This is a genomic window from Chryseobacterium sp. Leaf394 (genome assembly GCF_001424105.1).
Lineage (GTDB): Bacteria > Bacteroidota > Bacteroidia > Flavobacteriales > Weeksellaceae > Chryseobacterium.
Genome location: NZ_LMQH01000011.1, coordinates 855969 through 905786 on the forward strand (window position 1 = coordinate 855969; position 49818 = coordinate 905786).

The following is a 49818-nucleotide window of genomic DNA, read 5'->3' on the forward strand; positions in this document are numbered from 1 at the left end:
CCGTTAAAAAAGATAAAAATCTCAGTTCTGCCCAAATGGGAACTGAAACTTTAAGCATTAAACAAATCGATAAACTCCCTGTTTTGTTTGGTGAAAAAGACGTGATGAAAACCATCCAGCTGTTGCCGGGAATTAAAAGCAACGGTGAGGGGAGCAGTGGTTTTTCCGTAAGAGGTGGCGCAACAGATCAGAATTTGATTTTACTGGATGAGGCAGCAGTTTACAACGCTTCCCATTTGCTCGGATTTTTCAGTACATTCAACAGTGATGCTCTGAAAGACGTCAGCATCATTAAAGGAAACAGTCCGGCTCAGTATGGTGGAAGACTATCGTCTGTTTTGGATGTTAAAATGAAAGACGGTAATAATAAAGATTACAACGTCAACGGTGGAATTGGCTTGATCAGCAGCCGACTCAGCGTTGAAGGACCGATTCAGAAAGAAAAATCTTCATTTATTGTTTCCGGAAGACGGACGTATGCAGATGTGTTTTTAAAAGCAACCGATGATTTCAAAGACAGCAAACTGTATTTCTACGATTTAAATTTAAAAGCCAATTATCAGATAAACGACAACAACCGACTTTACCTTTCGGGATATTTCGGAAGAGATGTTTTAGGTCTGGGTGACACGTTCTCAACAGACTGGGGAAATACAACGGCGACTTTGCGCTGGAACAGCATTATCAGCAGTAAATTATTCTCAAACACTTCATTTATTTACAGCAATTACAATTACAATGTTGCCCTGAGCAGCAACAATAATACTTTCGGACTCGATTCTAAAATTGAAGACTGGAATCTGAAGCAGGATTTTTCATGGTTTGCAGGAAATAAGCATTCTGTTAAATTTGGTTTACAGTCGATTTATCACACGATTACTCCTAGCAGTGCTTCGGGAACGAGTGTAAGCAGTTTCCCGAGAAATCCGAGATACTCATGGGAAAATGCATTGTACATCAATGATGATTTTAAAGCAACAGAAAAGCTGACGATTAACTACGGAGCGAGACTGGCAATCTTCTCTGTTTTGGGTGGAGATACTTTTAACACTTATCAAAACGGAGTTTTAACCGATTCTGAATATTTAGAAAAAGGAAAATTTGCTAAAACTTATGTGAATCTTGAACCAAGAATTACAGCGAATTACAGAATTAACGAAGTGAGCAGTGTTAAAGGAGGTTATTCCAGAAATACTCAGAATTTACATTTATTAAGCAACAGTGGAAGCGGGAATCCTACCGACCAGTGGATTGGAAGCAGCTACACTGTAAAACCTGAAATTGCAGACCAGATCAGCGCAGGCTACAGCCGTAATTTCAACAACAATAATTATGAACTGAATGCTGAGGTTTATTATAAATCAATGCAAAACCAAATCGACTATAAAAACGGGGCACAGATCTCTTTCGATACCGCTGCAGATGTAGAAAGCGAACTTTTATTCGGAAAGGGGAGAGCCTATGGTCTTGAATTGATAGCAAAAAAGAAAAGTGGAAAACTTACAGGATGGATTTCTTATACTTTATCTAAAACCGAAAGACAGATCAACGGCATCAACGATAACGAATGGTACGATGCAAGACAGGACAAAACCCACGATCTTTCCGTAGTAGCCACATATCAGCTGAATCCAAAATGGTCGTTTTCAGGATTGTTCCTGTACAGCACCGGAAATGCCGTCACTTTCCCAACAGGAAAATATGAACTGAACGGGCAAACCATTTTTCAGTACAGCAGCAGAAACGCCGACAGAATGCCCGCTTATCACAGAATGGATCTGAGCGCAACCTACGAACCGGTTTCTGATAAACGTTGGAAGGGTTCCTGGTCATTCGGTGTTTATAATGTTTACGGGAGAGAAAATGCCTACACAATTACTTTTGAAGACAATCCGAATAATCCCGGAACGACGAGAGCGATGCAGACTTCGCTTTTTAAATGGGTTCCGAACATTACTTATAATTTTAAATTTTAATCGAGATCGCTTTTCAACCTTTAAAAGAAGAACGGTTCTAATTAACCAAAATATAAACTCCTTATGAAAAATATATTTTTAATTATATTGACTCTGTTTTTAGTCACTTCCTGCGAAAAAGAAATCGATCTCGACCTCGAAGACCAAAGCGGACAGATCGTGATTGAAGCCAATGTGACAGATCAGGTCGGTCCGTATACTGTGAAGATTACAAAGTCAGTAGCTTTTACTCAGGCCAATCAATATCCGGCAGTTGAAAACGCACAGGTTGTTTTGAGCGACAATACCGGACAGACTGAAACTCTTCAGTACACTGGTAACGGAACTTATCAGACATCTGCTTTTGTCGGGCAACCGGGAAGAACGTATACTCTGAAAATTCAGGCTGAAGGAAAAGAATATACAGCGCAGAGTTCAATGCCTCAGGCAGTTCCTTTCGACAATATTGAGCAGGATTCTTTTTTGGTTGGAGGCGAAACAAGCTATACACTATTGCCTGTTTTCACGGATCCGCAGGTTTTAGGGAACCGATATCTTTTTATTTACACTGTAAATAATAATCCCAAAAAATACTTTTCAGAGTTTTCTGATAATGTCAACAACGGATTGCCCAATCAAAGACCACTCATTCTTCCGAACGATGACGGCGATAATCCCGATGATGTGAAAGTAGTTGTAGGAGACACGATTCATGTAGAAATGCAGTGCATCGATAACAGTGTCTATCTTTTCTATTCAGCGCTTCTGCAGCTTTCCGGAGGCGGTCCCGGTGGTGGAATTACTCCGGCGAATCCTCCAAGCAATATCAGCAATGGTGCTTTGGGCTATTTTTCTGCTCATACTGTGAGGGTGAGAAATATTGTGATTAATTGAGGTAAGAAGTAAGATGGAAGTTTGAATTTTACAGATCAATTTTGATTATAAATACAAAAAGCCGAAGTGTCTGCTTCGGCTTTTGACATGTTCAATGGGTTTTACAACTTAAAAACCTTCTTCAGATGCTTCGGATAATTTTCTAATGTTCCTGCAATATCGCCGTCTTTGAAAATATCGAAACAGTTGTAATCCGCCACCACTTCAACACCACAGAAACGGTAGTTGCTGGTAATCTGAATGAGCGCATCCGCAGTACTTCTTCCTTCAAAAAGAACCTGATTAGGGTCATCAAAACTCGCTTTGGGTGCATTCCATGTTGCGGAAACCATAAATTTTTTACCCTGCATTTTTCCACCGGTTCCGTATTGTCTGGTTAAATCTTCACGTGTTCTGCCGTCGCCAGCCAAAAATTTTGCACTCAGCAATCCGCTGTTGAAAACTTCGTCCACATATTTCTTATAAATCCACGGTGCACCAAACCAGTTGATGGGCGTCTGCAGAATGATAATGTCGGCCTGCAAATGTTTTTCAACTTCTTCATCGGCATCGTAGCCGTTTTCTACTTTGGTTTCCAAAACTTCAAAACCTTCAGACAGAAAAAAATCTTTTGCCCTTTGGTGGAAAGCATCATTCAGAAGGCCTTCAGACCAGTTTGGATAGTTTAAATGGGTATTGATTAGCAGTACTTTTTTCATTTATCGATATTTTTTTAAACCTATTTACCTAACCATTCCTTTACCTGGATAGTTACTTTCTTTTCTTTTTCGCCCTTCATTACAAACAAAACCCCGTCACGCTCTTTTCCGCCTTCTACAGAAAATTCTTCCAGAATTTTTGATAAATAAACAATCAAAATGTTTTTTGCATCCACACTTTCCTGAGCTTTAGCACAACCTGACATCATTAGTAATGAGAATATGATTACAGTTAAATTTTTAATTTTTAAAATCATACTTCATTGTTTTATTTTCCAACCCGCTGCTGCAAATGCTGCGGATAACGCTCTCCAACAATTTCAATCTGAGTTAAAGACTCTCTGATTTTAGCCAAATCATCTGACGTTAATTCAACAGCGGTTGAGTCCACATTTTCCTGGAGACGGTGAAGCTTCGTAGTTCCCGGAATCGGAGCGATGAAAGGCTTCTGAGCCAACAACCACGATAAAGCAATCTGCGCCGGCGTGGCTTCATTTTCAATGGCAATGCTTTTCAGTAAATCCACCAAAGTCTGATTGGCTTTTCTGTTTTCCTCAGAAAATCTCGGAACAGTATTTCTGAAATCATCTTCTGCAAACTGAGTGTTTTCGTTGATAGCTCCCGTCAGAAAACCTTTTCCCAGCGGACTGAATGGTACAAAACCAATTTCCAACTCTTCCAGCAATGGTAGAATTTCTTTCTCCACATCACGGAAAAACATTGAATATTCACTTTGCAGAGCCGTTACAGGTAAAACTGCGTGTGCTTTTCTGATGCTTGCAGCGCCAGCCTCGCTCATTCCAAAATATTTTACTTTTCCTTCTGCTATTAAATCTTTTACCGTCCCGGCTACGTCCTCCACAGGAACATTCGGATCAACTCTGTGCTGATACAGCAAATCGATAACATCAGTCTGAAGATATTTCAATGAATTTTCAACCACCGTTCTGATGCGTTCCGGACGGCTGTCAAGACCCTTCGAAGCATCGCCATCCTGAAAACCGAACTTTGTTGCGATAACAACTTTATCTCTGAAAGATTTTACGGCTTTGCCTAACAATTTTTCGTTTCCACCCTGACTGTATGCTTCGGCAGTATCAAAAAATGTTACGCCTAAATCGTAAGCATTCTGAATTAATTTGACGGCCTCATTTTCATCTGTTGCAGGTCCGTAACCGAAGGTAAATCCCATACATCCTAATCCTAATTCGGAAACTTCTAAACCCTGTGTTCCTACTATTCTTGTTTTCATTTTTAAAATCTATTTAATTAAAATCAATTTATCTTTCTCCCAGCCACTTTACAATTGCTGGGTCACGGTGGTCGAAAAACACACTTTCTTTGGTATCTAAACTTTTGATTACATTCATGTCTTCTCCATCCAATTCAAAATCGAAAATGTTGAAATTCTCAATAATCTTTTCCTTTCTGACAGATTTTGGAATCGCCACAACGCCTCTCTGCGTCAACCAACGGAGAATGACCTGAGCTACACTTTTATTGTATTTCTTACTGATTGAAACTAATGATTCATTGGTAAACATACCGTTTTTACCTTCTGCAAAAGGTCCCCAACTTTGTATCTGTACCTCATTTTCGTCCAGAAAATTCTGGGTTTCTGTCTGTTGATGAAATGGATGGGTTTCAATTTGATTAATGGCAGGTTTGATTTCATTATGAACCATCAAATCCATAATTCTGTCCGGATGAAAATTGCTCACGCCAATTGCTTTGATTTTTCCTTCTCTGTACAGTTCTTCCATTGCTCTCCAGCTACCATAAACATCACCATAAGGTTGATGAATAAGATATAAATCGAGATAATCGAGTTGTAATTTCTGTAATGAAACATCAAACGCTTTTTTGGCTTTTTCATAACCAGCATCTGAAATCCAGAGTTTGGTTGTAATGAATAATTCCTCTCTTGGCACACCGCTTTTTCTGATGGCACTTCCTACCGCTTCTTCATTTCCGTAAGCTGACGCTGTGTCAATTAATCTGTAACCCGCTTCAATAGCCTCAAGCACTGCTTTTTCACATTCTAAAGCATCGCTGATCTGATAAACGCCAAATCCTAAAACCGGCATTTGCACTCCGTTATTTAATGTTATATTTTTCATTTTTTATTTTTATTAATTATTCTTCTGATATGGATAATAGTTCAGCATTTAATCTTGCACCTTGAACCGTTATAGAAGAAAGTCCCCGTTCAATTTCCTCTAAATCATTTTCTGTTAATTCCACATCAACAGATTTGATGTTGTCATCCAGATATTCAATTTTGTCCATTCCCGGAATTGGAACGATGAAAGGTTTTTGTGCTAATAACCAAGACAGTGCTATCTGAACAGGTGTTGCATTTTTCTGTGTGGCAATCTTAGTAAGCAATTCCACGATTGGCATATTCGCTCTGATTGCTTCAGGCGTAAATCTTGGAAATACCGCCCGCAAATCCGTATCACTATCAAATTTGGTATCGGGTGTAATTTTTCCTGTCAAAAATCCTGTCCCGATTGGTGCCCATGGAACAAATCCTATACCTGACTCCTCGCAAAATGGAAGAACAGCTGCTTCAGGTTCTCTTGTCCAAATGGAGTATTGATTTTGAACTGCTGTAACCGGCTGTACTGCGTGGGCTCTTCGAACAGTATCTGCGCCCGCTTCTGAAAGTCCAAAATATTTCACCTTGCCTTCAGCGATTAAATCTTTCACAGTGCCTGCCACATCTTCAATTGGTACATGCGGGTCAACCCTGTGTTGATATAATAAGTCGATGTAATCGGTCTGCAGCCTTTTTAATGACGCTTCCACTACTTTTCGGATATGTTCGGGACGACTATTGAGACCGCCTTCTTCTGAAATCATACCGAATTTTGTGGCGATGATTACTTCTTTTCTCATTGGTTTTAAAGCCTTGCCTACCAATTCTTCATTGGTAAAGGGGCCGTAAGCTTCGGCTGTGTCGAAAAAAGTAATTCCTTTTTCATGAGCAGAGCGAATTACTTCAATTCCTTCTGATATGTTCGTGGCTTTTCCAGTTCCAAAACTCAGGTTCATCGTTCCCATTCCAATAGCTGAGACTTCTAATCCCTGTGTTCCTACTATTCTTGTTTTCATATTTTTTAAATTAAGTTTGATTATTCTTCTGATATTTAAGTTATTATCCTTTCAAAAACTCAAAATTCATTACTCCTGTTACGATAGCGTAACTCTCAAGTCTGTGATTTCTCCAAAATATCTTTCTCATATTATATACGAAACACATTGTGTGATACGAAAGAAATTTTTAGTGAATGATCGTTTTTGACTTTACAAATGTCTGATGAATTGATTGGTATTCTGTTATACAGATTACTGCTTCTTCTACCATTATTACTGATGTTCGCTCTCTGCGTAAGGGATAGAAACGGCATCCTTTTTTGTTTTTCTGCGCTGGCTCCTGAAAGGCTCAGCCTAAGATTGCTTTGGCAAAAACAAAAAAGATATAGAGGATAGCCCGACCCGCTTGCATCTTATGGGTTTGTGCGCCGGAGGATGCAAAGGGATACGCCCGAATGATACAGATTACGGATTTTCTTACCATTTTTACTGATTTGGACGGTTAAGTGTAAATCATTGATTTCTATTGTCTAATTTTGTTTTATAAAATCAGAAAAGATGTCCAGAGTTGCCAACTTCAATACCATAAATGATTATAATCAATTTAATAATAACGAAACCCTGCATCCGTTGGTTAGTGTAGTTGATTTGTCTAAATCTGATCCAAGGGCCGCGCATAAAATGACTTTCAATGTTTACTGTGTGGTGCTGAAACAGACCAAATGCGGTGATTTGAGATATGGAAATAATACCTACGATTATCAGGACGGAACTTTGGTGTTTTTTGCTCCAGGACAGGTAGTTGAAGTGTTGAGCGATGAGGTCTACCAGCCCACAGGATTTGCTTTGGCTTTTCATCCGGACCTTCTTCTGAACACGCCATTGGGAAGGAGAATGCAGGATTTTGGTTTCTTTTCGTATCACACCAGTGAGGCACTGCATCTTTCGGATAAGGAGAAAAAACTGGTGATGGAGTGTTTTGAAAAAATAGCCTACGAACTGCAGCAATCTATTGATAAACACAGCAAAATGCTGATCACATCCAATATCGAACTCTTCCTGAATTACTGCATCCGGTTTTACGACAGACAGTTTATTACGAGAGACAACGCCAACAAAGGAATCCTGGAAAAATTTGAAGAGCTGATGAATGACTATTTTTCTTCGGATAAACCTCAGAATATTGGTTTGCCGTCAGTTTCCTGGTGCGCAGATGAGCTGAATCTTTCTGCGAATTATTTTGGTGATCTGATTAAAAAGGAAACCGGAAAAACAGCGCAGGAATTTATACAGACGAAGGTAATTGATGTTGCAAAAGAGAAGATTTTTGATGCTGATAAATCGATCAGTCAGGTCGCTTATGATTTAGGTTTTAAATATCCACAGCATTTTACAAGGCTTTTTAAGCAGAAAGTAGGGGTGAGCCCTAATGAATACAGGAGTTTGAATTGATCTTAAGTTTAGAGCCTGTTTAAAAAATGATTAAAAAACAAATTTTCCAAGTCATTTTTCTTTTCCTCAACCCTAAAGGGTGGAAAAATGCCTTGAAAAATTTTCAGGTTCGGGGGAAGTTAATTTTGATGAAATTTAAACAGGCTCTTAATTTAAATGAAAAGATTAAAGAAATTCTAAAAACGAATTTTCTATCCAATTCAACTTATTTAAAAGATCATATTTTTGAAACCTCTTTCCTTACTGGAAGAGGTTTTTGTTTTTAATTAAAATCACAGATGATAACTTAAATCATTATCACTTTTTTATTTTTTTAAAGGTTAATTTTCTGATCGCTCATCACAGAAAAAGGAAATAAACTCAGTATATTTAAAAAAAGTTTTAAATGTTTCCAACCTCATTTCAATTTTCTGCATCTGTTAAGGTATAAAGCCACACTATGGAACACAAACTACTGATAGAATGCCAGCGGAACGACCGCAACGCCCAGCGGAAGGTTTACGAGAAAATGGCTGGAAAGCTGTACTCGGTCTGCAAACGTTATCTGAAAAACGATGAAGATATCGAAGAAGTATTAGCCGACACGTTCTACAAAATTTTCACAAAACTGAATCAACTGCAGAATCATGAAATTTTCGAAGCCTGGGCAAAGAAAATTGCCGTGAATGAGTGTTTACAGAAATTGAGAAGTATGAAAGCGCTTGAAATTTCTCTGGATGAAGATTTTGTGGAGTCAAAGGAAGCACCCACAGACAGTATCTCTTTTGAAAAGGATATTCTGAAGCTGTTGAATTTTCTTCCTGAAGGTTGCAGAGCCATTTTCAATCTCTTTGCGATCGAAGGTTATCCTCACAAAGAGATCGCTAGCATGCTTTCCATCAGCGAAGGTACCTCAAAATCTCAACTGAATTTTGCGAGAAAAAAACTGCAGGAACTTCTGGTTAATCACAACATTTAAAACTTTTTACAATGGAAAACAATCACGATATAGATAAAAAATTCAACGAGGCTTCTCAATCTTCAGAAGAACCGGCAACTTTTCCGGGGTTTGATAAAGTGTGGGCGAAAGTTGAAGAAAAGTTAGATAAAAAAGAGGATAAAAAACGGACTGTTCCTGTTTGGTTTTCTTATGGAATTGCGGCGAGCTTGATTATTGGTTTGGGAGCTTTCTATTTTATTGATAGAAATGAAAATTCTCATATTGAGAAACCTGCAATTGCTACAAATACTGTTGTACCTGAAATAAAATCAAACGTACAGACCACCGACAGCCTGATAAAATCTAATATAGAAAAAGAATTGAGTTCGCAGAAAGAAATTCAGAAACCTGAAATTGTAGCGTATGAAGCTGTTTTGCCTCCTCCAATTCCTGTTCTCGACCCTCCTGCATTACCGCGTCATCATTCTGATCCTGCATATCAAAAAATAGCTGAGGCACCTGTTAGTGCTAATGTTTTGAAAGAAAATGAAAGCGAAACTCGGAATGTCAATGAAGAGGCGGTTTTAAGAGCTTCAGCAAATAGAAAAAGAATTAATGTTGAGAACAGATCTTTAAATGAAGCTGAAAAGATTAATAATGGTTTTTTTAAAACCGATTCATATGATTTCAGCAATAAAAGAGGAGATTATACAATTTTATCCTCACACATAAAATTTAATAAAGATACTTCTAAGTCAACAACAGTTGTAGAACCTGCACAGATGTATATCGCAGGAAACGATAAAGGCTATTTCGATGGCACTCCTTATAACAATAATGCTTTAAATTCTCTAAAAGGAACAGTTAATGGTCTGAAAATGAATTCCGGAGATTATCAAAGTATTACCATTCGTGGAGCAGGAACTTTATCCGGAGCAAACCAACCTTTAATTGTTTTAAATGGTGTTCCTCAAAGTGTAAATACTTTAAGTAAAATCAATCCCAAAAGTATTGAAAGCATTCAGGTTTTGAAAGATGCTTCCGCCACAGCCTTGTACGGAAGTCGTGCCGCCAATGGAGTAGTCGTAGTGACCACCAAAAAACTTTCAAGAAAAGAGAGAAAGGCATTTAAAAAGCTACAGAAAGTACAAGACAGCATCAACAGGGCAAAACAGATTCAGCAACAGAATTCTGAAGAGTATGATGCTTTTGTTGAAAATCCTTTTGAGCTGACGACAAATCAGTCTGTTTCTACGTTTTCAATTGATGTTGATAAGGCTGCGTATTCCAACATCCGCAGAATGATCAACAATGGTGAAGTTGTAAATAAAAATGCTGTTCGAATCGAGGAAATGATTAATTATTTTAAATATAATTATCCGCAGCCAAAAAACAGTCAGCCGTTTTCAATCAACACGGAATACAAAGATTCGCCCTGGAATTCTCAGCATAAATTATTGAAAATAGGACTTCAAGGTAAAGATTTACCGATGGAAAAATTGCCGAGTTCAAATTTTGTTTTTCTGATTGATGTTTCCGGTTCCATGAATGAAGCAAATAAGTTACCTTTATTGAAATCGTCTTTCAAAGTGCTCTTGGATCAGTTAAGACCCACGGATAAAGTCGGAATTGTAGTTTACGCCGGAAGTGCAGGAATGGTTTTGCCACCGACTTCAGCCAAAGAAAAAAATAAAATTATCGAGGCTTTGGATAAACTGGAAGCAGGTGGCAGTACAGCGGGCGGTGCTGGAATTGAACTGGCGTACAAACTCGCTCAGGAAAATTTCATCAAAGGCGGAAACAACCGTGTGATCATCGCAACAGACGGAGATTTCAACGTGGGAACTTCTTCAACAGGCGACCTTCAGACTTTGATTGAGGAAAAAAGAAAATCCGGCGTGTTTTTGACCTGTTTAGGTTTCGGAATGGGAAATTTCAAAGACAGCCGAATGGAAACTTTAGCCAATAAAGGCAACGGAAACTACGCTTACATCGATAATCTGCAGGAGGCCAATAAGTTTCTGGGGAAAGAGTTTGCCGGAAATATGTACGCAATTGCTAAAGATGTGAAAATTCAGATCGAGTTTAATCCGAAATACGTAAAATCCTACCGTCTGATTGGTTATGAAAACCGAAAACTGAAGAATGAAGATTTTTCAAATGATAAAATCGATGCGGGAGAACTGGGAAGCGGACACACTGTAACGGCTTTGTACGAAGTTATACCGGCTGATGTGAAATCTGAATTTTTACCGAAAGAATCTGACTTAAAATATACTAAAAACACAAATGATGGAAATTTCAGTGATGAACTGGCAACCGTAAAATTCAGATACAAAAAACCTGATGGCGATACAAGTTCGGAAATTGTACAGATAGTGAAAAATTCAAATGAAAATCTATCTTCTGCGAGTGATGATTTCAAATTTGCTTCTGCTGTAGCTTGGTTTGGTTTGGTTTTGAGAAATTCAGATTTAATTAAAAATAAAGATTTGAAGGAGGTTGAAAAGTTGGGAAAAAAGGGCAGAGGAAACGATGATGATGGATATAGAGCGGAGTTTGTGAGATTGGTGGAAACATTTAAAACCACACAGCAAAAATAATTTATGATAAAGAGATTTAAATATTGGTTTGCATTCCTGTTCATGGGAGTTTTAAGCTTGGCTCAGGAAAGAGATTCAGTGAAAGTTGCGGATGTTTTAAAAAATGAAATTAAGAATTTGAGCATCGTGACACATAAGCCATATTCGATGAATGATAAAAAACCGAAAATACTTTATCCTGATGTAAATAAAACTGAGTATCCTGATGCCTTTTTTAATGGAAATCCTGCATGTTTTGAGACTATAAGAGTTATAGATCCGAAAAATATTGAACATATTGAAATTGAAAAAAGTAATGACCTTCATGCTGGTAAAGACAAAAAGAGAGTCATTATTAAAACTAAGACCGAGATGATTTCTATGCGGGATTTTATTAAAAAATATTCGATCAAAAGTGGACACAAAATATTAGTGTCAATTGACGGTGAGATGATTAATGAAAGTTTTGAAAATTTACTATTGGACGAATCATATATCATGCAGGTTAAAGTTTCTGATTTAGACAAAATTGATCATAATAATACTTTTACTCATCTTAAAATCTTCACCAGAACGGCTGAAAACGTTAGAAAAGCAAACGAAATTCGTTTACGTTAAGAATAAAAACTGGTGAGATTAGCTAAAAGAAATTTCTTCGGAGATTTCTTTTTTTTTCTCTATTTTTAGACATATTATTCATGATGAAAAAAATCTATCTGTTTCTGCCCTTTTTTGCAGCTCAACTGATGTTTGCTCAGAATTCACAGCAGTATTATTCCGGAATATTTTTAGATAAAGACAAAAAACCTAAAGCTTTTATTAAAGTTTTTAATAAAAATACAGGCGTTTACGAGGAAACTGATGAAGAGGGTTTTGCCATTATTCAGGCACAGAAGTACGATACTCTTGTCTGGAACAATGGTAAAAATATTCAGGTTGTGTATGGAGTTCAGGAATTAAAATATATTCTCGAAAACCGTATTCCGAAGAAATCTGTGTCAGCCATCAGATCAAAAGATTATGACAGCCTTATCGTTAAACCCAGGTCAGATGAATACAGTATTTCAAAGCCGGATTATTATCTTTCAAAAAACTCAGATTTTTATTTTAATAAAATCAGGAAACTGAAACAGAAGAATGGCGATACTTTAAAAATAAAAAAGCAGGAGCAGAACAAACTGATTATCAACGGAAGTTTCAATACTTCATTTGACGTCAGAAACCGAAATGCAATTCCGCAAACCCAAAACAGATATGTGCAGGGAAGATCTCAGAGCGGAAATCTTATCTGGCGCGGTCCCGAGACCAACGAAATTTTCAGTTACGGCCCGGATATTTCAACATTGGCCTATAATTTTCAGCCCTATGATTACGATATCAACGGTCAGCTGATTCCGTTTTCTTTAGGAATGATTTCTGCAAAACCGTATGACAATTCACTTTTCACAACCACCGTAGGCTTTCACAATCAGCTGCAGATTAATGCTTTCATAAAATCAGAAGATTACAATGAAAAGGTTCGGTTCTCAATGGACTTTGGACAGCATAAAAATCAAACCTATTTTATCAGTCAGTACGACATCAACAATACTTTTAAAGCAAAAGTGAATGCAAATGTTTTGAAATTTAAAGTTCAGGCATTATTTGATTTTGATGAAACAAAGGCGACGAATACAAACAGAATTGCGCTTTTCAACCGTGCCTATCAGGAATCTCTGCTCACGCCAATTTCGTTTTCCAATAATCAGGGAAGCTTTCTTGCCAATGGCCAGCAAAGAACTTACAGTCAGTTGGGTGATAATCCGGAATTTCTTTTTGCACAGAATAATCAATACAATTTTCTCTCAAATCAGAAAAAGTACAGTTTCAATCTCTCAAGAAAATGGGATGATTTTAATTTCAGCGTCAATCAAACCTACGAAAATGATCAGTTCCGGAATACGGACGTTTACAAACCGTCAACGAATGGATTTCCTTCAGGTTTAAAAAACGACAGACTTCAGAACAACAGCCTTTACAATGCCAATGTCTCTGCAAATTACTCTTTTGGCGACTATGACTTCAGAAATATTTTCAACTTAAATTTTATTGTCAACGAAAGAAAATCTGATGTTTTTCACAGTTCGCAAAACCGAAAGTACCTTTACCAAAGGAGCTCGCAGGATTATATTTTTAATTATGATCTGAAATTCGATGACGGTGATTTTGAATTTGGTGCTAATCTTGGAAACTCATTTTATGTCTCAAACACTTCTCTGAATAATAAATTATGGCTTCCAAAAGTCAATGGGTACGTTCAGTTCAACAACATTTTCGATTGGCGACGCACCCGTCTGAAATTTTTTGGGGCTTATACTCATCAGAGTTCTGAACCAGATATTACCAGTTCGTTTTCGTCGTATTCCACCACGCAGTTTCTGGCTCAAAATGCCAGTCAGTATTTTCCGGCACGTGAGGTTGAAAGTTTTAAAAATCTCTCAACAGTTGATATTGCAGAAACGAAGGCAGGATTCAACTTCAGTATTTACAGCAGATTCAATTTCGGAGCTGAATATTTTTCACGAAAGATTACCAACGATATTTTTCCGGTGTTTGAAAATAACAGTTTGTTGCTGAAGAATCTTGCAGATCATACATACAGCGGCGTTGAGCTGAATGCTTCTTACGAGAATTTCATGATCGCAAAAGATTTTACAATGACCCATCTGGCTTCATTTTACAAATATCGGGATGTGGTTGATAATGTTGTATCTGGATACAATAATCTTGCTTTGTCAGGTTTTCAGGATGTTTACAAAACTTTGTCCGAAGGTCAGGTTTTGGGCGCTGTTGTAGGAAATTATTATGAAACCAATGCCGCCGGACAAACCATTATTGATGATTTCGGATTTCCGGTAGCATCAAATAGTAAAAAAATTATTGCCGATCCCACGCCTGATTTTGTGATGAAATTTACCCATACTTTCAACTATAAAATGTTTACCCTCGACGTCAACTGGGAATGGAAAAAAGGCGGACAACTGTGGAACGGAACTCAGGCGGTGCTCGATTATTACGGCCGTTCCAAGACTTCCGGTGATGACAGGAATCTTAAAAACTATATCTTTCCAGGTGTTCACGCCAACGGTATGCCCAATCAGACTTCAGTAGATTTTTATGATCCGAATCAGTCTGTTTTTGAAAACCGCTGGACGCGCTACGGCTTTACAGGCGTTGCAGAAAGTTATGTGCAGAATGCCGATTATGTGAGAATCAATTCAGTTGCGCTGGGAGCAAAATTTGATGTCGGGAATTTCAGACGAAGTCTGGGCGTTTCTCTTTTTGTGAATAACATAATGCTTTGGCAGGCCAATTCCGGTGAAGATCCAAGTCAGAATTTTTACGATTTGGACAGCGGCCGCGGACTGGATTTCTTCAATCTTCCGTCTTACAAAAGTTTTGGATGTATGGTTTCATTTCAATTTTAAATTATGAAAAGCAGATTTACACTTTATATATCGCTTCTGATCTTCATTTTAATGAGCTTCAGTTTAAAAGCCCAGCAGAAATTCAGCGATTTCAAAAAAGAAAAAACCTACATCCAGACCAATCACGTTTTTTACAAACCTGGTGAGGAAATGTATTTTAAAATCTACATCGTTCAGGCAGAAAATCAACTTCCCACAGATCAGTCGAAGGTGGTGAATTTTGAATTGCTGGATCCCAGCGGAACCGTTGTTAAAAAAGACAAATATGCAATTACAAACGGTCATGCAGAAGGTTACTATTACTTCGGAAACGAGATGAAAGGCGGAATTTACAAAATGAGAGCCTACACCGACTGGATGCAGAATGAAACCGGGAAAAACGTTTTTGAAAAAGAAATTACACTTCAGAAAATTGTCTCGCCAAGAATTTTGATGAAACTTGATTTTCCTAAAAAAGGCTACGGTGCAGGCGAGGAGGTTTTAGCAGATTTCTCAATGCGAAGTCTAAGCAATCTTCCAATTCCTTTTTATGAAGCCAATTTTACGGTAATGCATCAGGGTGAAAAAATTAATGAAGGGACTTTTATTACCGATAAAGAAGGAAAATATTTGCTGAAATTTAAGCTTCCGACAGTTTTAAAATCTTCTGATGCTCTGTTAAATATTAAAGTCAGTTTTGATGGGTTTACAGAATCAATTTCAAGAAATATTCCTATTGTTTTGAATAATCTTGATTTGAAATTTATGCCTGAAGGCGGAACTTTTATTAATGGAATCGAACAGAATATCGCATTCAAAGTTTTGGATGAATTTGAAAAACCTGTAGATGCAGTTTTGGGAGTTTACAATCAGAATCACCAGAAACTGACAGAAGTTTCAGCCTACAATTTTGGAATGGGAAGTTTTTATTTAAATCCAAAAAATGGGGAAAAGTATTATGCAAAGGTTTTAAAACCGGAAAATATTGCACAGATTTATCAACTTCCAGCTGCAAAAGACGGTGGAATTATTTTAAATCTAAAAAAAGAAAACCAAATCATCAGTTTAAACATCAATTCAACTTCAGGAAGAAACGTTATAATCTCCGGAAACTTTCGTGAGAAAGAGATTTATTCTAAAAATTTAAGTTTAAAAAAAGGTTTAAATCAAATTGAAATTTCAGAAAAGGAACTTCCAAGTGGAATCTGCAGATTTACGGTTTCAGAAAATAATCTTCCGCTTGCTGAAAGAATTGTTTTCGCCAATGAAACCAGGCAGATGAAGGTGAAAGTTACGCCTGTAAAGAAAAATTATTTGCCGAGAGACAAAGCTGTTGTCAATATTGAAACTACAGACGAAAATAATCAGCCTATTCCTGCAAACCTTGCTGTAAGCGTTGTTGATGACAAATTATGGACGTATGCAGACGACAAGCAAAATCACATTCAGTCATGGCTTTTAATGGATTCTGAACTGAAAGGTAAAATTGAAAGACCTCAGTTTTATTTTGATAAAAAAGAAGAGAAAGCAACAAAAAGTTTAGAGCTGGTGATGCTGACGAATGGATACAGATATTTTGAAATCATTCCCGAAGTAGAAAAGTCAGGCAAATACAAATATCTTCCGGAAAAGAAAAACCCGATTTACGGAATTGTGGAAGACGAAAATAAAAAGCCTGTTGCCGCTGAAGTTTACCTTTTCAACGGAAAATCTCTGAAAAAACAAATCACCTCAGACAATGGATTGTTTTACTTCTCAGACCTTATTGCCGGAGAGGGAAACAGAGTGATTGCAAAAGCTTTAAAACCAAAAAAAGAAGTCACAATAAGATTTTTATCCTACAAACTTCAAATCAATCCTTTAGAAAAACAAATTCTGAAAAATATTGATGTTGAGGAGATTATAAAAGAGGCAGAGATCAAGGAAAAACCTCAAAATGCCAATCAGGGAATTGAAGGATTAATCAAAAATAAAGCGTATGTAAATTCAAGAGCAGATACAATCAGTAAAGAAACCAGAATTGAAGAAGTAGTTTATGTTGGAGCAATTTCCAGAAAAAAAGATCAAACGTCGGCAGTTCAGACTGTCTGGTCAGACGAAATAAATTCTTCAAACACAATTTCTGCAGTAGCGGGAAGGGTATCCGGTATACGAATTAATGAATCCGCAACTCCGGGAATTTCTACTCAATCTATTGTTATTCGTGGAGCAGCAACAGTTGGAAGTCAAAATGAACCATTGTATATTATAGATGGTGTAGTTTCGAATTCTGCAGAATTAAAAGCTTTGAACCCAAAAAATATCAGCGATATTTCGATCTTGAAAGATGCTGCAGCGACTTCTGTGTATGGAAGCAGCGGAATGTCTGGAGTTGTGATTATCAACTCAAAAAAATATCAGAATGCTCTTTTGAAGTTTGATATTACCCCGATTTCTCAGTATGCTCTCAAAAATGTGCTGCAAGACAGCCTCACAAATTACGCCTACAGCCGAAATTTTGCCTATCCCGAATACAAGACAACGACTACCGCTTACCGCCACGATTACCGTGAATCTTTATACTGGAATCCCATCGTAGAAACCGATAAAGACGGAAAAGCTCAGATAGAATTTTATCAGTCTGATGCCAGTTCAGCGTTCAGAATAATGACCGAAGGAATTTCTGCAAAAGGTTTGATTGGAAGAGATGAAACCACATATGCTGCACAAAGTCTGATTTCAATCGATGCCAAAATACCCCAATATCTGACCAGAACAGATCAAATGACAATTCCGGTGGTGATTAAAAATAATTCAGCTGAAACAAGAAACTTAAAACTGAATGTCATCATTCCAAATCATATTAAACTGATGAGAGCTGACAGTTTGATTACGTTGAAACCTTTGGAATCGGGAAGACTGTTCGTCACCATGCAGACCGATAAACTCATCAGTTCAAATATTCAGTTTGCTGTAAAATCAGGAGATTTTAGAGAAACCATGATTTTACCATTGAAAGTTGAAGAGAAAGGATTTCCACATTATTTTTCGATCATCAACAATAAAAACGAAACCTACATAATTGATGTTCCGGAATATGTGAACGGAAGTTTTATGTCTTCATATTATGTCTATGAAAATTCAGCACTTCAGATGTTTGAAGATCTCGAAAGACTGAAAAGGGAGCCACACGGCTGTTTTGAGCAGCTTTCTTCAACGGTTTATCCCAATATTTTTATTCTGGATTATTTAAAAGCGACAAAAAAAATTGATGCAAATACAGAATCTACGGTCATCAGAAATCTGAAAAAAGGCTATCAGAAAATGCTGTCGTACAAAAATAAGGATGGTGGCTTCTCCTATTTTGGCTCCACTGAATCTGATGTTGCTTTATCAGCTTTCGCTCTGCTGGAATTCAGAGATTTAAAGAAATATGTGAATGTTGATGCGAAATTAACTCAGAATCTTACGTCATTTATTTTGTCTAAAAAAGGTGCAAACGGACTCTTCGAAGTTAGAAAAGAGTATGAAAGAAAAACTGCTTACTCCGAATATTCATGGTCACGAAATATGTATGTTCTATATGCCTTGTCAAAACTCGGTTTTAAAAATGAGTTGCTTCAGAACTACGACTACAGCTTAAAGAGAGTTTTGGCAAGCAAAGATTCCTATCAGCTGGCGCTGATGGCAAATACGGCAAAAAATTTAGAGAAAAATGAAGATTATAATACTTTACTCAATATCTTAAATCAGCAGTACGAATCGAAAAATGTGAAGACCCAGACCACATTTACAGGATCCGGAGGAATTTCTGCCAATGCAGAAACGCTTTCTCTGTACATGATGGCACTGCAAAAAAATGAAAAGACAAATCAACTGAAAATTGCTGAAGCCGCAGATGAATTAATTAATTTTAATGGTTATTACGGTTTTGGCTCTACTCAGGCAACTGCTTTAGCTTTAGAATCACTCTCCGCTTTTTTTGCGAAAAATGAAAAACTATTTGGAACCGAAAGACCGACTATTACAGTAAATGGTGCTGTTGTTTCAGACAAAAATATCAGTTTTTCATCTGCTTTCAGAAAAGGTGAAAATGATTTGAAGATGGAATATTCAAGTAAAAAAGGTCTGCCTTTTAAATTAGATTATCAATACTACACTTTAGAACCTCCAAAAAGTGAAAATATTCCGGTGGCTTTAGAAACGAAACTGAAATCTGAAATTTCAAAAGTAGGAGAGACCAACAGAATGACGGTCACCGTAAAAAATAAAATCAACGGAGATTTACCGATGACGACAGCAAAAATCGGAATTCCGGCAGGTCTGACTTTACAAAATGCTCTGCTGAAAGACATGGTCGATAAAAAGCAGGTTTCTTATTACGAGATTTTTGAAAACTATCTGGTTTTGTATTGGGAACACTTTGATGCGAATGAAACGAAAACTGTGAATTTAGATTTAAAAGTAGAATTTGCCGGAGAATATACAGGGAAAGCAAGTAATGTATATCTTTATTATATGCCGGAAGCTAAGTTTTGGAATGAGGGAATTAGGGCGAAGATTGAACCGTAGAATTACGATAAAAATATAACACAGACAATTAATTATCTATTAATCAATTGACAAATAAAAAATTATGAAAAAAGTAAGTTTAGCAATTTTGACAATAGTAATATTGGGAAGTTGCGGAAAAAAGGAAGAAAAGGTCAGTATGGAGATATTGTTGGATGCTCCTTCAGATATTAAAGATATGAAATTTGAGGAAGTTACAGATGGACAGGAAAAAAATATCGAAGTAAATCAGAATGATGAAGAATATGCTTCTCTAATTGAAAATCCTTTTGAACTCACCAAAAATCAACCGGTTTCTACGTTTTCAATTGATGTGGATAACGCATCGTATTCCAACATCAGAAGAATGATCAATGAAAGTCAAGCTGTAGATAAAAATGCGGTCAGAATTGAGGAAATGGTGAATTATTTTAAATATAATTATCCGCAGCCTCAAAATAATGATCCTTTTTCAATCAACACGGAATACAGCGATTCGCCCTGGAATCCTCAACATAAATTGTTGAAAATTGGACTTCAGGGAAAAAATGTTCCAATGAACAACTTGCCACCCTCCAATATTGTTTTCCTCATTGATACTTCCGGATCAATGGCAGATGAAAATAAATTACCGCTGTTGAAACAATCTTTAAAAATACTTTTAAATCAACTGAGACCTCAGGATAAAGTTGGAATTGTTGCCTATGCAGGAAGTGCAGGTGTCATATTACCATCAACTTCTGCTTCTGAAAAAAGTGAAATTCTTGAAGCTTTCAGCAAACTTGAGGCAGGTGGAAGTACTGCGGGTGGCGAAGGAATCGAGTTGGCTTATACGCTGGCAAAAGAAAACTTCATAAAAGGAGGAAACAACAGAGTGATTTTGGCTACTGACGGAGATTTCAATGTGGGAACATCTTCAGTTGCACATCTTGAAACTTTAATTGAAGAAAAAAGAAAATCAGGAATTTTCCTCACTTGTTTAGGCTACGGAATGGGCAATTATAAGGATGATAAAATGGAAACTTTAGCAGACAAGGGGAATGGAAATTACGCTTACATTGACAATCTTCAGGAAGCCGGTAAATTTCTCGGAAAAGAGTTTGCCGGAAGTATTTACACAATTGCAAAAGATGTAAAAGTTCAGATTGAATTTAATCCTAAATACGTAAAATCTTACCGTTTGATTGGTTACGAAAACAGAAAACTCAGAAATGAAGATTTTGAAAACGATAAAATTGATGCCGGGGAATTGGGAAGTGGTCATACGGTAACGGCTTTGTACGAAATTATTCCAGCCAATATAAATTCTGAGTTTTTGCCTAAAGAACAAAAATTAAAATACAGTAAAACTGCTGATCAAAATAAAATGGCATCAGGCGACGAATTGGCAACAGTGAAATTCAGATATAAAAAACCGGATGGAGATAAGAGTGCAGAGATCAGTCAGATTGTGAGAAATTCAGGTTCGGGAATTTCTTCTGCAAGTCCTGATTTTAAATTTGCGACATCTGTCGCTTGGTTCGGATTGGTTTTAAGAGATTCAAAACTGATTAATAAGAAAGGACTGAATGAGATTGAAACTTTGGCAAAACAAGGAGAAGGAGATGCAGAAGGTTACAGATCAGAATTCATAAAATTGGTTCAAAAATACAAATCAATAAAAAAATAATTTTATAAAACAGACATTTACAAAGATGTCTGTTTTTATCTCAAATAAACTTTCAAAAATTATTGAAAATTCAAAAACTATTATTATATTTGTAATAGAAATTTAATAAAACGAAAATGCAACTTTCAGAAGCCAAAGAAAAATACATCCAGACCTGGGGAATATTCGCAACGAGTTGGGGAATCAACCGCACGATGGCACAGGTTCACGCTCTGCTTTTGGCCAACGGAAAACCACTTTCCACGGATGAGGTAATGGAATTGTTACAAATTTCAAGAGGAAACGCCAACATGAATCTCCGGGCACTAATGGATTGGGGAATCGTGAAAAAAGAATTCATCAAAGGTGACCGGAAAGAATATTTTACTGCAGAAAAAGATGTCTGGTTTTTGTTTAAACAAATCACGAAAGAACGTAGAAAGAGAGAAATTGAACCGGTAGTTGCTTTTCTGGAGGAATTAAAAAATATAGAAGACAACGATTCTGCAGAGGCTCAAGAATTTATCAAACTGATGGATGATTTCAGCAGCGTAACCAGCAAAATTAATAATATTATGGATCTTGCAATCAAAAGCGATGATCACTGGCTGGTAGGAAAAATTACCAACTTATTGAAATAGAAAGGACTTCAAAAATCCTTTTTTATTTCAAATTAACTTTCAAAAATTACTGAAAGTATAGTAAATAAAATTTATTAACTGCTAAAAACTTAAATCATGAAACTCAAAATTTTAGTTACGGAATTGGTTTTTCAAATTTTATTAAGTACTGGAAGTACTCTGTGTGTTACTTATCAATATTTCCAAAATGATTTTCTTCTGGCATTATTCTTTGTTGGAGTTGGTAATTTATTCGGTTTTTTTATCAGACTTTCCACAATTGAAAGCCCATTCAACAAATATTATCTCTACGGAATTATGGTATTTTTCGTCATGACTTTTGTGCTCTACAAATTTGATTTTGGGAAAGAAATTATATTTAAATTTTGGGGAATCGATGGTATACTTTTCAATTTGTATTATCTGATTTACGGATTTATCAACATTAAAAAGTTATCAGACGAAACAAAACTTACACGATAAAATCTTTTTTTATTTAAACTTATCTTTCAAAAATTATTGAAACTATAATAACTATAAAATGTTAAACATTATTTCATACATTGTTTTCCTCGCCATCACCTCGTACATCACGGTTGATGTGGGCAGAAGATGCTTCAATTCAGGGAAACTGTATCTGGAATATTTGATTCAAGACAAAGATTTCTGCCTCACCGTCAACAGAATATTGCTCGGAAGTTACTACTTAGTTAATTTGGGTTACATTTCCATCAGTTTGAGTTTCTGGGGCACAGTTTCAAGCATCGAAGAATTGCTGTACACCGTTTCCAACCGCATCGGAACCATCGTTTTAATCCTTTGTGCATTACATTTTATCAATTTGTTTACACTTTATATTCTGAGAAAAAAATTAACAATAAAATAAATTATCATGACAGCAACCATCCTTACCCAAACGTACAATTTTTCAGCGTACATGATTTACCTGCCAATTGTCATTACTTTAACTGTACTCGTTTCTCAGTTTCTGTTTAAAAATTCCAAAACTTTTATGATTGATATTTTTCATCAGAAACAGGACATCGCAATGGCAACCAACTCACTTTTTAAAATTGGATTTTACCTTCTCAACCTTGGTTTTGCCCTTTGTATTATTGAGTTTTTCCAGATTGAAACTGTTGAAAGACTGGTCGTGGCATTAAGCAAAAAAATCGGTGGATTTTCAATCTACCTCGGCGTGATGATGCTTTTAAACTTACTGCTCTTCCTTAAAGGCCGCAAACATGCAATGAATAAAGACAAAGTGCAAACTGAAGAAATTTCTCAACTGTAATTTTAAAATTTAATATAATGAAAAATCTAATCGTTCATCTTTTCCTCATCTTTTACTTTGGAGGAAAAACAAAAAGAATCAACTTTTAAGGTTAAATGCCATGAAAACTTTGCTGAAAATTGATTACTACGTTCAAATCACCGTGTTCTTCGGATATATAATCTTTGCATTGATCAATTCACTGTTGCATAATGGATTTGCTCAGGTTTGGTTTAAATTTTATTTCGTGGTCGGAGGATTTCAGCTGGCTAGCTATTTTGTTAAGATTGTTCTGGGATTATGGAAAGACCTTTTTATCAAAATTTATGGAATAATGATTTTACCGATTTGGCTTGTACTTCTACTTGAAAAATGTTACATCACTATAGACGCGCTTTTTATTATCCCGTTTTATGGCTTGTTAACCAGTCCTGTCATGGCCTTTTTTTATCTGTTGTATTGCCGGGATAAATCAACAAATCCATCATTAAAGCTTTAGTCTTTAGTTTGAAATTTAAAACAAATATCCATGAAAACTATTCTGAAAATTGATTATAAAATTCAGATTTTTGGATTTATAATTTTACTTTTAGGTTTTACTGTGCAAGGTTTTGTCACTAAAGAATTCCTTATTTTTATTAGAGCATTTCTATACATATCCCTATTACAGTTGGCAAGCATGATAGTGCGATTGATGGTGAATCGCAAAAATGGATGGTTTTTCTATTTTTATCTGCTGTTTTCCTTTTCTTTTTGGATGTATATTCTATACGAAAAATCAAAGTTTAAATTTTCGTATTTATTAGAAGGTATTTGGCTCCAGCTGAGCATTTTCACCGGATTTATTTATTATTATTTTTTAATATTCTACTTATTTTATCTGCACACAGCAGTAAAAAATCAGAAAACTTAAATTATAAAATCAAATTGCTGTATTCAACCAGGATTATAGAATATTTGAAAAGATCTAAGATTTGAAACCGATCTGTCTTCCAGCCATTTCAGAGATAATTTTAGAATGACTGTTTTGTATTTTTATTTAAGATTAACCTTTAAAACTCAAAAAAAATGAATCATTTGGAACTGACAAAAAAAGTAGAATGGAAAGACCTGCGGTCTCTTTCAACAAAAGAGATGTTGATTGAAAATAACATCAGTCTGCCTTGGCTTTTAATCTCTTTATTTTTCGCGTACAAAGGATACTACTGGGCAGCGCTTCCGTTTTCCGGATTATATTTTCTGACCGCTCTGAGGCAGGTTCACAACGGCTTTCACAATTCATTGGGAACGGGAAAATTCCTGACCTGGCTGTCGATGTATTTAAACAGTATCTCAATGTTATCATCGATTCATGCTGTAAAATTTAATCATATCAGACATCACAAATATTGTCTTTCCGATGACGATTATGAAGGGAAATCTGCATCAATGAAATGGTTTCAGGCGATTTTATACGGCCCGAAACATATGTTTTTAATCCATTGGATGACATTTAAACTGGCGAATAAAAACTATAGAAGTAATTTGATTTTAGAGTTGATTTCAATTTCAGTTTTTATTTCTGTAGCACTCTATTTTCAAATAGATTTCCTGTTGTATCATAACGCAGTTATGTTTTTCGGAGAACTTTTAATGGCATTTTTTGCAGTCTGGACGGTGCATCACGATACTCACGACAACCCAAATATTGCAAGAGCCCAACGAGGATTCTGGAAAAATAAATTGACTTTCAGCATGTTTTATCATATGGAACACCATCTTTTCCCCGCTGTACCGACCATCAAATTACCTGAACTGGCAGAAAGAATAGATAAAGTTTTACCGGAACTGAGTAAAAAACAAACATTTTAAAACAAACATAAAAGTCCCAACGGGACGGCTGAATAAAGGATAGGATGCAATTCTATCAAACAACATCCAATTCCATTATAATTTTTGCGTCTTCTAAACAAACATAAAATGTCCAAAATCCATTTAACCACAATAATCCAAGCCGACATCCAAACCGTCTTCGATCTCGCAAGAGACATCGATCTCCACCAAAAATCCACTTTCCAAACCGGAGAAGTAGCCATCGCTGGCCGAACTTCAGGCTTAATTGAATTGGGAGAAACAGTAACCTGGAGGGCAAAACATTTAGGAGTTGTACAAACCCACACTTCAAAAATTACAGCAATGGAAAAGCCGTATCATTTTACAGACATTATGATTAAAGGAACTTTTAAATGCTTTAAACATCAGCATATTTTCAGGCAGGACGGCAAAAACACAGTGATGACAGACATTTTAGAATTCGAATCTCCCTTTGGAATTTTTGGTAAATTGTTTAATTATTTTTTTCTGAAAAATTATATGACTAAATTTCTCATCGAACGCAATAAATTAATCAAAATCACCGCTGAACAATAAATCTCAAATCTCAAATCTCAAATCTCAAATCTCAAATCTCAAATCTCAAATCCAAACGCAATGAAATTCCTCCAGGCCGAATGGCGAAAATTAGCCATCATCAACTACGAAGTAGATCCCGAAATTCTTACAAAATATCTTCCCAAAGGTACCGAACTCGATTTCTATAAAGATAAATGTTATGTAAGTCTGGTAGGATTTATGTTTCTCAATACCAAATTGCTCGGACTTCCGATTCCATTTCACAGAAATTTCGAAGAGGTCAACCTGAGATTTTATGTGAAGAAAAAAGAAGGTAATGAGTGGAAGAGAGGCGTAGTTTTCATCAAAGAAATAGTGCCGAAATATGCCTTGAGCATCGTTGCCAATTCGGTTTACAAAGAAAATTACAAGACCATGAAAATGAAAAACCAGATGCATTACAGCGAAGATGATCTGATTGTAAAATATTCATGGAAAGACAAAGACTGGTACTCCATGGAAATCACTGCCGAAAGCACCTCCCGGACGATGGAAGACGAATCTGAGTTTGAATTTATCACAGAGCACTACTGGGGTTTTACCAAAAGAGGCCAAAAAACTTCCGAATACGAAGTATGCCACCCGAAATGGGAATGGTATATGGTAAAAAACCACCAGCTTGAAATAGATTTCAAACAGGTCTACGGAAAAGATTTCGAATGTCTCAATCATCAGAAACCTTTATCAGTAATGCTTGCTGAAGGCTCAGAAATTGAAGTGAGAATGAAGAAGTATCTATTGGAAGAGACAAGGAAAAAGTAAAGAGAGCCATCATTAAGAATCAAGTAAAAGGTAAGAAGAGCTAAGGGTGGAGTCGGAATATTTGTATTTAAACAAATTTTATATTAAGTCCGAACAAATGTGTTTTTATGTAAATAAAACTTACATTGAGTCCAAGCCAGTATGTTTGTACTTAAAATCAAGTTATATTAAATCTAAACAATAGTATTTTAATTAAAAATCAAATGACTCTTAATTAAAACAAGTGTGTTTGTCCTTTAATGCAGTTGTACGAGAGTCAAAACGGAGGTGTTTGTATTTAGACATAAATCTGTTTAAATTAAAACAAGACTGTTTATCCTTTCACACAAATCTGTTAGAATTAAAACAGCGCTGTTTGTATTCACATGGATTTCCATTTTAGTTAAAACACATGTGTTTGTATTCTCACAGTTTTCTGTTTTAATTAAAACAGGGGTGTTGCTACCCTCACAGATTTCTTTTAGTTAAAAAACTAAAGTAAACAATCCCACAAAAAATCTCAGATTTTCAATCTTATGTGCTCTAAATATTCTCAATCATTTAAACTTAAACTTAAACTAATGTGACTGTGTGTCCAAAACTTTTGTGCCTTTTGTGGTTATTTTTAGATATTATCTCTCCTGATTTTCTGCTTGGTTTGCACGCTCACAGAAAATCTCAGATTTTCAATCTTATGTGCTCTAAATATGCTCAATCATCCAAACTTAAACTAATGTGACTATGTGTCAAAAAACTTTTGTCTCCTTTGTGGTTATTTTTTAGATATTCTCTATCCTGATTTTCTGCTTGGTTTGCGCTCCCACATAAAATCTTAGATTTTCAATCTCATGTGCTCTAAAATATTCTCAATCATTTAAACTTAAACTAATGTGACTATGTGTCAAAAAACTTTTGTCTCTTTTGTGGTCAATTTTTAGATATTCTCTGTCCTGATTTTCTGCCTGGTTTGCACTCTCACAGAAAATCTCTGATTTTCAATCTTATGTGCTCTAATATGCTCAATCATTTAAACTTAAACTAATGTGACTATGTGTCAAAAACTTTTGTGCCTTTTGTGGTTATTTTTTAAGTATTTTCTATCCTGATTTTCTGCCTGGTTTGCACTCCCACAAAAAATCTCTGATTTTTAATCTCATGTGCTTTAAAATATTCTCAATATTTAAACTTAAACTAATGTGACTATGTGTCAAAAAACTTTTATGCCTTTTGTGGTTATTTTCTAGGTATTCTGTCCTGATTTTCTGCCTGGTTTGCACGCTCACGGAAAATCTCAGATTTTCAATCTAATGTGCTCTAAAATATCCACAATCATTTAAACTTAAACTAATGTGACTATGTGTCAAAAAACTTTTGTGTCTTTTGTGGTAGAAAATTTCCGGTTAAATATTATTTTAGCAAAAACTAAACTTCATGTTCACCAAGCCAAAAACGAAAACGCTCTTTTTCTCATCCTTATTACTTTCATCCACTTTTTTCTCACAGGCACACAACGTTTCAGACGGTTACCAAAAACCTACAGATCCACTTGTTATTCAGAATCTTGAAAACTGGCAGGATTTAAAATTCGGGCTCTTCATGCACTGGGGAACCTACAGTCAATGGGGAATTGTGGAAAGCTGGAGCCTTTGTCCTGAAGACGAATCGTGGACACAAAGAAAACCTGAATATGGAAAATCGTACAATGAATACGTAGAAAATTACGAAAATCTGCAGAAAACTTTCAATCCCACTCAGTTTAATCCACAAAAATGGGCAGATGCGGCGAAAAAGGCGGGAATGAAATATGTCGTTTTTACTACCAAGCACCACGATGGTTTTGCGATGTTTGATACCAAAGAATCTGATTACAAAATAACTTCTTCAAAAACTCCTTTTTCCAAAAATCCCAAGGCGGATGTGACGGAGGAAATCTTCAGTACATTCAGAAAAGATGGCTTTAAAATCGGAGCTTATTTTTCAAAACCCGATTGGCATTCTGATGATTACTGGTGGCCGTATTTTCCACCGAAAGACCGGAATGTAAATTATGATCCGAAAAAATATCCTGAAAGATGGAACAGTTTTAAAAATTTCACTTTCAACCAGCTCAACGAAATCACTTCCAACTACGGTAAAATCGACATTCTTTGGCTCGATGGAGGCTGGGTTCGTCCGTTTCACACCATCGACCAAAATGTGGAATGGCAAAGAACCATCAAGGTCGAACAGGACATTGACATGGACAAAATCGGAACGATGGCGCGAAAAAATCAACCCGGAATTATCGTCGTAGACCGCACGGTTCCCGGAAAGTGGGAAAATTATGTAACGCCCGAACAGGCAGTTCCTGAAAAAGCACTTTCAATTCCGTGGGAAAGCTGCATCACGATGGGTGATTCTTTTTCCTACGTTCCAAATGACAATTACAAATCGTCTCAGAAAATTATTGAAACTTTGGTGAAAATCATTTCAGGGGGCGGAAATTATCTGATGAACATCGCTCCCGGACCGAATGGCGATTACGATGCGGTGGTTTATGATAGATTAACAGAAATTTCTGCTTGGATGGATCACAACCAATCGGCGGTTTTTGCGACGAGAGCAGTGGCACCATACCACGATGGGAATTTTTATTATACCCAAAGCAAAGACGGTAAAACGCTGAATGTTTTTCACTTAAATGATCAATCAACCTATGAGTCTCCGTCAACGTTAATCTTTACAATTCCTGAAAATTTTAAACCAAAATCATTAAAAGTTTTAGGACTATCCAATAAAATTCAATGGAAAAAATCAGGTAATTCAATTGAAGTTACTTTACCTAAAGAAAAAACTCAATTGAAATATTCAACCGTAATTCAAATAACGAAATAGTTGATTCTAACTGCTTTAAAATGACATAGGAAATCGTAGCGTTAAGAAATTTTGAAAAAATTCCGTTAAGAAATTTCCAATGTTTGAGTGGCGGCAAAGATTAATCTTAAAATAAAAAATATTTTTCCCGCCCGAGTTTTGGAAATTTTAGGAAGTTTTTCAAAATTTTAGCGGAGAGTTTCAAGTCTTGAACTTTTGGTTCTTTTGTTTGACTTCGTCGAATCTTCGATTTCAAGACAAAAGAACAATCATTAAAATAAAAATTAGCAATGCATTTTAAACTTCGATTTAAAATTATAGTATTCTCATTATTGAGCACAACATTTATTTCAGCTCAAAAACCGCTGTACAAAGATTCAAAACAACCGGTAGAAACCAGAGTTCAGGACTTGCTGAAACGCATGACGCCCGAAGAAAAATTCTGGCAGTGCTTCATGATTCCCGGAGATTTGGACAACGTTCCGAAAGGTCAATATTCCCATGGAATTTTCGGATTGCAGGTGAGTGCGGGAAATCAGGGCGGTGGAGTTGCCGGGCAGTTGTTAAAATACAATGCGAACGAAGACGCGGAAAGACTGGCAAAAAAGATCAACGCCATTCAAAAATATTTCGTTGAAGAATCCCGACTGGGAATTCCAATTATTCCATTTGATGAAGCTTTACACGGACTGATGCGGGAAGGAGCGACTGCTTTTCCACAGGCAATCGGTTTGTCGGCGACCTTTAATCCTGATTTGATGAAAGAAGTTTCGACGGCGATTGCAAAAGAATCAAAACTGAGGGGAATCCGTCAGATCCTGACTCCGGTGGTAAATCTTGCGAGCGATGTACGGTGGGGAAGGACGGAGGAAACGTATGGTGAAGATCCGTTTCTGACTTCCGTGATGGGCGTGAATTTCGTCAGTTCATTTGAAAATATGGGGATTATTACCACTCCGAAACATTTTTTAGCCAATGTCGGTGAGGGCGGAAGAGATTCCTATCCGATTCACTGGAGCAAAAGATATTTGGAGGAAACGCATTTGGTTCCATTCCAAAAAGCCTTTCAACAGGGGAAAAGCCGTTCGGTGATGACTTCCTACAATCTGTTGGATGGTAGACCTTCAACGGCCAATCACTGGTTGTTGACTGAAAAATTAAAGAAAGAATGGGATTTTAAAGGATTTGTCATCAGCGATGCCAGTGCAGTGGGTGGTGCCAACGTTCTGCACTTTACGGCAAAAGATTACGACGATGCTTCTGCACAGGCGATCAATGCAGGACTTGACGTGATTTTCCAGACAGAATATCAGCATGATAAACTGTTTATGCCGCCGTTTTTGGATGGCAGAATTTCAAAGGAAAGAATTGATGATGCAGTGGCGAGAGTTTTAAGAGCAAAGTTTGAGCTCGGTCTTTTTGAAAATCCTTATGTTTCTAAAAAAGATATTGATGAATTAAAGAAGATCAATCACAAACCTTTGGCAGAAAAAACAGCAATTGAATCTTTTGTTTTGCTTCAGAACAATCATCAGACGCTTCCAATTTCAAACAAAGTAAAAAAGATTTTAATTGTCGGAACTGATGCTGTGGATGCTAGACTGGGCGGTTATTCCGGACCCGGGAATAAAAAGGTGAGTATTTTGGATGGAATTAAAAATTTCGTTAAAAATAAAAATGTTGAGATCACCTATTCAAAAGGAATTGACTGGAATTTAAAGAGTTTTGCAACCGTTCCTGCTGAATTTTTATCTTCAGAAAATCAAAAAGGTTTGAATGGATTTTATTTTTCCAATCCTGATTTAAAAGGAAATCACGCATTTGAAAAGAAGGATGAACAGATCAATTTTAAATGGACTTTATATTCCCCAAATCCTGAAAAGCTGCAGCCAGACAGTTACAGCATTCGCTGGACAGGAAAACTGGAAGCGCCGGAATCAGGAAAATATCAGCTTGGATTACGTGGAAATGACGGTTTCAGAATGTATTTCAATGGAAAACTGGTCATCGACAATTGGGAAAAGCTGAGTTATTCAACCAAAACCATTGATATTGATTTAATTAAAGCTCAGAAATATGATATTAGCATTGAATTCCATGAAAACAGAGGTGAGGCCAACATCGAATTGGTCTGGAATTATGGTTTAAAAGATTACCAAAAAGATTTTGATGAGGCTTTAAAACTTGCTCAAAATTCAGATTACATCATTGTGACAGCCGGAATTCATGAAGGTGAATTTCAGGATCGTTCTTCACTGAGTCTGCCGGGAAATCAGGAAGGATTTATTAATGAAGTTTCCAGATTAAATAAACCGACAACCGTAGTTTTGGTCGGCGGTTCTGCCATAAAAACTACAGACTGGAAGGATAAGGTAGGAGCCATTCTGGATGTCTGGTATCCCGGCGAAGAAGGCGGAAATGCTGTGGCAAAAGTACTTTTCGGAGCAGAAAATCCTTCAGGAAAATTGCCCATCACGTTTCCGGTTGAGGAGGGTCAGTTACCTTTGACGTACAATCATCATCCGACGGGTCGTGGAAATGATTACCACGATTTGAGCGGGGAGCCGTTGTATCCGTTTGGTTTCGGTTTAAGTTATACCACTTTTGAAATTTCTGATTTGCATTTAAATAAATTAAAATTTAAAGAAAACGAGACGGTCATTGCAAAGGTCAAAGTTAAAAACACAGGTTCAAAAGCAGGAAGTGAGGTGGTTCAGCTTTATATAAAAGATTTGCTGGCTTCTGTTTCAAGACCGATTTTGGAATTGAAAGGTTTTCAGAAAGTGTATCTGAAATCCGGTGAATCCAAAGAAATTTCAATTGAAATTCCGGTAAAAGAATTGCAGTTTTTAGATGAAAAAATGAATTGGATTGTGGAAAAGGGAATATACAGAATTATGGTTGGAAATTCATCAAAAAATCTTCCTTTAAAGCAAAATATTGAGGTCGAATAATGTTTTGGATTAAATCTGATGATTAGCTGTAATGATTAAAAAGTAGTATTTCCTGATAAGTTTACGCCATGTATATCTTAACAACGGCCTGTATTTAAAATTCTTTGTCTGACTTTGCGTCAAATAAATAATTAGATAAGAATCTAATCCATCAATGTGCAACCGTTTTCTTTTTAGGGAACGGTTTTTGCAACTTTTGAGGCAAAATAATTCTCACACATCACATCATTAAATTTATGAAAAAATATCTTCTACCGGCAGTCGCAGTGCTGTTTTTCAGCTGTAAAGAAAGTAAAAATCAGAATACTTCAGAAACCGAAGTCGTTACCAAAACAGATACTTTAAAACTTCCTGCACCCGATGAGAAAGGTGCGAAAAATAAATTCAGCAACGTCATCGGATGGCCTGCAGGAAAGGCTCCGACAGCTCCTGAAGGATTTACAGTGACCCGTTTTGCGGAAAATATTAAAAGCCCGAGAAACATGATTCAGGCTGCAAACGGCGATATTTTTGTTGTACTTTCCAATTCCGAACGTACGAAAACGGAGAAAATTAAAAATGATATCAGCGGAAAAAGTGATGCTGAAGTCGGAGGAAAATCAGCCAACCGTATTATTTTATACAGAGATGCCAACAAAGACGGAATTGCAGAATCATCTTCTGTTTTTCTGGATAATCTAAATCAGCCGTATGGAATGCTGATTATTAAAGATAAATTTTATGTTGCCAACACCGATGGACTTTGGGTTTATCCATATAAAGAAGGTGATACGAAAATTACCCAGGCCGGAAAGAAAATCGTTAATTTACCGGCCGGAGGTTACAACAATCACTGGACGAGAAATTTAATTGCCAATAAAGATCAGTCTAAAATTTATATTTCTGTAGGATCCGGCAGTAACGTTGGCGAGAACGGGATGGAATATGAAGTGAGAAGAGCCAATATTTTAGAAGTCAATCCTGACGGAAGCGGAGAAAAAATCTACGGAGCCGGACTTCGGAATCCTGTCGGAATGAGCTGGAATCCTTCCACCGGAGAGCTTTGGACCGTTGTAAATGAAAGAGATGAATTGGGTGACGAGCTCGTTCCGGATTATTTGACCAGTGTGAAAAGAAATCAGTTTTACGGCTGGCCATATGCTTACTTCGGAAAAAATGAAGACCCAAGAAGAAAAGGAGAGAAGCCTGATTTGGTTGCAAAAACCATTGTACCTGATGTTCCTTTAGGGTCGCACACCGCATCTTTAGGACTTACTTTCTACACGGGAGATCATTTTCCTGAAAAATATAAAAACGGCGCTTTTATCGGACAGCACGGATCGTGGAACCGCTCATCTTTAGTGGGTTATCAGGTCGCTTTTGTGCCTTTTGCCAATGGAAAAGCTTCAGGACCGTATCAGCCATTTTTAACCGGATTTATAGCGAATGAAGAGAAAGGTGACGTGTATGGAAGACCTGTAGGTGTTTTACAAATTGCCGACGGATCTCTTCTGGTTGCTGATGATGTCAGCGGAATTGTGTGGAGAGTGGCACATTCTAAAAAGTAAAATTTTGTGTTAATACCAATTTCATTCAGAAACTTACATCAAATTTTGTGGTATGAAATATGTAACATTTAGCTTATAACCCATTGAAATTGTACAATTTCAATTACAAAAGTTAAACGTCATGAAAAAGTTATTGATATCAACCATTCTTTTAGTAGGATTATCGTTCAGTGCTTATGGTCAGAAACGTCCGCCAAGACCGCCTGCACCGCCACATCCGTCAAAAATCCAATTGACAAACAGCAAAGCGAGCGAGCTGGATAAACGGTACCGAACAGAAAAGAAGATGATTATGAATCATCCGGTGGCTACTAAGAAAATGAAAAATGAACAATTGAGAGCGTTAAACCTGAGATATCAGAATGAGAAGAAACTGCTCAGGGCAGCGAGGTAAACTGAAAATAAAGGAAGAGAACAAAATTGTTCTCTTTCTTTATGCTTATATTTTAAAATCTGTTCTCTTGTTTTTTTCTTTTATTTCCTATAATAAGTCGCAGTGCAGGATCGTTCGTCACAAATGCCCAGATCCAGTTGAAAAGAATTTTGCTCCGGTTTCCGAAGCCAACCAAAGGTACAATGTGAATGAGAAGCCAGGTTAGCCAGGCTAAAAAACCTTTGATAAATTTATTTTCAGGAATATCAACCACCGCTTTATATTTTGAAATAATGGCCATACTTCCTTTATCATGATATCTGAAAGGAGTTTTTAAGGATTTTCCGGCAATGACGGACTGTAAGTTTTTTGCCAACAGTCGTCCCTGCTGAATAGCGACCTGTGCCAATTGAGGATGACCACCTGCAAAGTTAGGTTCCTCGGTTATCAGTGAAATATCTCCGATGGCAAAAATGTTTATACTGCCCTTTACCTGACTGTATTCATCAACTAAAATTCTTTTCCCCCTACCCAAGGCGCCATCAGCAAGTCCTTCCACTTCAGGAGCTACCACACCCGAAGCCCATATCAGTACTTCGGTTTCAATTGTTTTTCCGTCAGAAAATACAACTTTTCCATCGGAATAGTCTTTTACTGCGGTATTGAGAAGGATTTTGACACCGAGTTTCTTTAGAACTTTATGAGCTTCATTTTGGGACTTAATACTCATGGGCTGCAAAAGTACAGGCATCGCATCAACTAGGTAAATATTAGACCTGACATCGGTAACTTCGGGATATTCTTTTTCTTCAAGATGGGTACTCATTTCAGCCAGCATTCCCGCAACTTCCACACCGGTGGGCCCGCCGCCTGCAATGACGATATTGAGATGTTTTTCTTTCTCCTGCACAGTTTTTGCCTGAGCGGCCTTTTCCATATTGAGAAGGATGTGATTCCGCATGTCCAGTGCATCATCAATGGTTTTCATTGGCAGTGCGTTTTTCCTTACATTTTCCATTCCGAAGAAATTGGGCTCTGTTCCCATCGCAAGAACAAGATAATCATACTTTAGAACACCGGATGTGGTCTCAATATTATTTTCTTCCCTGTTGACTTTTATAAGGCTGCCAAAATGAAATCTTATATTCTTTTTAAGCTGAAACAGCTTGCGGAAAGGATATGCGATGTTGGAAGGTTCAATAAAAGAAGTGGCAACCTGATAAAGCAACGGTGGAAAAAAATGATAATTGTTTTTATCTACAAGAACAATTTCTACATCAGAATTCTTTGATAATGTTTTAATGAAATTAATACCGGCAAATCCGCCGCCCACAACCACAATTCTTGGCATAACATATTGGTTTTTAATAATTTTACAAGGTCACAGCTCCCACAGTTTACCTTACATTATGGTGCTTGGTTAAATCGATGACCATTTGATTGGCAAAGGTAATTATTTGACATTAATTGTCAACTAAGTTTACGTATTTTTATTCTTTACTTTTTGTAAATTTTCTATTTTTGTCACATGAAAAACATTGCTTCAGACCTTTTGCTTTTTAAACTGATCTACAATTACAGGAGACTGATTGATCAGTTTGGAAATCTTAACATTGATCATCTTACTGATATTCAGCCTGCCCATATTCCTTATTTTATGAGCATCGGTTCGTCCGGAATCTCCAATAATGACCTGCTGAAAGAGATAAAAGTAACTAGACAGGGAGTGAGTAAAGCAGTGAAGGAATTGGAACGAATGGGAATGATCTATACTGCAAAAAAAGAAGGTGATGCGCGTTCCATCATGATTTTCCTCACCGGAGAAGGTAAGCGGCTGTATGAAGTTCTGGGCGAAGTGTTCGGTTCAGTAACCAAAGATTACGTGGGTCTGCTCGGTGAAAAGAGATACATTGATCTTATTTCTTCACTTTCAGAGATTATAAAATATCATGAAAAGATGAATGTAAAAGCATGAGTAATTTCAGCGTTGAGAATATGAAGAAAATGATTATTGTGGGGCATTTGTAATGGCTGTTCAAAATCCCGAAAAAATTAATAAATTTTCCTTAAATTCGCATAAAAATTTTAAGCTAATGAATTACGATATTATTGTCATCGGTAGTGGTCCTGGTGGATATGTTACAGCAATCAGAGCAGCGCAGTTGGGTTTTAAAACTGCAATTATCGAGAAAGAAAATTTAGGAGGAATCTGCCTTAACTGGGGATGTATTCCTACAAAAGCTTTATTGAAGTCGGCTCAGGTTTTTCATTATATCAATCACGCTGAAGATTATGGTTTAAACAAAGTGGAAGCGAGTTTTGAGTTTCCGAATGTAATCCAGAGAAGCCGTGGTGTTGCCTCTAAAATGAGCAAAGGAATCGAGTTCTTGATGAAAAAGAACAAAATCGACGTAATTCTTGGTACTGCAAAAGTACAGAAAGGTAAAAAAGTTTCTGTGACTGATAAAGACGGAAAAGTAACTGAATATACCGGAACCAACATTATTTTGGCTACCGGAGCACGTTCTAGAGAATTGCCAAACTTGCCTCAAGACGGTAAAAAAGTAATCGGATACAGACAGGCATTGTCTCTTCCTGAGCAACCAAAATCTATGATCGTTGTAGGTTCTGGAGCTATCGGTGTTGAGTTTGCTGATTTTTATAACACAATGGGGACGAAAGTAACTGTTGTTGAATTCTTACCAAACATCGTTCCTGTGGAAGATGAGGAAATCTCAAAACACTTAGAGAAATCTTTGAAAAAAACAGGGATCGAAATTATGACCAACGCATCTGTTGAAAGCGTAGACACAAGCGGAAACGGTGTGAAAGCTACGGTTAAAACAGAGAAAGGAAATATCACTCTTGAAGCTGACATCCTGTTATCAGCTGTTGGAATCGCTGCAAACATCGAGAACATCGGTCTTGAAGAAGTGGGCATCCAGACAGATAAAGGAAGAGTTTTGGTTAACGAATGGTACGAAACTTCAGTTCCTGGTTACTATGCAATCGGAGATATTATCCCGACTCAGGCTTTGGCACACGTTGCTTCTGCTGAAGGTATCACTTGTGTTGAAAAAATCAAAGGAATGCACGTTGAGAAAATCGACTACGGCAATATTCCTGGTTGTACGTACTGTCACCCTGAAGTGGCTTCTGTTGGTCTTACTGAAAAACAGGCTAAAGAGAAAGGGTATGAAATCAAAGTGGGTAAATTCCCTCTCTCTGCAAGTGGAAAAGCGACTGCCAACGGAAATACTGACGGCTTCATCAAAGTAATTTTTGATGCTAAATATGGCGAATGGTTAGGTTGTCACATGATTGGTGAAGGAGTAACTGACATGGTTGCTGAAGCTGTTGTTGCAAGAAAACTGGAAACTACAGGTCACGAAATCATCAAATCTATTCACCCGCACCCTACGGTTTCTGAAGCGATTATGGAAGCTGCAGCTGCTGCTTATGGTGAAGTGATTCACATTTAAAATATAGCTGTTTAAATGAAAAAAGTAATCAGTCTAGTCTGTCTATTATTTTTTATTTTGTCGTATAGTCAAAAGACATTCAAATATAAAGATAGACATTTTCCTGCAAGATATGTTTTAGTAGGTCGTAAAGATACTATAAGTACAAGAGTGCAAAATATTGGTTACGTTACTCATAAGAAATTTTATGCAGAGACTTATGTAGGAAGTATTCTTACTATTTCTGAAAGTGGCGAAAAGCAACGCGTTCAAGAATCTGATATTCAATATATGGAAATAATTGATTTGGAGGGCGTCAAAAGAAAGTTGTTTTCTTCACAATTAATTTTAGGAAAAAATGTAGGACTTTTGCAGAAATATAATGATGGTGAAAAAGATGGTTATGTTGATTATTATAGAGTAAGCTTAACTGGACCTCTAAGTACAAAATTTTATCCGAAACAAGTTATTAAGTAATTTCATAAAACCACAGATTCGTCTGTGGTTTTTTGTTTTGAAATGATTTCTACAATAATTAATATGAGTAATCACAAAATTTCTGTGACCTTATTTAAGTGTTAACGCCTTTGTGAGCTTTAAAAACGGTTAGACAGGCAAAAACTCCATGCACTCTGTGTTCAAATTATGTATGATGATTAATTTTTCTTACGTTATATTTTATTTCGCTTATTTTCTTATTTTTATTCGGTAAATAAACTACAAATTAAAATAAAATTATGTTTAAAAAATTAGCTGCCGAAGCCCTGGGATTGGGAGATATTGGTAAAATCATTCCTGCTCAGGATTATGATAAAGTAGATTCTGATGACTATATTTTGTCTGAAGACAATGAGAAAATTTTCTTTTTGATTAAATCCCGTAGAGACGAATATTGCTTTACCAATAGGGCTTTAATACATATTGACGGAGCAAGTGCGATTGACAGAAAAAGAATTCTGAGAAGATACGAATACTATCAGTTTCCTTTTTCGAATGTGACTTTACAAACTGCGGGAACCATCGATTTGGATGCTGAAATTGCATTCAACATCGGGAATGTCCCTTTAATGATCAGTGTTGCGAAAGGTCAGATTGATCAGTTGAAAGATTTGTACAAAGCTCTTTTGGCGATTCAGCAGGAAGTTCATCATAATCATTCTTTACTTAATTTTTCCAATGACAGTATTCTGAAAGCCATTGGAAGTGTAGCATCAGGAAAGCAGGAAAACGTGTCCAAAAGTCAGGAACTAAAGGCAATTAACGAATATATTTTTGCCTGGAATACCAACAGTTTCGACAGATACACTCAGAAAGATTTTTCTAAAATTTTTGAGAAGTATATTAATAACTAGGATTACGAAACCAATCTATAAAATTGAACCACGGATATTGTCCGTGGTTTTTTTTATGTAGTTAAAGGTTTATGTAATTTTAAACCATTTAGAGAATTAAATTTTAAGTTCTGTTAAGGATCAATAAAATTGATTTGAGCGTTCGGCTTAATGATTTGCCTCGGTAACTTAAAAAGTCTTAAGCATAATTTTTCTTAACAACTTAATTTGTCTTAACGGTTCAATTATTCATTTCACAAAAACATCAGTAAACTCAAAAGTTCCACCATTAAATAAACCTTTATCACTCAGTTTCAGTTCGGGAATTACCAGAAGTGCCATGAATGATAAACTCATGTAAGGTGCTCTCAGTTTGCTTCCCAATTCTTTGGCTCTTCGATCCAGTTTGATATATAATTCTGCAACTTCTTCGGCGGGAAGGTTGGTCATAATTCCGGCTATAGGCAACTCCAAAACGAGTTCTTCATTTTCTGTGGCTAAAGAAATTCCACCTTTAGCTTTGATTATGGCGTTTATGGCTTTACAGATATCTTCATCATTCGTTCCGACAACAACGATATTATGGCAGTCGTGGGCAACACACGATGCAATTGCTCCTTCTTTTAAACCTATATTTTTAATAAATGCTGTGGCAACAGGAGCGTCATTATATCGATTAACTACAGCAATTTTCAGAATATCTTCTTCAATATCTGATTCTGCAAAACCATCTTTTACCAGAGATTTTGTATGAAGTTCATGTGTGATCAACTGTCCGTCCAATACTTCTATCACACGAAGTAAATCAGCTTCACTTTTGATTTTAAAATCTGAAGGCTGTTTTAAACTGCAGTTAAAATTATTGACAATTGGAGCATCAACAGATTTGATGAATGACCGTCCGTTTTCTGCAACCAATTGACCTTTGATGTAGGTTTTCAAAATTTTAAAATCATCTAAACTATCAATTTCAATAAAATCGGCATTGTCACCAACCTGTAACAAACCAATCGGTAAATTGTAATGTTGAATTACATTGAGAGATGCCGCACGAAGTACATCATACAAATTATGACCTGCTCTCAAAGCACGTTTTACGTGATCGTTAATATGAGATTCAATCAGATTATCAGGGTGTTTGTCATCGCAGCAAAACATAATCTGCTCCGGAAACTCTTTTAGTAAAGGAATTAACGTATCAAAATTTTTCGCGGCACTTCCTTCTCTGATCATGATCTTTACACCATGTTTCAGTTTTTCAAGAGCTTCGGTATGACCAAAACATTCGTGATCAGTAGTAATTCCTGCGTCGAAATACGTTTTCATGCCTTCTCCCATCAATCCCGGAGCGTGACCGTCAATAGGTTTATTGTGTTTTTTTGCAGATTCTAATTTTTTTAAAACTTCCTCATCGTTATAAATGACACCCGGAAAATTCATCATTTCAGCTAAGTAAACGATTTCTTTTCTGCTTAATAATTGGTCAATATCATTAGCATCAACAACCGCTCCTGCCGTTTCAAAATTTGTAGCCGGAACACAGGATGGAGCGCCAAAATAAAAATGAAATGGAACCTGTCGGGCATTTTCAATCATATAATCAACACCAGGAATTCCAAGGACATTGGCAATCTCATGTGGATCAGAAATAGTTCCTACCGTACCGTGTTTCACAGCAATTCTGGCAAATTCTGAAGGGACAAGCATACTGCTTTCAATATGAACATGGGCGTCTATAAATCCGGGCAGAATGTAGGTGTGCAGTTTTTCATCAATTCTTTTGACTGATGCAATTTTTTGATTGAGAATTGATACTTCTGCGGGAAAAATTTCCTTTGTAACGATGTCTATTAAATTTGCTTTTACTGTAAATTCCATTCTGAATGATTAAAATAAAAAATTCCTAATCGTGAAATTAGGAATTATTATTTGATTTTGTTTTAAATTAATTTTTGACCACCTGCGCATCCTGTCTCACGATGGTTTCACCATTACTGTCTATGACCACCAGTGTATAAGGTGCTTTTTTCGTCGAGTTTGTTAAATAATTTCTCCAAACCTGATAAATTGTCCCATTGTTATTAAATTCAAAATAATAGTTTCCTCCTGAGCCATCCGGAATCACTTCACCATCAGAGATAATCATCGCTGGCTTGGCGGATATTTTCGTATTGGCTCCCCACGATTGGTACAGATAGTTTCCGTTGGGTTGCTTGTCAATTTTTATTTTAAACTTTTTAGTTTTAATAATAACCGTTTTCGGAATTTTTTCCTGTTTCGGACTGGTGACTTCATATTTTGAAGTTGTCTGAATGTCACTCGGCATTGAAGAAGCCATACCAGGTAAAATGCCTAAGCATAAAATTATTTTCGAAGTCATACTATTTGATTTTTAAGTTTTAAAATGGAATCAAATCTAAAGCCAGTTTTATTTTACATACAGCCTCATCCTCGCTTCATATTCAGGTTTTACTTTGATGAATTTCCAGATTTTCTTATCGTCAGGATTGCTCATTCTAAAATAAATAATCTTATCCGCAGAGTATTTAAAGTAAGGATGACTTTTCAGCCATTCTTCAGGTGCCTCAGCAAGGGAATATTTCTGAACTTTAGAAACATCCAGAGGAGCTGTATTGACCAGTTTTTGTGTCAGTTCTTTGTCGATATTGTAGGTGTCCAAAATTTGTTCTTTTGTAACAAAACCGCCCAATTTTTTTCTGAAACCAATCATTGATCCTGCAGCTTTTTCATCAAAACCATATTCTAAAAGTTGCTTAAAGGTGATTGAATTTAAATCTGTTTTGGTGAAATCTGTTGTGCTGCTCTCAGGTTTTTTCGCTTCTGAAGGTTTTGCGTTTGAAATTCTGATGAAAGGTTTCATTTCATTAAATTTATCTTCATTAATGACGAAACATGATTTTATTTCTTCAAGATTTTTAAAGCTCCCTTTTAAATTTCTTTCCTTGTAATTGAGAATCACATTCGCCTGTTTTTCAGAAAATCCTAATTTTTGCCAGCCTTCACGATCCAGTTCGTTAGGATCAAACGTCTTGTAATTTATTTTTTCCCTGATGGTATCTCTTTTAAATTTGTTCTTCACAAAATTGTCCGGAGTTTTTGCCGGAAGAATGAGATAAGGCTCCAGCTTTGCGTAATTTTCATCGCTGATAATAAAGCATTCTTTAAATTTTTCTTTACTTACAAAACTTCCGCCAAGATAATTTTTGTATTTCAAAATCGCTCCAGCCTGTTTCTCAGAAAATCCCATATCTTCCCAATCTGCCTGAGAGTAACGGTCGGGATTGAATTTTCCTGAAATTCTGAGTTCTTTCTTTACGAAATTTCCGTCAGTAGAGGTGAAAGTCTTTCCTTCCTGATTCGTTTCCGGAAGTAAAATGTAAGCTTCAATTGCATTGAATTTTTCTTCAGAAATTGAGTAACATTTTTTGAGCTGTTCTTTGGAAATAAATCTTCCGCCAACGATCTCTTTATACTTTAAAATAGTAGCGGTCTGTTTCTCAGAAAATCCCAGTTTTTGCCACTGATCGGCCGATAAATCATTAGGATCAAATTCAGAAAGTGGCATTTCCTCCGAATTTTCAGTCGTAAAAGTGAGCTCAGGGAATTTCTCATCTGTACTTTCGGCGTATTTACTGTACATTGACAGCACTGCCAAAAGCATTGCAAGAATTGCAATCTTTGTATAATATTTTTTTCGCACCATGTAATAAATTTAAGAATTATTTTAATTCAAAAATCAATATATGATGATTTATTAACTTAAAAATGGATGAATTACTCGGAATCCCTTTCTGTAAGCGAATCTTTCAGTTTTAATAGTTCAGCTTTTACAAATTCGAGCCTGTCGATCAGGGTAACGGTTTCAGAAATTTTAGAGTTTGTGGTTAATGCGATTTTTGCGCCGTCCAGTGTGTAACCCTTTTCTTTTACCAAGTGATAGATGATCTGAAGGTTTTTAATGTCTTCGGGTGTAAAATAGCGGTTTCCCTTTTTATTTTTTTTAGGTTTGATGATCGGAAATTCCTGCTCCCAATATCTTATCAATGAAGTATTTACATCAAATGCCTTGGCGACTTCGCCGATGGAGTAGTAAAGTTTGTCTGGTAAATTGATCTTCATTCCCTTAATTTTGTCTTTTGAGCTCTTGCCGTTCTCAACTTTGTCAAAGTTTTATGCGTTATGCTGATAACTTTGACAAAGTTTTCAAAGGAAACTCTTCTTTTGATTTAAACTGAATTTTCAAAGATAATTATTTTTTAAACCACTTCACAAATCGTAAATTGTAAACTTTAAATTCAGAAGAATGAAAAATATAATGATGGCCGGGCTTGTTGGTTTGTTTTTGGTATTTCAAGGTTGCAAATCAACAAAATACGAAGCTATGTTTGAAAACACCGAACCGAAATTAATTTCAGATCAGTTTAAATTTACCGAAGGTCCTGCAACCGACAAATCAGGAAACGTGTATTTTACCGATCAACCCAACGATAAAATCTATGTCTGGGACTGGAAGACTGACAAAATCGAACTTTTTTCAGATAAAACGGGTCGTGCCAATGGAACTTATTTCGACGAAAATGATTATTTAATAACTTGCTCCGATAACGAAGGTGAAATCTGGAAAATCGGTAAAGATAAATCAGTAGAAGTTTTATCCAAAGGTTTTGAAGGGAGGAGATTAAACGGTCCTAATGATCTTTGGCTCGATGGAAATGGTGGAATTTATTTCACCGATCCTCTGTACGAAAGAGATTATTGGGAGAACTTCAAAGTAGAAATTCCTGAGAAAAATCTGTATTACAGAAATAAAGATGGAAAAATTTTAAAGCTTGAAACTTTCGTTCAGCCTAACGGAATTATCGGAAGTATCAGCCAAAAAAAACTATACGTTTCAGACATTGATGCCGGGAAAACGTATGTTTATGATATTTTAGGCGACGGAAAATTATCTGAAAAGAAATTATTTTGCGAAATGGGTTCTGACGGAATGACTTTGGATAAAGAAGGAAACCTTTATATCACTGGAGATGGCGTGACCGTTTTTAACAGCAGAGGCGAAAAAGTTCACCACGTTAAAATTCCGGAAGACTGGACGGGAAACATAACTTTTGGCGGCGAAAAAAATAATATTCTGTTTATTACCGCTTCAAAATCGGTGTATACTTTACCGACGAAAACATCTGCGATGAAATAGGTTAAGGTTAAGGTTAAGGTTAAGGTTAAGGTTAAGGTTAAGGTTAAGGTTGCGTTGCTCAGCCTTAACCTTTGCCTCAGCCTAATAAGCCACTTCCATTTTCACTTTCTTACCTTTCAGTTTTTCAGTGCTCAGTTTTTTCAGTAATTCTCTCACTTTAGTTCTTGAAACCGCAACATATGACGTTGTATCTTTCACTTCAATCAGGCCTAAATCTTCTTTCTGCAATTCTCCTTTTTTCAACAGGTATCCGACGATATCCACTTTATTCACTTTATCTTTTTTTCCGGCGCTGATGTAAACCGTCTGAAATGGAGGATTGGCAGGAACTTTCGAAAACTCCTTTACCGATTCTTCAGGTGTATCTTTTTTGATGAAAGGAAACTTTTCTTCTTCAGTCATCACCAGATAAGCAAAACCTTTGGCGTTCATCCTCGCAGTACGGCCGTTTCTATGAATGAATGCATCTTCTGTTGTGGGTAACTGATAATGAACAATCGATTCAACTTCAGGAACGTCTAAACCACGGGCAGCCAAATCGGTTGTGATCAAAACTCTGGCTGTATCGTTTCTGAATTTCAGCAACGCACGTTCTCTTTCATCCTGCTCCATACCGCCGTGGAAGGTTTCTCTGGCAATTCCTTTGTCCAAAAGCAAATCGGCAATACGGTCAACGGTTTCTCTGTGATTACAGAAAATCAGTGTCCTTTTATTTCCGATTTTACAGATTAAGTGAAATAACGTATCAAGTTTTTCTTCAGAAATTGTCATTACTTTTCTTAACTGAATATCAGGTTTATTTTCACCCAATTTTAAGAAATCAACTGTCTTTTCATCTTTCAGACCGGTAAACTTTGGAATCTCATCCATCGAAGTTGCCGAAGTCATGATTCTCTGGTAAAGATTGTACATGTTTTCAATAATATATTCCATATCTTCATGAAAACCTAGCTCCAAAGCCTTATCGAATTCGTCTAAAACCAAATTTCTAATGGTTTTTACCTCAATATTATTATTTCTAAGGTGATATGCAACTCTACCGGGAGTTCCAATTAATACAGCAGGAGCTTCTTTAAGATTGTTCATCTCAATCTTTTTATCGTGACCGCCGTAGCAAACCGTCACCTTAAAATCGGTACCCATCGATTTAAAAACCTGCTCAATCTGCAAGGCCAGTTCTCTGGCCGGAACCAGAATAACAGCCTGAATTCCCGTTGCTTCCCTTTTTAAATTTCTAAGAACCGGAAACAGAAAAGCCAGTGTTTTTCCCGAACCTGTAGGCGAAAGTAAAACAACATCCGTATTGTTTTCGGTGGTTTTGTATGTAGATTTCTGCATCTGATTCATATCCTCAATCTGCAGTTTTTTGTAAATAGATTCTAATTCCATTTTGCAAAGGTAGGGGATTTTGGAAATTCAACCTATTTAAAGAGATGTTGCCGTTATATTTATTAATAAAATAATATGTAAAAAAGTATGCAAAAAATTTTATTTTGAATTCAATCATTATAAATTTTAGTAGTATTTGGAGATAATTTTATGGGTTTAATATTTTTAAGGTTCTTCTTTATGCGCAAATTGTAAATTGTCAAAAGCAATTGCAGATTTACCTTTTTCTATATCTGCGTTGACAATTTTTTCTAAAATCTCAATTTCACCTGCGGGAACACCGTAGTAGTCTAAAAGAATAAAATCATTTTTTTCGAAATGGGCTTTTATAGAAAGAGCTTTTTTATCAGTGAAGCTTAAATGAGTATACTTTTCATTTGGATTCAGTTTCAGTTGTTTGATAATCCTTTCGGAATTTACTTTGTCAATTTTTATTTTATCCATTAAGTACTTGTAGACAGTTAATGGATTGAAAAATGATGAAAAAGAATTTTGCTTATGGTTTTTTGCCCAAGGCAAATTAGTTTTTTTCTTTTGGAATCGTTTGATTAATTCTATTGCTAAATCGAAACCTAAGGATTTATTTTCATTAATAAAATTAGGAATGTAAATTCTAATTAAATTCCAGCTTTTAAGTTCAAAATCAGGGATTTGAATTCCGTGAATTTCAAAATTTTCACTGTGAAAAATATTATTTTGCATTTTGCTGATTAATTTTTTAATTTTAAACAATTTAAAGATAGTTTGATATTCACTGAGTTTTAGATATAAAAGTCATTATAGTGGATTTCAAATTAATTAAAGAAATTTGCATAAACTCTCAAACTCTCAAACTCTCAAACTCTCAAACTCTCAAACTCTCAAACCCAACATGACTCCCGAGAAAAAACAACTCATGACCGACAGTTTCAACCGCTCAGAAACGTTGAAATTCTACAAAGCCGAACTTCTTGAAGTAGAAACCGATTTCGTTTCCATTAAAATTCCTAAAATGGAAATGATGACCAGAAGTGCAGGAATGTTTAATGGTGCCATGATCGCTTCACTGGTAGATGTTTCCTCTGGGTATGCAGCAGTAAGTCATTATCCCGAAGATGCCTATGTTGTGACGGTTGAGCTGAAAGTAAATTACCTGCGTCCTGCAATTGGCGATGCTTTGGTTTCAAAAGCATACGTCGTAAAGGGCGGGGCTAAAATAAGCGTCATCCGAACAGAAATTTATACCGTAAATGCAGATCATTCTTCAGAAAGTCATGTTGCGACTTCGCTTGTGACTATGATGAAAATTAAATAGTTATATGTTCTTTTTTCTTGAAATCAAAGATTCGACGAAGTCAAACAACAGAACCAATCCCAAAATTTCGGGACAAGACTTTTATCTCTCAGCTAAAATTTTGAAGAACTCCTGAAATTTCCAAAACTCGGGCGGAACGACATTAATATCATAATCATTATTTTTGCAGCCATTCAAACAGTGGAAATTTTTAACGGTATTTTTCAACAATTTCTTAACGTTTCGATTCCCAAGTCATTTTGTAACTAATTTTACTTAGTTTAAGAACAGCATTTGTTATGAAAAAAAATTAATTTTAAAAATAAAAAATATGAACATTATTATCCGACTTTTCATCACAGCCATCGTAGCATTTGTACTTACAAAAATGCTTTCCGGCGTGCATTTCGACGGTTTCACCGGAGCAGTAATTTTCGCTGTTGTTTTAGGCGTTTTAAATTTAATTTTAAAACCAATTTTAAAACTTTTCGGACTTCCGTTGACTATTATTACATTAGGATTCTTCTCATTGGTCATCAATGCAATCATTATTCTGATAGCTGATTACTTTATAGATTCCATGAAAGTCGATGGCTTCTGGTGGGCATTTATTTTCAGTATTCTACTGTCAGTTATTACATCTCTAGCCTATTCAATGTTTGCAGATAAGGATTAAAAACTTTGACGGATGCTTAATTATAAAATCTTAAATAAAAAAATGATAACCCTGCCAGCGTTTAAAATGCTGGCAGGGTTATTTAGTTAGTATCAAATAAATAAAAAATTTTTAGATAATTTTTTTCAAACCTTATCTAAGCGCTAGCGGCTTTGTGAGACTAAAACACAATTTTTTTTAAACAAAAACTCTGCGTACGCTGTATCAAAATTCCAAAGCATAAATGAAAATGAGTTATAGGCTCATACTATCGGCATTAAAACTAAACCCACAATTTCCTCGCTCAATTTTATTTTAAATATTAACTTTGGCATTCTTTGAAATTAATATGAATGGATGAATGAAAAATTCTGAAATTCTTTTAAAATGATTCTTTATGAAATTAAAACACAGTCTGCTCGCTTTGGCAGCGCCACTTTTAATGAATGCACAACAAGTAATGACTCCTGAAATCCTATGGACTTTGAAAAAAGTGGGTGTACAGGCAGTCTCTCCCGACCATTCTTCACTGATTTATAAGGTCGGACAGGTAGATTTAAAAACTGAGAAAACAAAAAGTGAAAACTACTTTCTGAATGTGATCAATAATCAGTCTTCAAAAATTGATTTAGGCAAAAAAGCATTAATTCAGTGGGATAAAAACGGACTGTACGCTCAGGAAGGTGACAAAATATTCCTTTCAAAAGACAGCGGAAAAACGTGGGCAGAATTTTACACCATCGGTGAAGTGGATAATATTGTTATTTCTCCTGATGGAAAAAAAATAGCGTTCAGCAAACAGGTTTTGGTGGAAAAAGTGATGGGGAAAGATAAATATGCTGATACGCCAAAGACGACAGCGCAGGTTTATACTGATTTGAACCACAGACACTGGGATTATTTCAATGAAGGAAAATATAATCATGTTTTTGTTGTAAATACTTCTTCAAATGTAGATTCAGCAAAAGATTTACTGGAAGGGAAGACCTGGGATTCTCCGCAGAGACCTTTTGGCGGAGCGGAAGATTTTGTGTTCAGCCCGGATTCCACCCAACTTTTATATGTTACGAAACCAAAGAGCGGTAAAGAGTATTCTACAAGCACCAACACGGATATTTTTGCTTACAACTTAGCTTCAGGAACAACAAAAAATTTGACAGAAGGAATGATGGGTTACGACGTTAATCCGAAATTTTCTCCTGATGGAAAATGGCTTTCATGGCAAAGTATGGAGCGTGAGGGCTACGAAGCCGATAAAAATGACATCGTTGTAATGGACTGGAAGTCTGGTGCTAAAAGCAATATGACGGGCAACTGGGACGAAAGCGTAACCGGAACATCTTTCTGGAGCAAAGATTCTAAAAACATTTATTTTAATGCAGCATTTCGCGGTACAGTTCAACTGTTTTCTGTAGATCTTAAAAATGCAAAGATTAGTCAGATTACAAAAGGTGATTTCGACATTACAGATATTTTTGCAGACCAGAAAAATGCAGTGTTGGTTTCAAAAACAGATATTAATCATTCAGCAGAACTTTATTCTGTCACTCTGAAAAATGGAGAATTAAAGCAGGTAACCGATGCGAACAAAGATGCTTATGCAAAGTTAGCACAGGGAAAATCTGAACTGAAAATGGTGAAAACCACAGACGGAAAAGAAATGGGAGTATGGTTTCATTATCCACCCAACTTCGATCCAAATAAAAAATATCCAACTTTGGTGTATTGTCAGGGTGGTCCGCAATCTGCCTTAACGCAGTTTTTCAGCACAAGATGGAATTTCTCCTTGATGGCAGCCAACGGATACATCGTTGTTGCCCCAAACAGAAGAGGAATGCCGGGCTGGGGAACAAAATGGAATGAAGAAATCTCAAAAGACTGGGGCGGACAACCAATCAGAGATTATTTGGCGGCAACAGATTTTGCCAAAACTCTTCCTTACGTTGATAGCGAAAGGGTAGCAGCAGTGGGAGCGAGCTACGGTGGTTACAGCGTATTTATGCTGGCGGGAGTTCACAACAACCGATTTAAAACTTTCATCGCTCACGACGGTTTGTTTGATATGAAATCATGGTATCTGACAACTGAAGAACTTTGGTTTGCCAACTGGGATCTCGGTTCTCCATGGGAAAAGCCTTTACCAAAAGCTTACACAGAATTTAATCCAAGTAATTTTGTAGATAAATGGAACAGGCCTATCATGATTTTCCAGGGTGGCATAGACTTCAGAGTTGGTTATGAGCAAGGTCAGGAAGCTTTTCAGGCTGCAAAACTGAGAGGTCTGAAATCAAAATTTGTCTATTTCCCGAACGAAAATCACTGGGTACTTCATCCGCAGAACGGTTTGGTTTGGCAGAGAGAGTTTTTTGATTGGTTGAAGGAAACTTTGTAGGTTGAAATTCAATGAATTTTTGACTGGGTGTTGTTATCCATCTAAAAATATAGTAAAAACGGACATCGAAAGAAGTCCGTTTTTTTTT

The 49818-nt window shown here is 36.3% G+C and carries 42 protein-coding genes (1 of these 42 cut by a window edge); 30 read left to right on the forward strand and 12 right to left on the reverse strand.

The annotated features are described in order from the left end of the window. Together ASG21_RS08360 and ASG21_RS08365 are read left to right on the forward strand one after the other, a co-directional pair. Positions 1 to 1976, forward strand: the 3' portion of a protein-coding gene (locus tag ASG21_RS08360; protein WP_056078219.1) for a TonB-dependent receptor. It extends 358 nt beyond the left edge of the window; only the last 1976 of its 2334 coding nucleotides appear in the window; the start codon falls outside the window, past its left edge; its stop codon occupies positions 1974 to 1976. 63 nt (positions 1977 to 2039) lie between these two features. Continuing rightward, positions 2040 to 2849 carry a DUF4249 domain-containing protein gene (locus ASG21_RS08365; protein WP_056078222.1) on the forward strand — a complete coding sequence of 270 codons (810 nt, stop codon included), beginning with the start codon at positions 2040 to 2042 and terminating at the stop codon, positions 2847 to 2849. Positions 2850 to 2950: 101 nt separating this feature from the next. Here the strand turns inward: ASG21_RS08365 and ASG21_RS08370 are convergent, their stop codons facing one another. The 5 genes from ASG21_RS08370 to ASG21_RS08390 are packed head-to-tail and all read right to left on the reverse strand — an operon-like array spanning position 2951 to position 6664. Further along, positions 2951 to 3547 (reverse strand): NAD(P)H-dependent oxidoreductase, encoded by a 597-nt coding sequence (locus ASG21_RS08370; RefSeq protein WP_056078224.1) that lies wholly within the window; start codon positions 3545 to 3547, stop codon positions 2951 to 2953. A gap of 20 nt (positions 3548 to 3567) precedes the next feature. Then, a complete protein-coding gene (locus ASG21_RS08375) occupies positions 3568 to 3804 on the reverse strand; it encodes a hypothetical protein (RefSeq protein WP_056078227.1) in 237 nt (78 codons plus the stop codon). 11 nt (positions 3805 to 3815) lie between these two features. After that, positions 3816 to 4799, reverse strand: a complete 984-nt coding sequence (locus tag ASG21_RS08380) for an aldo/keto reductase (RefSeq protein ID WP_056078230.1) — start codon at positions 4797 to 4799, stop codon at positions 3816 to 3818. A 28-nt stretch (positions 4800 to 4827) separates the two neighbouring features. Then, positions 4828 to 5667 carry an aldo/keto reductase gene (locus ASG21_RS08385; RefSeq protein WP_056078233.1) on the reverse strand — a complete coding sequence of 280 codons (840 nt, stop codon included), beginning with the start codon at positions 5665 to 5667 and terminating at the stop codon, positions 4828 to 4830. Positions 5668 to 5683: 16 nt separating this feature from the next. Continuing rightward, positions 5684 to 6664: an aldo/keto reductase gene (locus ASG21_RS08390; protein ID WP_056078236.1), complete on the reverse strand. Its 981-nt coding sequence runs from the start codon at positions 6662 to 6664 to the stop codon at positions 5684 to 5686. 540 nt (positions 6665 to 7204) lie between these two features. Here ASG21_RS08390 and ASG21_RS08395 point away from each other — a divergent pair. The 20 genes from ASG21_RS08395 to ASG21_RS08495 all read left to right on the forward strand — a co-directional run bounded on the left by ASG21_RS08395 (position 7205) and on the right by ASG21_RS08495 (position 34035). Continuing rightward, a complete protein-coding gene (locus ASG21_RS08395; protein WP_056078239.1) occupies positions 7205 to 8098 on the forward strand; it encodes a response regulator transcription factor in 894 nt (297 codons plus the stop codon). Positions 8099 to 8124: 26 nt separating this feature from the next. Then, entirely contained in the window at positions 8125 to 8364 is a 240-nt protein-coding gene (locus ASG21_RS08400; protein WP_056078241.1) for a hypothetical protein, read from the forward strand. Between the two features lie 173 nt (positions 8365 to 8537). Then, positions 8538 to 9056, forward strand: coding sequence for a sigma-70 family RNA polymerase sigma factor (locus ASG21_RS08405; RefSeq protein WP_056078244.1), 519 nt, complete (start codon positions 8538 to 8540; stop codon positions 9054 to 9056). A gap of 11 nt (positions 9057 to 9067) precedes the next feature. Next, a complete protein-coding gene (locus ASG21_RS08410) occupies positions 9068 to 11620 on the forward strand; it encodes a VWA domain-containing protein (protein WP_056078247.1) in 2553 nt (850 codons plus the stop codon). A 3-nt stretch (positions 11621 to 11623) separates the two neighbouring features. Then, a complete protein-coding gene (locus tag ASG21_RS08415) occupies positions 11624 to 12217 on the forward strand; it encodes a hypothetical protein (RefSeq protein ID WP_128414257.1) in 594 nt (197 codons plus the stop codon). 80 nt (positions 12218 to 12297) lie between these two features. Then, positions 12298 to 15066: a hypothetical protein gene (locus ASG21_RS08420; protein WP_128414258.1), complete on the forward strand. Its 2769-nt coding sequence runs from the start codon at positions 12298 to 12300 to the stop codon at positions 15064 to 15066. A 3-nt stretch (positions 15067 to 15069) separates the two neighbouring features. Further along, a complete protein-coding gene (locus tag ASG21_RS08425; RefSeq protein WP_056078256.1) occupies positions 15070 to 19596 on the forward strand; it encodes a TonB-dependent receptor plug domain-containing protein in 4527 nt (1508 codons plus the stop codon). 64 nt (positions 19597 to 19660) lie between these two features. Beyond that, entirely contained in the window at positions 19661 to 21244 is a 1584-nt protein-coding gene (locus tag ASG21_RS08430; RefSeq protein WP_082482402.1) for a VWA domain-containing protein, read from the forward strand. Between the two features lie 116 nt (positions 21245 to 21360). Continuing rightward, positions 21361 to 21864 (forward strand): hypothetical protein, encoded by a 504-nt coding sequence (locus ASG21_RS08435; RefSeq protein ID WP_056078259.1) that lies wholly within the window; start codon positions 21361 to 21363, stop codon positions 21862 to 21864. Positions 21865 to 21960: 96 nt separating this feature from the next. Next, the gene (locus ASG21_RS08440) at positions 21961 to 22326 is read left to right on the forward strand and encodes a hypothetical protein (RefSeq protein ID WP_056078262.1); all 366 of its coding nucleotides are present in this window, start codon (positions 21961 to 21963) and stop codon (positions 22324 to 22326) included. 58 nt (positions 22327 to 22384) lie between these two features. Beyond that, positions 22385 to 22729 carry a hypothetical protein gene (locus tag ASG21_RS08445; RefSeq protein ID WP_056078265.1) on the forward strand — a complete coding sequence of 115 codons (345 nt, stop codon included), beginning with the start codon at positions 22385 to 22387 and terminating at the stop codon, positions 22727 to 22729. Positions 22730 to 22735: 6 nt separating this feature from the next. Next, entirely contained in the window at positions 22736 to 23137 is a 402-nt protein-coding gene (locus tag ASG21_RS08450; RefSeq protein WP_056078268.1) for a hypothetical protein, read from the forward strand. Between the two features lie 100 nt (positions 23138 to 23237). Beyond that, positions 23238 to 23615 (forward strand): hypothetical protein, encoded by a 378-nt coding sequence (locus tag ASG21_RS20470; protein WP_056078271.1) that lies wholly within the window; start codon positions 23238 to 23240, stop codon positions 23613 to 23615. 569 nt (positions 23616 to 24184) lie between these two features. Then, positions 24185 to 24967, forward strand: coding sequence for a fatty acid desaturase (locus tag ASG21_RS08465; RefSeq protein ID WP_056078275.1), 783 nt, complete (start codon positions 24185 to 24187; stop codon positions 24965 to 24967). A 108-nt stretch (positions 24968 to 25075) separates the two neighbouring features. Next, entirely contained in the window at positions 25076 to 25525 is a 450-nt protein-coding gene (locus ASG21_RS08470; RefSeq protein WP_056078278.1) for an SRPBCC family protein, read from the forward strand. Between the two features lie 60 nt (positions 25526 to 25585). After that, complete coding sequence (locus ASG21_RS08475; protein ID WP_056078280.1) at positions 25586 to 26308, forward strand: DUF2071 domain-containing protein; 723 nt, start codon at positions 25586 to 25588, stop codon at positions 26306 to 26308. Positions 26309 to 27718: 1410 nt separating this feature from the next. Then, positions 27719 to 29161 (forward strand): alpha-L-fucosidase, encoded by a 1443-nt coding sequence (locus ASG21_RS08480; RefSeq protein ID WP_056078283.1) that lies wholly within the window; start codon positions 27719 to 27721, stop codon positions 29159 to 29161. A 269-nt stretch (positions 29162 to 29430) separates the two neighbouring features. Then, complete coding sequence (locus ASG21_RS08485; protein WP_056078286.1) at positions 29431 to 32094, forward strand: beta-glucosidase; 2664 nt, start codon at positions 29431 to 29433, stop codon at positions 32092 to 32094. 236 nt (positions 32095 to 32330) lie between these two features. Further along, on the forward strand, positions 32331 to 33641 hold the full coding sequence (locus ASG21_RS08490; protein ID WP_056078289.1) for a sorbosone dehydrogenase family protein: 1311 nt from the start codon (positions 32331 to 32333) through the stop codon (positions 33639 to 33641). 121 nt (positions 33642 to 33762) lie between these two features. After that, the gene (locus ASG21_RS08495) at positions 33763 to 34035 is read left to right on the forward strand and encodes a hypothetical protein (RefSeq protein WP_056078292.1); all 273 of its coding nucleotides are present in this window, start codon (positions 33763 to 33765) and stop codon (positions 34033 to 34035) included. A gap of 52 nt (positions 34036 to 34087) precedes the next feature. Here the strand turns inward: ASG21_RS08495 and ASG21_RS08500 are convergent, their stop codons facing one another. Then, positions 34088 to 35365 (reverse strand): NAD(P)/FAD-dependent oxidoreductase, encoded by a 1278-nt coding sequence (locus tag ASG21_RS08500; protein ID WP_056078295.1) that lies wholly within the window; start codon positions 35363 to 35365, stop codon positions 34088 to 34090. A 177-nt stretch (positions 35366 to 35542) separates the two neighbouring features. On the opposite strand from ASG21_RS08500, the gene ASG21_RS08505 reads away from it, so the two are divergent. The 4 genes from ASG21_RS08505 to ASG21_RS08520 all read left to right on the forward strand — a co-directional run bounded on the left by ASG21_RS08505 (position 35543) and on the right by ASG21_RS08520 (position 38827). Beyond that, positions 35543 to 35989, forward strand: coding sequence for a MarR family winged helix-turn-helix transcriptional regulator (locus ASG21_RS08505; RefSeq protein ID WP_056078298.1), 447 nt, complete (start codon positions 35543 to 35545; stop codon positions 35987 to 35989). A 118-nt stretch (positions 35990 to 36107) separates the two neighbouring features. Further along, entirely contained in the window at positions 36108 to 37496 is a 1389-nt protein-coding gene (gene lpdA / locus ASG21_RS08510; protein ID WP_056082259.1) for a dihydrolipoyl dehydrogenase, read from the forward strand. 15 nt (positions 37497 to 37511) lie between these two features. Further along, positions 37512 to 37952 (forward strand): hypothetical protein, encoded by a 441-nt coding sequence (locus ASG21_RS08515; protein WP_056078301.1) that lies wholly within the window; start codon positions 37512 to 37514, stop codon positions 37950 to 37952. 260 nt (positions 37953 to 38212) lie between these two features. After that, positions 38213 to 38827, forward strand: a complete 615-nt coding sequence (locus tag ASG21_RS08520) for a PH domain-containing protein (protein ID WP_056031220.1) — start codon at positions 38213 to 38215, stop codon at positions 38825 to 38827. 228 nt (positions 38828 to 39055) lie between these two features. Here the strand turns inward: ASG21_RS08520 and ade are convergent, their stop codons facing one another. The 4 genes from ade to ASG21_RS08540 all read right to left on the reverse strand — a co-directional run bounded on the left by ade (position 39056) and on the right by ASG21_RS08540 (position 42946). Then, the gene (ade, locus tag ASG21_RS08525) at positions 39056 to 40684 is read right to left on the reverse strand and encodes an adenine deaminase (RefSeq protein WP_056078304.1); all 1629 of its coding nucleotides are present in this window, start codon (positions 40682 to 40684) and stop codon (positions 39056 to 39058) included. A 67-nt stretch (positions 40685 to 40751) separates the two neighbouring features. Beyond that, complete coding sequence (locus ASG21_RS08530; RefSeq protein ID WP_128414259.1) at positions 40752 to 41186, reverse strand: hypothetical protein; 435 nt, start codon at positions 41184 to 41186, stop codon at positions 40752 to 40754. A 48-nt stretch (positions 41187 to 41234) separates the two neighbouring features. After that, on the reverse strand, positions 41235 to 42530 hold the full coding sequence (locus tag ASG21_RS08535; protein ID WP_056078310.1) for a helix-hairpin-helix domain-containing protein: 1296 nt from the start codon (positions 42528 to 42530) through the stop codon (positions 41235 to 41237). 71 nt (positions 42531 to 42601) lie between these two features. Continuing rightward, positions 42602 to 42946, reverse strand: a complete 345-nt coding sequence (locus ASG21_RS08540) for a MerR family transcriptional regulator (RefSeq protein WP_056078312.1) — start codon at positions 42944 to 42946, stop codon at positions 42602 to 42604. A gap of 184 nt (positions 42947 to 43130) precedes the next feature. On the opposite strand from ASG21_RS08540, the gene ASG21_RS08545 reads away from it, so the two are divergent. Then, a complete protein-coding gene (locus ASG21_RS08545) occupies positions 43131 to 44021 on the forward strand; it encodes an SMP-30/gluconolactonase/LRE family protein (RefSeq protein ID WP_056078315.1) in 891 nt (296 codons plus the stop codon). 81 nt (positions 44022 to 44102) lie between these two features. Here the strand turns inward: ASG21_RS08545 and ASG21_RS08550 are convergent, their stop codons facing one another. Both ASG21_RS08550 and ASG21_RS08555 read right to left on the reverse strand, forming a co-directional pair. Beyond that, a complete protein-coding gene (locus tag ASG21_RS08550) occupies positions 44103 to 45410 on the reverse strand; it encodes a DEAD/DEAH box helicase (RefSeq protein WP_056078318.1) in 1308 nt (435 codons plus the stop codon). A gap of 165 nt (positions 45411 to 45575) precedes the next feature. Continuing rightward, a complete protein-coding gene (locus ASG21_RS08555) occupies positions 45576 to 46142 on the reverse strand; it encodes a hypothetical protein (RefSeq protein WP_056078321.1) in 567 nt (188 codons plus the stop codon). 163 nt (positions 46143 to 46305) lie between these two features. Here ASG21_RS08555 and ASG21_RS08560 point away from each other — a divergent pair, with 163 nt between their 5' ends. The 3 genes from ASG21_RS08560 (at position 46306) to ASG21_RS08570 (ending at position 49730) form a co-directional block, all read left to right on the forward strand. Beyond that, positions 46306 to 46704, forward strand: a complete 399-nt coding sequence (locus ASG21_RS08560) for a PaaI family thioesterase (RefSeq protein ID WP_241773476.1) — start codon at positions 46306 to 46308, stop codon at positions 46702 to 46704. A gap of 310 nt (positions 46705 to 47014) precedes the next feature. Continuing rightward, the gene (locus tag ASG21_RS08565) at positions 47015 to 47359 is read left to right on the forward strand and encodes a phage holin family protein (RefSeq protein ID WP_056078329.1); all 345 of its coding nucleotides are present in this window, start codon (positions 47015 to 47017) and stop codon (positions 47357 to 47359) included. Positions 47360 to 47735: 376 nt separating this feature from the next. Further along, entirely contained in the window at positions 47736 to 49730 is a 1995-nt protein-coding gene (locus tag ASG21_RS08570; protein WP_056078332.1) for a S9 family peptidase, read from the forward strand. The last annotated feature ends 88 nt before the right edge of the window (positions 49731 to 49818 follow it).

Excerpts from the sequence above, each read along its gene's own strand:
- ASG21_RS08365 (WP_056078222.1), top strand. The coding sequence starts at position 2,040 with ATGAAAAATATATTTTTAATTATATTGACTCTGTTTTTAGTCACTTCC.
- ASG21_RS08370 (WP_056078224.1), bottom strand. The coding sequence starts at position 3,547 with ATGAAAAAAGTACTGCTAATCAATACCCATTTAAACTATCCAAACTGG.
- ASG21_RS08375 (WP_056078227.1), bottom strand. The coding sequence starts at position 3,804 with ATGATTTTAAAAATTAAAAATTTAACTGTAATCATATTCTCATTACTA.
- ASG21_RS08380 (WP_056078230.1), bottom strand. The coding sequence starts at position 4,799 with ATGAAAACAAGAATAGTAGGAACACAGGGTTTAGAAGTTTCCGAATTA.
- ASG21_RS08385 (WP_056078233.1), bottom strand. The coding sequence starts at position 5,667 with ATGAAAAATATAACATTAAATAACGGAGTGCAAATGCCGGTTTTAGGA.
- ASG21_RS08390 (WP_056078236.1), bottom strand. The coding sequence starts at position 6,664 with ATGAAAACAAGAATAGTAGGAACACAGGGATTAGAAGTCTCAGCTATT.
- ASG21_RS08395 (WP_056078239.1), top strand. The coding sequence starts at position 7,205 with ATGTCCAGAGTTGCCAACTTCAATACCATAAATGATTATAATCAATTT.
- ASG21_RS08400 (WP_056078241.1), top strand. The coding sequence starts at position 8,125 with ATGATTAAAAAACAAATTTTCCAAGTCATTTTTCTTTTCCTCAACCCT.
- ASG21_RS08405 (WP_056078244.1), top strand. The coding sequence starts at position 8,538 with ATGGAACACAAACTACTGATAGAATGCCAGCGGAACGACCGCAACGCC.
- ASG21_RS08410 (WP_056078247.1), top strand. The coding sequence starts at position 9,068 with ATGGAAAACAATCACGATATAGATAAAAAATTCAACGAGGCTTCTCAA.
- ASG21_RS08415 (WP_128414257.1), top strand. The coding sequence starts at position 11,624 with ATGATAAAGAGATTTAAATATTGGTTTGCATTCCTGTTCATGGGAGTT.
- ASG21_RS08420 (WP_128414258.1), top strand. The coding sequence starts at position 12,298 with ATGATGAAAAAAATCTATCTGTTTCTGCCCTTTTTTGCAGCTCAACTG.
- ASG21_RS08425 (WP_056078256.1), top strand. The coding sequence starts at position 15,070 with ATGAAAAGCAGATTTACACTTTATATATCGCTTCTGATCTTCATTTTA.
- ASG21_RS08430 (WP_082482402.1), top strand. The coding sequence starts at position 19,661 with ATGAAAAAAGTAAGTTTAGCAATTTTGACAATAGTAATATTGGGAAGT.
- ASG21_RS08435 (WP_056078259.1), top strand. The coding sequence starts at position 21,361 with ATGCAACTTTCAGAAGCCAAAGAAAAATACATCCAGACCTGGGGAATA.
- ASG21_RS08440 (WP_056078262.1), top strand. The coding sequence starts at position 21,961 with ATGAAACTCAAAATTTTAGTTACGGAATTGGTTTTTCAAATTTTATTA.
- ASG21_RS08445 (WP_056078265.1), top strand. The coding sequence starts at position 22,385 with ATGTTAAACATTATTTCATACATTGTTTTCCTCGCCATCACCTCGTAC.
- ASG21_RS08450 (WP_056078268.1), top strand. The coding sequence starts at position 22,736 with ATGACAGCAACCATCCTTACCCAAACGTACAATTTTTCAGCGTACATG.
- ASG21_RS20470 (WP_056078271.1), top strand. The coding sequence starts at position 23,238 with ATGAAAACTTTGCTGAAAATTGATTACTACGTTCAAATCACCGTGTTC.
- ASG21_RS08465 (WP_056078275.1), top strand. The coding sequence starts at position 24,185 with ATGAATCATTTGGAACTGACAAAAAAAGTAGAATGGAAAGACCTGCGG.
- ASG21_RS08470 (WP_056078278.1), top strand. The coding sequence starts at position 25,076 with ATGTCCAAAATCCATTTAACCACAATAATCCAAGCCGACATCCAAACC.
- ASG21_RS08475 (WP_056078280.1), top strand. The coding sequence starts at position 25,586 with ATGAAATTCCTCCAGGCCGAATGGCGAAAATTAGCCATCATCAACTAC.
- ASG21_RS08480 (WP_056078283.1), top strand. The coding sequence starts at position 27,719 with ATGTTCACCAAGCCAAAAACGAAAACGCTCTTTTTCTCATCCTTATTA.
- ASG21_RS08485 (WP_056078286.1), top strand. The coding sequence starts at position 29,431 with ATGCATTTTAAACTTCGATTTAAAATTATAGTATTCTCATTATTGAGC.
- ASG21_RS08490 (WP_056078289.1), top strand. The coding sequence starts at position 32,331 with ATGAAAAAATATCTTCTACCGGCAGTCGCAGTGCTGTTTTTCAGCTGT.
- ASG21_RS08495 (WP_056078292.1), top strand. The coding sequence starts at position 33,763 with ATGAAAAAGTTATTGATATCAACCATTCTTTTAGTAGGATTATCGTTC.
- ASG21_RS08500 (WP_056078295.1), bottom strand. The coding sequence starts at position 35,365 with ATGCCAAGAATTGTGGTTGTGGGCGGCGGATTTGCCGGTATTAATTTC.
- ASG21_RS08505 (WP_056078298.1), top strand. The coding sequence starts at position 35,543 with ATGAAAAACATTGCTTCAGACCTTTTGCTTTTTAAACTGATCTACAAT.
- lpdA (WP_056082259.1), top strand. The coding sequence starts at position 36,108 with ATGAATTACGATATTATTGTCATCGGTAGTGGTCCTGGTGGATATGTT.
- ASG21_RS08515 (WP_056078301.1), top strand. The coding sequence starts at position 37,512 with ATGAAAAAAGTAATCAGTCTAGTCTGTCTATTATTTTTTATTTTGTCG.
- ASG21_RS08520 (WP_056031220.1), top strand. The coding sequence starts at position 38,213 with ATGTTTAAAAAATTAGCTGCCGAAGCCCTGGGATTGGGAGATATTGGT.
- ade (WP_056078304.1), bottom strand. The coding sequence starts at position 40,684 with ATGGAATTTACAGTAAAAGCAAATTTAATAGACATCGTTACAAAGGAA.
- ASG21_RS08530 (WP_128414259.1), bottom strand. The coding sequence starts at position 41,186 with ATGACTTCGAAAATAATTTTATGCTTAGGCATTTTACCTGGTATGGCT.
- ASG21_RS08535 (WP_056078310.1), bottom strand. The coding sequence starts at position 42,530 with ATGGTGCGAAAAAAATATTATACAAAGATTGCAATTCTTGCAATGCTT.
- ASG21_RS08540 (WP_056078312.1), bottom strand. The coding sequence starts at position 42,946 with ATGAAGATCAATTTACCAGACAAACTTTACTACTCCATCGGCGAAGTC.
- ASG21_RS08545 (WP_056078315.1), top strand. The coding sequence starts at position 43,131 with ATGAAAAATATAATGATGGCCGGGCTTGTTGGTTTGTTTTTGGTATTT.
- ASG21_RS08550 (WP_056078318.1), bottom strand. The coding sequence starts at position 45,410 with ATGGAATTAGAATCTATTTACAAAAAACTGCAGATTGAGGATATGAAT.
- ASG21_RS08560 (WP_241773476.1), top strand. The coding sequence starts at position 46,306 with ATGACCGACAGTTTCAACCGCTCAGAAACGTTGAAATTCTACAAAGCC.
- ASG21_RS08565 (WP_056078329.1), top strand. The coding sequence starts at position 47,015 with ATGAACATTATTATCCGACTTTTCATCACAGCCATCGTAGCATTTGTA.
- ASG21_RS08570 (WP_056078332.1), top strand. The coding sequence starts at position 47,736 with ATGAAATTAAAACACAGTCTGCTCGCTTTGGCAGCGCCACTTTTAATG.